At 60.4% G+C, this 57,671-nt stretch carries 49 protein-coding genes and 1 tRNA gene; 7 read left to right on the top strand and 43 right to left on the bottom strand.

All coding sequences use genetic code 11. The features are described from left to right. Positions 1-43: 43 nt before the first annotated feature. Positions 44-463: a PTS sugar transporter subunit IIA gene (locus DW645_RS02475; protein ID WP_117583838.1), complete on the bottom strand. Its 420-nt coding sequence runs from the start codon at positions 461-463 to the stop codon at positions 44-46. A 135-nt stretch (positions 464-598) separates the two neighbouring features. Beyond that, the gene (locus tag DW645_RS02470; protein ID WP_117563729.1) at positions 599-1,303 is read right to left on the bottom strand and encodes a GntR family transcriptional regulator; all 705 of its coding nucleotides are present in this window, start codon (positions 1,301-1,303) and stop codon (positions 599-601) included. Positions 1,304-1,583: 280 nt separating this feature from the next. Between DW645_RS02470 and DW645_RS02465 the strand changes: the two genes are divergently transcribed. The 4 genes from DW645_RS02465 (at position 1,584) to DW645_RS02450 (ending at position 6,085) form a co-directional block, all read left to right on the top strand. Beyond that, a complete protein-coding gene (locus DW645_RS02465) occupies positions 1,584-4,628 on the top strand; it encodes an insulinase family protein (RefSeq protein ID WP_118226113.1) in 3,045 nt (1,014 codons plus the stop codon). A 146-nt stretch (positions 4,629-4,774) separates the two neighbouring features. Beyond that, a complete protein-coding gene (locus tag DW645_RS10220; protein WP_117629026.1) occupies positions 4,775-5,038 on the top strand; it encodes a type II toxin-antitoxin system HicA family toxin in 264 nt (87 codons plus the stop codon). Then, positions 5,031-5,360, top strand: a complete 330-nt coding sequence (locus DW645_RS02455) for a type II toxin-antitoxin system HicB family antitoxin (RefSeq protein ID WP_117629027.1) — start codon at positions 5,031-5,033, stop codon at positions 5,358-5,360. Before DW645_RS10220 ends, DW645_RS02455 begins: the two co-directional genes overlap by 8 nt. Before the next feature lie 128 nt (positions 5,361-5,488). After that, the gene (locus tag DW645_RS02450; protein ID WP_118226111.1) at positions 5,489-6,085 is read left to right on the top strand and encodes a 5-formyltetrahydrofolate cyclo-ligase; all 597 of its coding nucleotides are present in this window, start codon (positions 5,489-5,491) and stop codon (positions 6,083-6,085) included. A gap of 24 nt (positions 6,086-6,109) precedes the next feature. On the opposite strand, the gene metA is transcribed toward DW645_RS02450, so the two are convergent. Next, positions 6,110-7,036 (bottom strand): homoserine O-succinyltransferase, encoded by a 927-nt coding sequence (gene metA / locus DW645_RS02445; protein ID WP_117583845.1) that lies wholly within the window; start codon positions 7,034-7,036, stop codon positions 6,110-6,112. A 211-nt stretch (positions 7,037-7,247) separates the two neighbouring features. Here metA and DW645_RS02440 point away from each other — a divergent pair, with 211 nt between their 5' ends. Continuing rightward, positions 7,248-8,225 (top strand): L-lactate dehydrogenase, encoded by a 978-nt coding sequence (locus DW645_RS02440; protein ID WP_117765544.1) that lies wholly within the window; start codon positions 7,248-7,250, stop codon positions 8,223-8,225. Positions 8,226-8,607: 382 nt separating this feature from the next. Here DW645_RS02440 and DW645_RS02435 read toward each other — a convergent pair whose 3' ends face one another. The 12 genes from DW645_RS02435 to DW645_RS02380 form a co-directional block, all read right to left on the bottom strand. After that, positions 8,608-9,576, bottom strand: a complete 969-nt coding sequence (locus DW645_RS02435) for an SIS domain-containing protein (protein ID WP_118226109.1) — start codon at positions 9,574-9,576, stop codon at positions 8,608-8,610. 144 nt (positions 9,577-9,720) lie between these two features. Next, positions 9,721-10,485 carry a GntR family transcriptional regulator gene (locus DW645_RS02430; protein WP_117563752.1) on the bottom strand — a complete coding sequence of 255 codons (765 nt, stop codon included), beginning with the start codon at positions 10,483-10,485 and terminating at the stop codon, positions 9,721-9,723. 2 nt (positions 10,486-10,487) lie between these two features. Continuing rightward, positions 10,488-12,470: an ATP-dependent DNA helicase RecQ gene (locus DW645_RS02425; protein WP_118226107.1), complete on the bottom strand. Its 1,983-nt coding sequence runs from the start codon at positions 12,468-12,470 to the stop codon at positions 10,488-10,490. A gap of 380 nt (positions 12,471-12,850) precedes the next feature. Next, the gene (locus DW645_RS02420) at positions 12,851-13,570 is read right to left on the bottom strand and encodes a GntR family transcriptional regulator (protein ID WP_117773274.1); all 720 of its coding nucleotides are present in this window, start codon (positions 13,568-13,570) and stop codon (positions 12,851-12,853) included. 104 nt (positions 13,571-13,674) lie between these two features. Further along, positions 13,675-14,682, bottom strand: coding sequence for a YitT family protein (locus DW645_RS02415; RefSeq protein WP_117637429.1), 1,008 nt, complete (start codon positions 14,680-14,682; stop codon positions 13,675-13,677). Between the two features lie 206 nt (positions 14,683-14,888). Continuing rightward, positions 14,889-15,518, bottom strand: coding sequence for an HAD family phosphatase (locus DW645_RS02410; protein ID WP_158568656.1), 630 nt, complete (start codon positions 15,516-15,518; stop codon positions 14,889-14,891). A gap of 161 nt (positions 15,519-15,679) precedes the next feature. Further along, positions 15,680-16,663 (bottom strand): SIS domain-containing protein, encoded by a 984-nt coding sequence (locus DW645_RS02405; RefSeq protein WP_233540695.1) that lies wholly within the window; start codon positions 16,661-16,663, stop codon positions 15,680-15,682. Between the two features lie 197 nt (positions 16,664-16,860). Continuing rightward, a complete protein-coding gene (locus DW645_RS02400) occupies positions 16,861-17,694 on the bottom strand; it encodes a PTS system mannose/fructose/sorbose family transporter subunit IID (RefSeq protein WP_118226101.1) in 834 nt (277 codons plus the stop codon). Between the two features lie 13 nt (positions 17,695-17,707). After that, positions 17,708-18,502 (bottom strand): PTS sugar transporter subunit IIC, encoded by a 795-nt coding sequence (locus DW645_RS02395; RefSeq protein WP_118226099.1) that lies wholly within the window; start codon positions 18,500-18,502, stop codon positions 17,708-17,710. A gap of 36 nt (positions 18,503-18,538) precedes the next feature. Then, positions 18,539-19,462, bottom strand: a complete 924-nt coding sequence (locus tag DW645_RS02390; protein ID WP_118226097.1) for a PTS mannose/fructose/sorbose transporter subunit IIAB — start codon at positions 19,460-19,462, stop codon at positions 18,539-18,541. Positions 19,463-19,645: 183 nt separating this feature from the next. After that, positions 19,646-20,728, bottom strand: a complete 1,083-nt coding sequence (locus DW645_RS02385) for a DMT family transporter (RefSeq protein WP_118226095.1) — start codon at positions 20,726-20,728, stop codon at positions 19,646-19,648. 293 nt (positions 20,729-21,021) lie between these two features. Next, a complete protein-coding gene (locus DW645_RS02380; protein ID WP_118226093.1) occupies positions 21,022-22,014 on the bottom strand; it encodes an SIS domain-containing protein in 993 nt (330 codons plus the stop codon). Between the two features lie 205 nt (positions 22,015-22,219). Between DW645_RS02380 and DW645_RS02375 the strand changes: the two genes are divergently transcribed. Continuing rightward, entirely contained in the window at positions 22,220-22,942 is a 723-nt protein-coding gene (locus DW645_RS02375; protein ID WP_118226091.1) for a GntR family transcriptional regulator, read from the top strand. A gap of 123 nt (positions 22,943-23,065) precedes the next feature. Here DW645_RS02375 and DW645_RS02370 read toward each other — a convergent pair whose 3' ends face one another. The 23 genes from DW645_RS02370 to DW645_RS02260 form a co-directional block, all read right to left on the bottom strand. Next, a complete protein-coding gene (locus DW645_RS02370; RefSeq protein ID WP_118226089.1) occupies positions 23,066-23,647 on the bottom strand; it encodes a GNAT family N-acetyltransferase in 582 nt (193 codons plus the stop codon). 77 nt (positions 23,648-23,724) lie between these two features. Next, positions 23,725-24,750, bottom strand: coding sequence for a low specificity L-threonine aldolase (locus tag DW645_RS02365; protein ID WP_118226087.1), 1,026 nt, complete (start codon positions 24,748-24,750; stop codon positions 23,725-23,727). A 45-nt stretch (positions 24,751-24,795) separates the two neighbouring features. Continuing rightward, entirely contained in the window at positions 24,796-25,659 is an 864-nt protein-coding gene (locus DW645_RS02360; RefSeq protein WP_118226085.1) for a phosphatase PAP2 family protein, read from the bottom strand. A gap of 56 nt (positions 25,660-25,715) precedes the next feature. Continuing rightward, positions 25,716-29,348, bottom strand: a complete 3,633-nt coding sequence (gene mfd, locus DW645_RS02355) for a transcription-repair coupling factor (RefSeq protein ID WP_118226083.1) — start codon at positions 29,346-29,348, stop codon at positions 25,716-25,718. A gap of 157 nt (positions 29,349-29,505) precedes the next feature. Continuing rightward, on the bottom strand, positions 29,506-30,171 hold the full coding sequence (nth, locus tag DW645_RS02350; protein ID WP_118226081.1) for an endonuclease III: 666 nt from the start codon (positions 30,169-30,171) through the stop codon (positions 29,506-29,508). A gap of 63 nt (positions 30,172-30,234) precedes the next feature. Continuing rightward, complete coding sequence (locus DW645_RS02345) at positions 30,235-32,037, bottom strand: ABC transporter ATP-binding protein (RefSeq protein WP_118226079.1); 1,803 nt, start codon at positions 32,035-32,037, stop codon at positions 30,235-30,237. Positions 32,038-32,160: 123 nt separating this feature from the next. Next, positions 32,161-33,516, bottom strand: a complete 1,356-nt coding sequence (locus DW645_RS02340) for a DNA recombination protein RmuC (protein WP_118226077.1) — start codon at positions 33,514-33,516, stop codon at positions 32,161-32,163. Between the two features lie 123 nt (positions 33,517-33,639). Continuing rightward, positions 33,640-34,074 carry a hypothetical protein gene (locus DW645_RS02335; protein ID WP_118226075.1) on the bottom strand — a complete coding sequence of 145 codons (435 nt, stop codon included), beginning with the start codon at positions 34,072-34,074 and terminating at the stop codon, positions 33,640-33,642. A gap of 464 nt (positions 34,075-34,538) precedes the next feature. After that, positions 34,539-35,168: a hypothetical protein gene (locus DW645_RS02330; RefSeq protein WP_147356620.1), complete on the bottom strand. Its 630-nt coding sequence runs from the start codon at positions 35,166-35,168 to the stop codon at positions 34,539-34,541. Between the two features lie 274 nt (positions 35,169-35,442). Next, complete coding sequence (gene rbr, locus DW645_RS02325; RefSeq protein WP_118093955.1) at positions 35,443-35,982, bottom strand: rubrerythrin; 540 nt, start codon at positions 35,980-35,982, stop codon at positions 35,443-35,445. A gap of 114 nt (positions 35,983-36,096) precedes the next feature. Then, on the bottom strand, positions 36,097-37,002 hold the full coding sequence (locus DW645_RS02320; protein WP_117564952.1) for an adenine glycosylase: 906 nt from the start codon (positions 37,000-37,002) through the stop codon (positions 36,097-36,099). A gap of 21 nt (positions 37,003-37,023) precedes the next feature. Further along, entirely contained in the window at positions 37,024-37,509 is a 486-nt protein-coding gene (locus DW645_RS02315; RefSeq protein ID WP_117564951.1) for an Rrf2 family transcriptional regulator, read from the bottom strand. Between the two features lie 358 nt (positions 37,510-37,867). Beyond that, positions 37,868-37,945, bottom strand: a tRNA-Asp gene (locus DW645_RS02310). 409 nt (positions 37,946-38,354) lie between these two features. Beyond that, positions 38,355-38,822 carry a YfcE family phosphodiesterase gene (locus DW645_RS02305; protein ID WP_117584170.1) on the bottom strand — a complete coding sequence of 156 codons (468 nt, stop codon included), beginning with the start codon at positions 38,820-38,822 and terminating at the stop codon, positions 38,355-38,357. 96 nt (positions 38,823-38,918) lie between these two features. Then, on the bottom strand, positions 38,919-39,635 hold the full coding sequence (locus DW645_RS02300) for a LytTR family DNA-binding domain-containing protein (protein ID WP_006235156.1): 717 nt from the start codon (positions 39,633-39,635) through the stop codon (positions 38,919-38,921). A 72-nt stretch (positions 39,636-39,707) separates the two neighbouring features. Continuing rightward, positions 39,708-41,051: a histidine kinase gene (locus DW645_RS02295; RefSeq protein ID WP_117648131.1), complete on the bottom strand. Its 1,344-nt coding sequence runs from the start codon at positions 41,049-41,051 to the stop codon at positions 39,708-39,710. Continuing rightward, a complete protein-coding gene (locus tag DW645_RS02290) occupies positions 41,048-42,235 on the bottom strand; it encodes a glycosyltransferase (RefSeq protein WP_117790290.1) in 1,188 nt (395 codons plus the stop codon). The genes DW645_RS02295 and DW645_RS02290 overlap by 4 nt, the downstream gene beginning before the upstream one ends. 171 nt (positions 42,236-42,406) lie before the next feature. Then, positions 42,407-43,666, bottom strand: coding sequence for an MFS transporter (locus DW645_RS02285; RefSeq protein ID WP_118226071.1), 1,260 nt, complete (start codon positions 43,664-43,666; stop codon positions 42,407-42,409). A gap of 101 nt (positions 43,667-43,767) precedes the next feature. Then, on the bottom strand, positions 43,768-44,712 hold the full coding sequence (locus DW645_RS02280) for a zinc dependent phospholipase C family protein (protein ID WP_006235160.1): 945 nt from the start codon (positions 44,710-44,712) through the stop codon (positions 43,768-43,770). Between the two features lie 92 nt (positions 44,713-44,804). Then, positions 44,805-45,539 (bottom strand): LytTR family DNA-binding domain-containing protein, encoded by a 735-nt coding sequence (locus DW645_RS02275; RefSeq protein WP_118226069.1) that lies wholly within the window; start codon positions 45,537-45,539, stop codon positions 44,805-44,807. Between the two features lie 38 nt (positions 45,540-45,577). Next, positions 45,578-46,963: a sensor histidine kinase gene (locus DW645_RS02270; protein ID WP_233540694.1), complete on the bottom strand. Its 1,386-nt coding sequence runs from the start codon at positions 46,961-46,963 to the stop codon at positions 45,578-45,580. Between the two features lie 117 nt (positions 46,964-47,080). After that, positions 47,081-48,358, bottom strand: a complete 1,278-nt coding sequence (locus tag DW645_RS02265; RefSeq protein ID WP_117634436.1) for an amidohydrolase family protein — start codon at positions 48,356-48,358, stop codon at positions 47,081-47,083. A gap of 131 nt (positions 48,359-48,489) precedes the next feature. After that, positions 48,490-49,941, bottom strand: coding sequence for an APC family permease (locus DW645_RS02260; protein ID WP_118226065.1), 1,452 nt, complete (start codon positions 49,939-49,941; stop codon positions 48,490-48,492). Between the two features lie 565 nt (positions 49,942-50,506). On the opposite strand from DW645_RS02260, the gene DW645_RS10070 reads away from it, so the two are divergent. After that, on the top strand, positions 50,507-51,337 hold the full coding sequence (locus DW645_RS10070) for a C39 family peptidase (RefSeq protein WP_233540693.1): 831 nt from the start codon (positions 50,507-50,509) through the stop codon (positions 51,335-51,337). Between the two features lie 452 nt (positions 51,338-51,789). Here DW645_RS10070 and DW645_RS02250 read toward each other — a convergent pair whose 3' ends face one another. The 5 genes from DW645_RS02250 to DW645_RS02230 all read right to left on the bottom strand — a co-directional run bounded on the left by DW645_RS02250 (position 51,790) and on the right by DW645_RS02230 (position 57,286). After that, positions 51,790-53,244, bottom strand: coding sequence for a family 1 glycosylhydrolase (locus tag DW645_RS02250; protein ID WP_255413168.1), 1,455 nt, complete (start codon positions 53,242-53,244; stop codon positions 51,790-51,792). Position 53,245: 1 nt separating this feature from the next. After that, complete coding sequence (locus DW645_RS02245) at positions 53,246-54,595, bottom strand: PTS sugar transporter subunit IIC (RefSeq protein WP_117776361.1); 1,350 nt, start codon at positions 54,593-54,595, stop codon at positions 53,246-53,248. Positions 54,596-54,604: 9 nt separating this feature from the next. Beyond that, a complete protein-coding gene (locus DW645_RS02240) occupies positions 54,605-54,898 on the bottom strand; it encodes a PTS sugar transporter subunit IIB (protein ID WP_117648560.1) in 294 nt (97 codons plus the stop codon). Positions 54,899-54,944: 46 nt separating this feature from the next. Beyond that, complete coding sequence (locus DW645_RS02235) at positions 54,945-55,271, bottom strand: PTS lactose/cellobiose transporter subunit IIA (RefSeq protein ID WP_117648559.1); 327 nt, start codon at positions 55,269-55,271, stop codon at positions 54,945-54,947. Positions 55,272-55,390: 119 nt separating this feature from the next. Further along, positions 55,391-57,286: a BglG family transcription antiterminator gene (locus DW645_RS02230; RefSeq protein ID WP_118226063.1), complete on the bottom strand. Its 1,896-nt coding sequence runs from the start codon at positions 57,284-57,286 to the stop codon at positions 55,391-55,393. Positions 57,287-57,671 lie beyond the last annotated feature (385 nt).

Genomic DNA, 57,671 nt, shown 5'->3' with positions numbered 1-57,671 from the left:
AATGACAGGTGTGGCCCCTAGCTAGGGCTCGAACCAGAACTAACTAGAACTCTTCTTCCTCGGCGCCGGCAAGCATGTCCGCCGCCTCGCAAAGCTGAATAAACGAACGCGATCCCTCGACCGCGGCTTTGGCCTTGTCCGCATCCAGGGAGTCCAGCTGTGTAACCATTTCCACCAGCAGCGGCAAGTTCATTCCAGCGATTAACGTAAACGATCCGTCGGTCTGCCTCTGAATGAATTCGTTGTTTACAGAGCCGCCAAAGATGTCAGTCACGACAAACCAAGAGTCGGCAGGGCCCCTCGTCTCCATCCATGCATCAATCAACGCCGCGACATCCCTTGAATCGTCATCGACATAGGCGCACAGGCACTCGATTCGGTCGTTGGTGCCCATCAGAATCTCCAGAGAGCTTTTCATGCCTTGGGCGAGATAACCATGACTCGCTAGCAATATCTTATTCATAGTTCTCCAATACCAATAGGACGTACTATATTGTCATAACAAAGTATATTAGCAATCTACCCTACGTGGTGTGTCTATTTTCCAAATCCGCGAACGGTAACAATTGGTCGGTAAATCGACCAATCTATCTCTAATTTACAAATAGAACTTCAGTCGCTCGGTGCAGTACACCTGACGGGAGATGAAAAGCGGCTCGCCACTTGGAGCATAACGTCTATCGACAAACAGAAGCAGCGAAGAGTCCAGCTCCACATTAAGGTATGCCGCCTCGAGCTCGCTCGCATAGCAGACCTCGAGCGTACGCGTGTTGGGACCCATCTTGATCCCCTGGCGATCGAGTACCGCCATCAGCGAATCATCGAGGGACTCATGCTCCAAAAAAGAAAGCGCAGCGGAATAGCTATTGGTTTCCAGCATCGTGGGCTTGCCATCCACAAGGCGCAGACGACGGCTACGCAATACCTTTTGGGTATCGTCTACGCCCAGGAACTTCGCGTCTCGCAGACTTGGGAAGTCCCAGCCCATTTCGAGAACCCTGGTAGACGCCTGTTTGCCCGCAAGCTGGCACGAATGGGTAAAGCTCTCACGGTCGTCCGCGGCATACATCTGCGTGTCCGACGAAACGAACGTGCCCTTGCCGCGGGCCCTCTCAACAAGCCCAGCATCTTCCATTTCTTTAATTGCGGAGCGAACCGTTATTCGGCTCACGCCAAATTGCTCGATAAGCTCCGCCTCGGTCGGAAGCTTATCTCCCGGGCGGTACGTGCCGTTGGCGATTGAATCAGAAAGCGCACGAACAATCTGTTTGTACAGGGGGATAACGCTATTTGCCTCAACCATATCAACCATACCTTTACAAGAAATCAGCAGTTTATAGATAGATGACTTATATTGTATTAGAACTTTTTAGGAGTCCATATATTTCCTAAATGATTCGGTAAACGGGGTGTTATTTCACTTTAGCGGGATGCAGCGGCTACCCGCGGCATTCGCCGTCAACCCAGTTAGGCTAGTCCACCCACATCGTCTTCAGTTCGATGCAGAGCCGCGGCCCCATATGGGTATACTCTCGGGGATTCGACTCGATTCGCCCCCGCTGGGGCGTCAAAGGAGACTGCATATGCCCACCACCTCAACCGACCCGCGCGCCGCTGCCGCCGCGCTGCTGGTGCCCGGAACCACCTGCCACGGCTTTACCGTCGAACGCCGCGAGACCGTGCCCGAGCTCGACGCAGACGCTTACGTGCTGCGCCACACCGCCTCGGGCGCTCGCCTGCTGTACCTGGCATGCGACGACGAAAACAAGGCCTTTGCCATTGGCTTTAAGACGCCGCCGGCCGATTCCACCGGCGTGTTCCATATTCTTGAGCACTCGGTGCTGTGCGGATCGGCCAAGTTCCCCGTCAAGGAGCCATTTGTCGATCTGATCAAGAGCTCCATGCAAACGTTCCTCAACGCCATGACCTACCCCGACAAGACCATCTACCCCGTTGCCACCACCAACGAGCAGGACCTGTACAACCTGATGGACGTGTACCTGGACGCGGTGTTCAACCCGGCCATCTATACCAAGCCCACCCTTTTTGAGCAGGAGGGCTGGCACTACGAGCTGGACCTGCCGGAGAGCGCCGAGAGCGAGGGCGATGGCAGCTCCGCGAGCCTGCGCGAGGGCACGCTGCGCTATAACGGCGTGGTGTTCAACGAGATGAAGGGCGCGCTGTCCGACCCCATGAGCGTGCTGGACGACGCCGTCAACGCCGCGCTCTATCCCGACACCGCCTATGCGCACGAGAGCGGCGGCGACCCGCGCGCGATTCCCGCGCTCAGCTACGAGCAGTTCCTAGACACGCACGCGCGCCACTACAATCCTTCCAACTCCTACATCACGCTCTACGGCGACCTGGACGTGGACCGCGCACTGGCCTTTTTGGACGAGCGCTATCTGTCGCAGCCGAGTGCCGCGAGCCGCCGCATGGACGCCGCCGTTGTCGCCGGCGAGGACCCGTCCACGCTGGCACCCAATCCGCTGGGCGTGCAGGCGCCCGTGACCTGCGAGTATAAACGCGTCGAGATGGCCACCACGCCCGAGAACGCCCTGGTGGGACTGGGCCTTGTGCTGGGCAGCGCGCTCGACCGCAAGCGTACGATCGCGGCGGATATCCTGTTCGAGACGCTGCTGGGCTCCAACGAAGCGCCGGTTAAGAAGGCCATTCTGGCCGCCGGCCTGGGCGGCAACGTGGTGAGCTACACCGCGGCCGAGAGCCTGCAGCCCTACGAGCTCATCATGCTGCAAAACGCGCAGCCCGGCGTGGCGCGCGAGCTGCGTCGTGTGTTCCAGAACGCCTGCCGCGACCTGTGCGAACACGGCGTTCCGCGCGAGCGCCTGGAAGCCATTATCAGCAGCAACGAATACGACCTGCGCCAGCGCGACTACGGTATCGCCGACGGCGTGGCCATTGCGTGCGACGCGCTGAGCACCTGGCTCTACGATGACGACGCCGCGACGCTGGCGCTCAAGTACGGCCCGGTGTACGAGGAGCTTCGTAGCGAGCTGGACGGCAGCTATTTTGAGGACCTGCTGCGCGAGCTGGTGCTGGAAAACGACCACATGGCACTGGTCGAGCTGGTGCCGGTGGACGCCGCCGAGGGTTCGGAGGGTGCCGAGGCCGCCGAGCTGGCAGCCAAGCGCGATGCCATGACCGATGCCGAGCTGGCCGACGTGGTCGAGCGCACGGCCGCGCTGCGTGCCGCGCAGGAGGCAGAAGACACGCCCGAGGCCAAGGCCACGCTGCCGCGCCTGCGCGTGTCCGACATTGGCGAGGCGCGCCCCGAGCCGCCGCTGGTCGTAGACACGACCACGCCCATCCCCTGCCTGCGCCACGACATCCCCACCAACCGCCTGGCCTATGCCATGCAGTATTTCGACCTGGGATGCGTCGCGTTTGAGGACCTGCCCTACGTGACGCTGCTCTGCCGCCTGCTCAAACAGCTGCCCACGAGCGAGCACTCGGCCGAGGAGCTCGACAACCTGCTCGCCGGCAAGCTGGGCTTTTTGAGCTTTACGACCGAGGTCATGACGCAGCCCGAAGTGGACGGCGTGCGCCCCTACCTGCTGGTGAGCGCCGGCGCCCTGTCCGAGAAGATCGATGCGCTGGCGAGCCTGCCGCGCGAGGTATGGTCGAGCACGCTTTTGGCAGATGCCGACGCCGACCGCGTGCGCGACGTGCTCACGCAGATTCGCATTGGGCTTGAGCAGGGCTTTATCAACAACGGCCACTCGGCGGCGCTCGGTCGCGCGATGAGCTACAGCTCGCCTTCGGCCGTGGTTCGTGAGCAGCTCTCGGGCGTGGACTTCTACCTGTTCCTGCGCGATTTGCTCGAGCACTTTGACGAGCGCCTGGACGGCCTGCGCGCCAAGCTTGCCGAGCTGGCAGACCGCATCTTTGTGGCCGATGGCTGCATGGCGAGCTTTACCGGCAGCGACGAGGACTTTGACGCGTACTGGGATGCCGCGGGTAACCTGGGGCTTGGCGCGGGCGACGGCGCCGATGCCGGCCGCGACGCGCTCGTGGTGCCGACGCCGTGCAATCGCCACGAGGCTTTTGTCATCCCCAGCGACATCTGCTTTGCGGCAAGCGCGTGCGACCCGCGTCGCCTAGGCATTGACGTGACAGGCGCTTGGGCCGTGGCTGCCAACGCGCTCTCCTACGATTACCTGTGGAACGAGATTCGCGTGAAGGGCGGTGCATACGGCTGCGGATTCCGCGCAGCCGGCGAGCGCCAGACGGCGTTCTACACCTACCGCGACCCGGCAATCGATCCCTCGATTGAGCGCGTGGCGCGCGCGGGCGAATGGCTCGGCAGCTTTGAGCCCGACGGGGCCGCCTTTGAGGGCTTTATCGTGAGCTGCGTGAGCGGCATGGACGCGCCGGTAAAGCCGTACGCGCTCACCAAGCGCCGCAACACGACCTATCTGGCCGGGCTCGATCCGCATGCGCGCGAGGAGCGTCGCGCCCAGATGCTCGCCGCCACGCCCGGTGAGCTGCGCTCGCTCGGCGCCGACGTGACGCGCATTGCGGCCGAGTCGCCCACCTGCGTCTTTGGCGGCCGCGACGTCATCGCCAAGAGCAACGCCGGCTTTAACGTCGTCGACCTGATGGGCTAACCACAGCAAGCAAAACCACTACAAAGGGGACAGGCCCCTTTGTAGTGGTTCGAACACTTGTTCTATACGTACACATGTTCTATAGTATGGGTGATTGCATCGGATCAAAATTGCAACTAGAATATAGTTGCAGAATGTGAGGCGGGATGACTCGAGCCGATAAACTCATCGCCCAACTGTTTAGCTGCCCTTCGACGTATCGGTATGCCGATTTTTTAAAAGTCATGGCCTCATATGGCTTTGAAATGGACAGCAAAGGCAAGACATCCGGATCGCGCATTCGCTTCTACAGGCCCTCAGATGGCAGGATGTTCGTGATGCACGCGCCTCATCCATCTGACGAATTGACAGCGGGGACAATTCGAAACATCGTTCGATTTCTGCAGGATGTCGGAGGCAGTCATGAGTAACGTTTTGGCATACAAGGGCTATTTCGCCCCAGTCGAGTTCGATGCCGAGCAGCATGTACTAACAGGTATGGTCGCCGGCATTAGGGACGCAATTGTATTTGAAGGCTCCAAGGCTGAAGAAGTGGAGCAATGCTTCCACGACGCCGTCGACGATTACCTTGAGTTTTGTGCCGAAAAGGGCAAGGAACCAGAGCGGGCTTTTAAGGGCTCGTTCAATGTGAGAACAGGCTCCGAGCTTCACAAGCAGGCAGCACTGGCGGCGGCAAAGAAGGGCGAGTCACTCAATAAGTTTGTGACCGAAGCAATCGCCGCGGCGTTATAGCGTTAACGCATGGGCCAAAACCACCACAAAGGGGACAGGCACCTTTGTGGTGGTTTCGACATTTGCCCAGATAAAACCTGCCAAAATAAACCTGTCCCTTTTTGGTAGGTTTGGGAGAGGAAGCCGGGATGGACAAGGCTGAGTTGCGGCGGGCGGTGATTGCTCGGCGCGATGCTCTTGATTTGGACTTGCGGGCGGCGAAGTCTGCTGATATCTGTGCGCGGCTGGTTGAGCTGCTGGGCCGCTTGGATGCCGCGGCGCCGCACACCGTTGCCGTCTATGCCGCGATGGGTTCCGAAGTCGACTCAGCCGCGTTTGCCGCAGCTGCCTCCAAACGTGGCTGGCGCGTGGCCTATCCGTGCATGCTCTCGGCAACAGACGCCGCAGCTTGTGGCCAGCGCATGTGTATGCGGGCAGTTGCTGCCGGCGACGCGGACGCGGCTACGTTTATCGCCCACCCCACGCGGGCCTTTGCGGCCACGGACATCGACAGCAGCCGCTTCCCTATCGTGCCTGCCGAAGCTCTCGACATGATCGTCGTGCCGCTCGTAGCATTCGACCGCACCGGCACGCGCCTAGGCTACGGCGGCGGCTGCTATGACCGCTACCTGCCCATGCTCTCGCCCGCATGCCAAATCATCGGCATCGCCTTTGACGAGCAGCGTGTCGATCACGTTCCCACCGATGTCCACGACCTGCCGCTACCCCACATCATCAGCGCCTAACGGCTGGCGCACCTCCCGACAGGCCTAGTGCTCTTCGCCGGCGCGGGCCAGGTCGTAGGGTGTGGTCTGGTAGACGTAGTAGTTGAGCCAATTGGTGTAGAACAGCTGAGCCTGGCTGCGCCAGACGTTACGCGGCTCGGCGGTGGGGTCGTCGTTCGGGAAGTAATGCGCCGGCACCTGAGGGTTGAGGCCGCGCTTAACGTCGCGCTCGTACTCCAGACGCAACGTGTCGGTATCGTACTCGGGATGGCCAAAGACAAAGAAGCGACGGCTGTCGGTCGACTTGACAATGTACAGGCCTACCTCGTCGGACACGGCCACGACTTCAAGCTGCGGCTCGGCCTCCACGTCCTCGCGGCGCACATCGGTGTTGCGCGAATGCACGGCATAGAAGCGGTCGTCAAAGCCGCGGACCAGCGGGCTTTGCGGCTTCACCAGATAATGCTCAAATACGCCGCTCGCCTTTGCCGGCAGGTCGTACTTCTGGATACCGTAATGATGGTAGAGCCCCGCCTGCGCGCCCCAACAAATGTGCAGCGTGGAGTGCACGTGCGTGGTGGACCAATCCATGATCTGGCAGAGCTCGGGCCAGTAGTCGACCTCCTCGAACGGCATCTGCTCCACCGGCGCGCCCGTGATGATCAGGCCGTCGTAGTGGATGTCGCGGATGTCGTCGAACGTGCGGTAGAACGTCTCCAGGTGGCCGGCGCTCACGTGCGTGGCCTCGTGCGTCTTGGTGCGCAGCAGGTCCACCTCCACCTGCAACGGCGTGTTGGAGAGTTTGCGCATAATCTGCGTCTCGGTGGCGATCTTGGTGGGCATGAGGTTGAGGATGAGCACACGCAGCGGACGGATGTCCTGGTGCAGCGCGCGGTACTCGGTCATGACAAAGATGTTCTCGCTCTCGAGCTGCGCGGCGGCAGGGAGGGCGTCGGGGATGCGAATGGGCATGGATGCTCCTTACGAGTCAGTTGCAGCTATGGTACAACGAGCGGCCCCATCCGCGCGAGCACATCGCCCGGCGATGTCGCCAGCGGCCCAAATCACTCCAAAAGTAGAGATTAAAGCATGTCCCAAAAATCTACTTCGCTTTAGCTTAGCAAAGTGACAGCAGGACGCTACAATGGTTCGATGCGAGAAACTCGGCCGAAAGGATACATATATGTACCAGACGCGTAAGATCGGTGTGGTCGGCCAGGGCCACGTAGGAGCACATGTCGCCAACAGCCTGCTCATGCAGGGCATTGCCGATGAGCTGTACCTGTGCGATATCAACGAGACCAAGGTGACATCCGAGGTCCAGGACCTGCGCGACTCCCTTTCGTTTGTCCCGTACAACACCAAGATCGTCAACTGCTACGACCACTACGAGGAGCTGGCCTGCTGCGACGTCATCGTCAACGCTGCCGGCAAGGTCGCGCTGGCCGCCGGCAACCGCGACGGTGAGCTGTTCTTTACCACCGACGCCGCCCGCACCTTTGCCAAGCGCATCGTCGACGCCGGCTTTGACGGCATCTTCGTGAGCATCTCCAACCCCTGCGACGTCGTGTGCACCGAGCTGTGGCACCTGACCGGCTACGATCCCAAGAAGATCATCGGCTCGGGCTGCGGTCTGGACTCCGCCCGCCTGCGCACCGAGATCTCCAAGAAGGTCGGTGTGAGCCCCAAGTCCATCGACGCCTACATGATCGGCGAGCATGGCTTTAGCCAGCTGGCCGCCTTTAAGGCCGCAACCATCGCCGGCAAGAGCCTCAACGAGCTTCAGGCCGAAAACCCCGACAAGTACGCCTTTGACCACATGGAGGTCGAGGAGCTCGCGCGCAAGGGCGGCTATGTGACCTACCAGGGCAAGCAGTGCACCGAGTACGCCGTCGCCAACTCCGCTGCGCGTGTCTGCGCCGCCGTGCTGCACAACGAGCATGCCGTGCTTTCGGCCTCCACGCTCATGACCGGCCAGTATGGCGAGGAGGGCATCTTCACCTCCCTGCCGTGCGTGATCGGCGCCGAGGGCGTCGAGGAGGTCTACACGCTCGACCTTTCCGAGCACGAGCTCGAGGGCTTCCACAAGAGCTGCCAGCACATTCGCGACAACATCGCCCAGCTCGACTGGTGGGATGCCGAGGCCTACGACGCAAAGTAGTTCGCCGGTTGACGCGGCAACTCGCTCATAACGGACGCAATGCAGGGCGGGCCGTGCCGGAAATCCCCGGCACGGCCCGCTTTTTTGGCTCACGCGACACGCTCGCAGATTCAGGTCTAATACTTTTCCCGCAAAGTGAGCGAGCAAAATCGGACCCCCGAAGCATCGACACTTTTCAGCTGCTATTTCCTGCGGTTTCATCGAGATTTTCCTGCGGTTTTGGCGCCAAAAAGTGCGGATGCTTCAGGGGTCCAAAATAGGTCGTTCACTTCTGGGGAAAGTATTTGACTTCGTTATCAGACAGCTGGGACGGGGTGCCGCGACGCAAACGGGACCCTCGTTTGGTGAAGGCCCCGTCATAAAAGATTGCTTTCCCAGCTACTTAGTACTGCTCGATGCCCATGTAGCGACGAACCTCGGGGCTGTGGTCGAACACCTTGCCGCGGGCGGCGCGCAGCTCGCAGCTCATCGCGTAGAAGAAGATCGGCTCCAAGAACGAACGCACGCTGGCGGGCACGTCGCCCAGGCCGTACTCGAGCGCATCGAGTACCATGACCGTATCGGTGTGCGTGTTGAGGAACGCAAGTGCGCGCTCCTCCATGGGGCGGCACTCACCCGATCCGAGCTGCACAAAGTAGAACACGCCGGGCTCGGTGGCCTCGAAGGGACCGTGGAAGTACTCGCCGGAATGGATGTAGCAGCAGTGCTGCCACTGCATCTCCATGAGCGAACAGATGGCCATAGCGTAGGTCTGGCTAAAGTTGGGGCCGGATCCCAGGATATAGAAGAACTTGTGCTGCTGGCAGAGCTCGGCAAAGTGATCGCCCAGCTCGGCGTTGACCTTCTCGCGGGCGGCGGGCAGCAGCGCGTCCATCTGCTTAAGGCCGGCGTAGATGTCGGCGAGCGCCTCGTAGCCCTCCTGCTGGTCGAGCAGCTCGGCAGCCATTAGCACGCCAATGCCCTGCGGGACCTCGGCCTGCGACTCGCCCTTGCCCCACGGATAGACCCAGGTGGTCCACTTGCCGTTGTCGATCTTTGAGCCCTCGCAGTCGGTGAGGGCAACGACCTCGGCGCCGGCTGCCAGCGCCATCTCGCAACCGTCGACGACCTCCTGCGTATTGCCGCTGTGGCTGCAGGCGATGACGAGTGACTTCTCGCCAAGACTCTTGGGGGCCATCAGGCAAAACTCGCGCGCCGTGTAAACCGTCGAGGTAAACGTGGTCGCCTCGCGCTTGAGCAGCTCGTTGGCCGGCATCAGGTCGATCATCGAACCGCCGCAGGCGATCCAAAAGACATTCTCGACCTTGCCCTTGCGCTCGATAATTTCCTGAATCAGATCATGTGCGTTCATGCTGATGCTCCTCCTTGTGTGGTGGCTTTTGGTGGCGGCTGCTCGTACCTGCGGTCGTTCTATGTTGTCCTATTTATAGCACGCAAGCTGTCGTGGGTGAAGTCATTTCGCCAAACTTGTTCTATGTTGTTCTATCTGTGGACGTTAGATGTCAAACACGTAGCGCGAGCCAACGATCTTTTGACGACCGAGCAGTAGGGGCCGCTCGTCCGCATCGGTAAAGTACGCCTCCATATAAAAGAGCGGCTCGCCGACCGGCACCTCCAGCAGCGGGGCCGCCTGAGCATCGGCAAGCGCAATCTCCACGGTGCAGGGATCGGACTTGAGCGGCGCGCGGCCCGAATGCTCTGCAACGAGCGCAAAGATCGAGTTATCGGCGAGGTCTTTATCGGCAAGCGTCTGCAGGTAGGGATGGTCGGCGAGCACAAAGGCGTTGTTCTCGAGCATGACGGGCACGCCGTCGGCCGTGCGCACGCGCTCGACCACGATAAGCTCACAGCCGGGTTCCACCCCAAAAAACGCCGCATCCTCGTGCGTCGCTGCGACCACCGTGCGCGACACCAGACGCGCACCCGGCACCATGTCGTTGGCAGCACAACCCTCGGTAAAGCTCTGGACGTCACCCTTCTGGCGAATCTTGCGCTTGAGCTTGGGAGCGCACACAAAGGTACCCCTCCCCTGCTGGCGGCTGAGATACCCCGCACGCGACAGCTCCTCGATGGCGCGGCGCACGGTGATGCGTCCCACGCCGTAGGACTTCGCGAGCTCCATCTCGGAAGGAATACGCGAGCCGGCCGCGTACACGCCGCGCGCGATCTCGCCCTTTAGGTCGTCCATAACCTGCTGGTACAGCGGCACGGCGGACACCTCGGCGCGCTCGGAACGTTCGGTCTTGCTATCGGCTGCCATCATTACGCTCCATCCCGCGCATGCTCGGACTCAAATTCTTCAATCGCCGCCATAAACTGCTCGCCAAAGGCGTCGGCCTTTTTCTCGCCAATGCCGTTGACCCGGATCAGCTCCTCGCGCGTTTGAGGGCGCAGGCGGCACAGGCCGCGCAGAGCCTTGTCGGAAAAGACCATATACGGCGCCATCTCCAGCTCGGTCGAGATCTCCTTGCGCAAGGCACGCAGGCGCTCGAACAGCTCGGCATCGTCGCCCACGCGCGGGCGCTGATCCAGCTCAGCCTCCTCGCGCAGCAGATCCACCGCGCGGCGGGCGCGGGCCGAGGCCTTGCGCTTGGACGCGCGACGCTTAACGGTAAAGGCGAACGCCTCATCCTCGACCTCGCCGGCACGCGGGCCCAGCCCAACGACCGGGTACTGCCCCTGCGAGGTGGCCAAATAACCGCGGCCGCACAGCTGACCGATGATGTCCTTGATGCGCCCGACCGATTCGCTCGACAGCTCACCGTAGCCGCGGTCCTCGTCCAGATGCATCTGGCGAATGCGCTCGGTGTTGCCGCCGTGGAGCACGTCGGCGATGAGCGACTTGCCAAAGCGCATGGGGCGCGTGGCCACATAGCGCACGGTGGCGCGGGCCATATCGGTGACGTCCTCGACCTCGAACTGCGTAAGGCAGTTGCTGCAGTTGCCGCAGCCCTCGGCCTCGTCCGTGGCGGTGCTGCCCGCACCAGCCGCTGCCGCATGCTCGGCCGCGGCCTCGTCGCCAAAGTAGCGCAGCATGTATTCGCGCAGGCAGCCGGTGGTATTGCAGTAGCCCTCCATCTGGCTGAGCAGACGATATCGATTCTGGAGCGCCCACGCGCGCTGCTCGTCGTCGAGCGCCTCGTCGGCCGCATCGCCGCGGTCGATCAAAAAACGACGCATGCGAAAATCGTTGCCGTTCCACAGCAGGTGGCAGCTGGCCGGGTCGCCATCGCGACCGGCGCGGCCCGCCTCCTGGTAGTAGGCCTCGATGCTCTCGGGCACGTTGTTGTGAATCACGTAGCGCACGTTGGGCTTGTCGATGCCCATGCCAAAGGCGTTAGTGGCAACCATCACCTGAATATCGTCATCGATAAAGGCACGCTGGCTTTGGCGGCGGGCGTCGTTACCCATGCCGGCATGGTAACGACCAACGCGAATGCCGCTGGGGCCCAGCGCTTCGGCAAGCTCGCCTGCCAGCGCATCGACCGTCTTGCGGGTCGAGCAATACACGATGCCGCTCTCGCCCGAATGCGCGATCACATAATCGCGCACCCACGCGGCCTTGGCCTTGTCGCCCATCTCCTCGCAACCAAAGTAGAGGTTCTTGCGATCGAAGCCCGTCACTACCGTCGCGGGGTTTTGCAGGCCGAGCATCTGATGAATGTCCGCACGCACGCGCTCGGTTGCCGTAGCGGTAAAGGCCGCCACGATGGGGCGCTGCGGCAGGGAATCGATAAACTCGCGAATCTGCAGGTAGGCGGGGCGGAAATCCTGTCCCCATTGGCTCACGCAGTGGGCCTCGTCAATGGCCACGAGCGGCACGCCAATGCCGCCGTCCGCTGCGGCCTCCTGCGCAAAGGCCAAAAAGCGCGGCTCGAGCAGGCGCTCGGGCGCCACGTACATAAGTTGGTAGCGGCCCTCGCGCGCCCGCTTGAGCACGGTGTTTTGCTGGGCCGGAGTAAGGCTGGAGTTGAGATAGCTGGGCCGCGCACCCGCCGCGAGCAACGCGCGGGTCTGGTCCTCCATAAGCGACAGCAGCGGGCTCACCACAAAGGTGATACCGGGCAGCATGAGCGCGGGCACCTGGTAGCAAATGGACTTGCCGGCGCCCGTGGGCATAACGCCCAGCGCGTCGCAGCCGGCAAGGATCGCATCGACCATACGGTCCTGCCCCGGGCGAAACGAGGTGTAGCCAAAATAGGCGCCGAGCGTGTCGAGCGCCGTCTGCTGCATGCTATCGGTCATGGTTTCCTAACGTCCAAGTCATCTGCCGCCGATTATACGCCGCCACGCGGACCGCTGCCGTACGGCTGTCAGCCACGCTCATTCTGCGGGTAGTCATTGGGGACGTTCTTGAATGACTAGTCGTTTAAGAACGTCCCCAACGGCTAAGCTCTTGACAGGCGTGGAAACGTCTCAGGTTGAGCATAAGTCAGCGAAAACGCCCCTAAGCGAGCAAGGTGACGTGAAAGAGGAGGGAAGCGTACTTCAGTACGCGACCGACGATTGAACGTCAGATTGCCGCTTAGGGGCGTTTGCAGCGTCGACCGGTCCGCCGTTCGCTAGAACGGCGGAACCAAGGGCGCAGCGTCGGCCCGTTACGCGGTTTGGTAAAACCGCGTAACTTACATGACCATAACGTAGCGGCTGCCCACGTAGTACTGCTTACCCATCAGGACCGGCTCGCCATTGGGACCGATAAAGCCGGCACGCAGGTTGAGCAGCGGATCGTGCGGAGCAATGCCCAGCTCGGCCGCCTGCTCGGCGTTAGCTCGAACGGCCTCGACCGTGCGGTAGCCAACCGAGACAATCGGGGTTCCGCCAACACGCTCGACCTCGGCAAAAATCGACTTGTCCTCAAGATCGGCCGTCAACAGCTCACGGTAGGCGTCAAACGGCACAAAGATGTTCTCCTCAAAGATGGGTTCGCCGTCGGCCGTACGCACGCGCTTAATATGCAGCAGCAGCGCATCCTTCTGCAGGCCAAAGAACTCCATCTCGTTTTGGCGCGCCGGAACGATCTGGCAATCGACCACATGTGCACCGGCCTTCATGCCGTTGCTGGCACACAGTGCGGTAAACGTCTGCAGCGTCGAGGCGTGGAACTGGCGATTGATGTGCGGCGTGGAAACAAAGGTACCGCGGCCCTGCTGCTTAACCAGGTAGCCATCGGAGCATAGCTCTTCGACGGCGCGGCGCACCGTAATACGGCTCACCTCGTACTGCTCGGCAAGCTCAAGCTCGGACGGAATACGCTCCTTGGGTGCATAAACACCTTTCTCGATCGCGTCCTTGATTTCGTCGTAAATCTGCTGGTAAAGCGGTGCATTTTTGGGCGCAGGCATATCTAATCACTCTTATCGAAATATTAAAATAACTAATACGTATATAACGTCTTTTTATATGTTACCTCAGTTGGATAAAACGATACACCACATACAGCAAAACCTTACTTGCCGTCGTCCTGTTGCAGACTGTCCTGCTCGCTGAGGCGCGCCTGCCTGCTGGCCATGCGTGCGGGCTTGTCGGGATCGGGAACGGCCGTGGGCATGGGCTCGTCGACATGACCACCCCACCAGCCGCCCACAAAGCTGAGCGTGTGGAACACGTTGATCACGGCACCGGGATCAATGTCGCACACTAGCTTGATAATGTCCTGGCTCTCGTAGGTCGAGACAACGGTGTGCAGCAGGTACATCTTTTCACGGCTGTATCCGCCGATGACCTCGGCGCAGCTAATACCATGCTGAAAATGGTCAACATAGGCGGTCATGACCTCGTCTGCCTTGCGCGTTGTGATCTGCAGCGTCACACGGTCGTAGCGATGATAGAAGCTGTCGATGGTCTTGGTCGAAATAAACTGGAACACTATGGAGTACGCCGCGTTATCCCAGCCAAACATAAAGCCAAAGATCGCCAGGATAAAGCAGTTGAAACCAAAGATGACACCCCAGATGGTCTTACCCGTGTGGTTGGAGACCCACAGCGCGATAAAGTCGGTGCCGCCGGTAGATGCGCCGGACTTAAGCGCGATGGCAGCGCCCAGACCCGAGACCACGCCGCCAAAAATGATTAGCATGATCTTGTCGCCCAAAAACGGCGCGAAGTGAAAGACGTTGAGGAACAGCGACGAGAGCACGACCTGCGTCATCGAGAAGATGACGAAACGCTTGCTAATGCCGCTCCAGCATAGGAGCGCCACGGGGATGTTGAGCGCGAGCATACCGAGCGAGATGTCGATGTGAACGCCACCGAGCGAGGTAACGCGATCGAGCAGGACCGCGACGCCGGTAAGGCCGCTCGGAAGCAGGTCGGCGGGTTGAATGAACGCCTGGATTAGGAATGTCTGGAGAACGGCGGAAATTGTGACCGCCACGGCGGTGATGGCGCGGCGGACGATGGTGAGGCGGCCGAGCACGAGCACGCGGTCCGTGAGCTGGTCGATGGCGTTCGCCACGTAGGCTCCCTTCGAAGGCAGATGTAGTTGTGGGGCATGTCGGCGATTGTAACATGGAGCGACAGAGGGCGCCTCAATTCACCCTCTCTCGACAACCATCAGGGGGACCGTGAGGCCGCTCAAAAGAAAAACGCCGTGAAGAGAGCAATCCCTTCACGGCGAATTCGGCGTTTGCCCAGATAAAACCTGCCAAAATAAACCTGTCCCTAAATGGCAGGTAGGATGTCGGTCAGGCTGTCGATGACAACGTCGGCGGCGGACTGATCCAGGTTGACGCCCTCGTGCGGACGCAGTGCCAGGACGCGGGCGCCGGAGCGCTTGCCGGCCTCGATGCCCAAAGGCGAATCCTCGATAACCAAGCACTCGGCAGGCTCCACCCCCAGCGCCTCCATGGCACGCAGGTAGATCTCGGGGTCGGGCTTAAACGCACTGCACTCGTGACCGCTGATGGTGTAATCCAGCACATCGGCGATACCCGCAATCTCCACCAGCTCGTCAATCAACTCACGATACGACGAGCTCGCGATGGCACACTTCACGCCGCGCTCGTGCAGCTCGCGCATCACCGGCTCCGTCTGCTCGTTGAGCAGCTCGGCATACGGAACGGGGTGGTCCGGGCTGTAGACTTGCTTGTACTCCACGCGCAGGCGCTCGCGCAGCTCAATATCGTCGGGAACCAGCGTCTCCCAAATGGCGGGCTCGTTAGACCCCGAAAGATCGGGGATCTCGTCAAAGTGGAACCCCTTCTCCTCCATAAACGCCACACGGCGACGGTTATAGAACCACTCGGTATCGACCAGCACGCCGTCCATATCAAACAGCACTGCCTTGATCATACGCATCTCCTCCCACCTGCCAAAAAGGGACAGGTTTATTTTGGTAGGTTTTATCTGGGTTTTTGCGGCGCGTGCGCGCACGCCCTCCCCAGAGCAAAAAAGGGGACGGGGCGCAAACCCCATCCCCTCTCAATCAACCCGTAAGGTCTACTTACTTGTGATTAGTAGGAAAGCTTCCACATGTAGCGACGCATGGTCAGCGGGTGCTGACGGGCCTCGGCGATCTGGTTGCCGTACTCGCGCATAACGGCGAGGTGCAGCAGCGGGTTGAAGTAGGTGACGACGCTTGCCGGCACGGCGTCGGCCAGGCCGTAGTCCTTGGAGTCGATCAGAGCGACCTTGGCGCCCATGCGCTTAAGGAAGGTGAGGGCGCGGGCGTCCATCGGACGGGTGGCACCATCGGACATGAAGAAGACGTAGGGCTTACCCTCGGTGGAAACCTCGAACGGGCCGTGGAAGTACTCACCGGTGTTGTAGGCGGCGGCGTCGATCCACTGCATCTCGGTGAACAGGAAGGCGGCGTGAGAATAAGCCATCTTCTCGGAGGCACCGGAAGCCATGAAGTAGATCATCTTGTCGTCCTTGAAGTCCTCGGCGAACTTCTTGGCGAGCTTCTTGCAGGACTGAGCAGCGTTCTCGCAGAGCTCAAAGACGTTGGTGAGGCCGGTGATCATGTCCTCGTAGTGGTCATAGCCTTCGGTCTGCTGAAGGATCTCGACAGCAAGAGCGATGGCGTAGCCGGGCTTCTCGCACTTGGCAGCGAAGTTGGCGTGGAAGCCGTGAACGATGACGTAGTCAGCGTCGACGGTCAGAGCGGAGCCAGCCTTGTTGGTGAGGGAGACGACCGGGCAGTTGTGCTTCTTGGCGGTCTTGTTGGCCTCGACGGTCTCGGGCGTGGAGCCACCGAGGGAGCAGGTGATCACGAAGGTGTGCTCGTTGACCCAGGAAGGCGTGTCGTAGTTGAACTCGTTAGCGGTGAAGATCTGAACGTTCAGCTTGTCCGTGTTGTTGGCCAGGAAGTACTTGGCGGGGTAAAGGTCGGACATGGAGGCACCGCAGCCGACGAAGGCGACGCTGTGGATCTCGTGGTTGGACAGGACGTCACCGACGATCTGCTTAGGGAGGTTAAGGTCGATCTCGTACATCTGACACATTCCTTTCAATTTTTGCGGCGCCACATTGCCGGGCGCTCGCAGGGTTACCGTGATTTGGACCGAGTCGCCGGTCCGTTGAGGATGTGTCAAAGGGACTGCCCTTTGACACATTTAGGGATGGAAGCCTGCCTGGGGTATGGGATGCCAGGCAGGCCCCCGGGGGAAAGCGGTTAGGCGCTTAGTCGCGACTAGGCCAGGATGCCGACCGCGGAGAGGGCGATGCCGCCCACAATGGCGATCACGAGAAGCCAACCGGTGTTGACGTTCTTCTTGATAAGCCAGTACATAAGGCCGGTGAGGCCAAGGGAGATCATCTGGGGCATCATGCCGTCCAGGATGTCCTGGATAACGACGGTGCCGTCAGCGAACTGCAGCGGGGTGGTGGCGCCGATCAGCGTGGCGATCATGCCGCCCACGGACATAAGACCCACGATGCCGCAGACATACATGAGCTTCTCCATGAGGTCGCCGCCCTGAAGCTTGCTCAGGTACTCGTGGCCGCCCTGATAGCCCATCTTGGCTGCGAACCAAGTAATCAGCACGGAGGGGACGATGGAGATGAGAAGGGCCAGGATCGGGCCCATGATGGAGCCCTGCTGAGCCAGCTGAACGCCCAAGCCAAAGGCGATAACGCGGATGGTGCCCTGGAAGAAGGAGTCACCGATGCCGGAAAGCGGGCCCATAAGGGAGGTCTTGACCGCGTTAATCGAATCGGGGTTGAAGTTCTCGGGATCCTTGGCGTACTCCTCCTCCATGGAGGCGGCGAGGCCCAGGATGAAAGCGCTCGTCTGCGGGGTGCAGTTGTAGAACGCCATGTGACGGTGGTAAGCCTCTTTCTTAGCAGCAAGCTGCTTGGGGTCGGACTCGTCCGGATAGAGGCGATCGAGCGTGGGAACCATACCGTAGAGGAAGCCCATGTTCATCTGACGCTCGTAGTTCCAAGAGGCCTGGATGGCCCAGGAGCGCCAGAAGAACTGGCTGACCTTCTTGTTCAGGGACACGTCCTTGGTTGCGGTTGCCATAGTGTGTTCCTCCTTAGTCTTCGTCGTCTTCGAGCGGATCGTAGTCGGAATCGACACCGGCGGCTGCATGGGAACCGTTGAACTTGAAGCCCATGAAGACGACAGCCAGGCACACACCGATCAGAGCGACCGCGATGACGGACAGGTTGAGGTAAGCGGCGAGCAGGAAACCGATGAACAGGAACGGAGTCATACCCTTCTTGATCATCATGGTGAGCAGCAGGGCCAAGCCGTAGGCGGTCATGATCTTGGTCGAAACGTTAAGACCAGTGGACAGCCACTCGGGAACCATGTTGACGATGGCCTGAACCAGGTCGGTGCCAACAAAGACGGCGAGGAAGATCGGCAGGAAGTACATGATGGCGTACAAACCGGAGCCGGCGCAGATGTGCATACGGTAGGCGGTCTTGAACTTTCCGTTATCGATCGCGCTATCTGCCACATGGGTGAGGACGGCGATGATGGAACGGAACACGATGCCGAGGAGCTGACCCAGGACGGCGACCGGGATGGCGATCGTCATGGCGGTCTCGGCGGAAGCATCGGTCAGGCACGCAAAGGCAGCGGCCACGATGCCGCCCAGGACCATATCGGGCGGAACGGCGGCGCCGACCTGCACCAGGCCCATGGACACGAGCTCGACGGCGGCACCGACGGCAAGACCGGTGGGCACATCGCCCAGCAGCAGACCGACGAGCGTAGCGCCAACGAGGGGCTGCTCGAAGTTAAGACGACCGAGCAGGCGGGAGTCCCACATGCAGAACACGCCGACGAGGCCGACGAGCACCGCACTGATGAACGTATTCATACCCTTCTCCTTTCAGTCAGGCAAAAGCCTGGTTGATTACAGCTTGGCGTCGATGTCGACGCTCTGATACGTAGGGGTCTGCTGGACGTAGAGCTTAATGCCCATGTCGAGCAGCTGGTTGACGTCGGCCTTCTGGGTGGCGTCGAAGAAGACGGAGCTGTCCTTGCCGCCAATCTGATCGGCACCGTCGTGGTTGGCGGTGGCGCCCAGGTTGATGGCGTCGAGCTTGTAACCCTGGCAGAACTGCAGCATCTCGGCAGTGTTGCCAAAGACAAACATGACGCGCTCGCCGAGGGTGTTGAGCTTGTCCATCTTGGCGAGGGCACGCTCGACGGTGAAGACGTTCAGGCGCACGCCCTGGGGCTTGGCCAGCTTAAGAGCGCCCTTCTTGATGTCATCGTTGGCGGCGGCGTTGTCGACGACGATGATGCGCTCGGCCTGAACCTTGGTGGTCCAGGTAAAGACGACCTGGCCGTGCAGCAGACGGTAGTCAAGACGTGCGAGGACGATCTTGGCGGGACCGGAGCTGTGACGGGACGCCTTGGCCTTCTTGGCGGGAGCCGCGACGGCCTCGACCGGTGCGTTGGGGTTGGTCAGACCGGTGCGGGCCTCGTTGATGAGGGCCGCGAGCTCGGCACCCTTGATGGGGGCGGGGCTCATAGCGAGCGTCAGCGCCAGCGGAATATTGAAACCGCTGACAACCGTGAACTTCGTGCCGTTCTTGGAAAGCTCGACCATGCTGTTGTTGACCGAGCTGCCGAGCATATCGGTCAGCACATAGACGGTTTCGTCCGCGTTGAACGTGGCGATCATGGCGTCCACCTTGTTGGTGATGGGCTCCTTGTCGTCACGAGCAAGCGACACGACGTGGACGTTCGACACGTCGCCGAGAACCATCTCGAGCGTGTCTTTGGCGCCTGCGGCCAGGCCGCCATGAGATGCGAGAATGATCTGATTCATCTTGCCTCCTCCTTTTCGTTATGGTCATTATAACGTCTTATACGTTGCTTATATTGCTAATTAGTATAAAGACCGTTCGCGGGTGAAAATCGACCGTTGACGGGTTTAACGTACTTGAAACGTTGGGGCTGGATAGGCCGGCGCTGGCTGGATAACCCCAGGCCAGACGCCGTGCACAATCCTCTATCGCACGAAGTACCAGGGGCTTTCCTGCACGGTGGGCTCCAGCGCGATGCCAGTGCGTTCCTTAAACAGATCCATGTCCTGAGATTTTTCGGTCCACCACGCGTTGGGCTTAAAGGTCATGCTCTCGACAATACGTTTGACAATGACGCTGTTGCGCAGCCTGGAGAAGTCGGTGTTCATGATCAGGATGGACGCGAGCACCAGCACGATGCCCAGGACCTTGATCGCGCCGGCGGGCTCGGCGTAGACACCAATGCCCAGCAGTACGGTGACGACCGTCTCGAATGACATTACGACGGGAACTTTCGACGTCTCGAGCCCCATGGACAGACCCTGCATATATAAGACATAGGCCACGGCTGTGGGGATGAGTCCAAAACCAAAGAACAACAGCAGCAGCTGTGGCGACATTGCCGCGGCGACATCTGGCCACGGAGCCGCGATAGCCGCCATAACCGCACCGCCAAAAACAAGGCCCCAAAACGTGACAGCCAGCGGGTGGACCGTCTTGGTTGCTATCCGGCTAAACACCGCGAGCGACGCGCCACAAAAGCCCGCGATCACGCCCGACGTGACGCCCCAAACCGAAAAATGGAAACCGGAAAGGTCGCCATTAGTTACCGCAAGTACACAGCCCCCTATGTTAAAAGCGATGGCAACGAGCTTGTTGGGGGTCACGTCCTCGCGATAAAGCACGCGGCCGAGCACGACGCCAAACACCGGCGAGGTATAGAGCAGCACCGAGGCCGTGGACATGCCCACCTCGCCCATACACTCGTAATAGCAAGTGTTGGCGGCGGCCAAACCGACGATACCGACAAGCGCGCAGGAAACAAGCTCTTTAGGGCTTGCCTTGAACAGGGCCAGCGGACCCTGAGCCACGGTAGACCCCTCACCCGAACGGCAGCCCATAAACATCAGGACCGGCGCCAAGATAAGCGCTCCGACCAACAAGCGAAAGGCAGCCATACTCTGGGACGTAACGCCCATGGCCGAGATGCCGTTTACAAAGATTCCGATGCTGCCCCACATAAGCGCGGCGATCAGCACCAGCACATAGCCCAGATTGCTTTTCTTCAACGCAGCCTCCTCGGTATTGTTTCCAATATGTTTCACACTACGTTATAGTCGTTATATACATTTTTCAAGGCACAAATCGGCAAACGGGAAATCTCTAGACAAAGGGAGTGTCCCGCCAGCCACGGTATCGTCGATGTTTTGGCAATGTCAGCGAAAACCCGCCAGAGCGAGCAAGGTGCCTTGAAGTGAGGCGGCATTGACCTTCTGGTCATGCCGCCGAAGCTGAAAGGCAGATTGCCGCTCTGGCGGGTTTGCAGCGTCGGCCGGTTACGGCGTTTGGTAAAACGCCGTAACTAATACTCAAGCTTCCACATGTAGCGACGCGTCATGTAGTCCTTGTGGGTGACTGCAGAGAGTGCACGCATGTACACATTGTTGAGGATCGGGGCAAAGATCAGGTGGTTGAAGTACTCGCTCACGCTGTCCTTGATGTCGTTGAGGCCAAGCTCCTTGGCGTCGAGCTGATAGACGCGCTCGCCACCGTACTGGTTGACGAAGCGGATGCCGCGCTCGTCGTTGCAGCGGCTGCGGCCGACGCTGATGAGCTGGAACAGCGAGGTGCGCTTGTCCAGGATCTCGAAGGGGCCGTGGAAGAAGTCGCAGGTGTTGATGGTGCAGGAGTCGATCTGCAGCATCTCCTGCACGTTGCAGATGCTAAAGACGTAGGCGGCACCAAAGAGCGGACCCTGAGCCATCACGTTGATGCAGGGCTTGTCGGCGTTCTGCTCGGCCCACTTGGCAGCGAGCGGACGGGTGTACTCGACGGCCTTGCGATAGATGGGGTCGACCAGGTCGAAGGCGGCCATAGCGGTCTCGTACTCGGCATAACCCTCGGTCTGCTGCGTGAGCTCCATGGCGATCATGGTCACGACGGCGGAGTTGGTACGGCCCATGCAGGACTCGTCGACGGCCAGGCTGTCATACTGGATCTTGTAGTCGCAGACCTCGGTGAGGCCGGACTCGTCAACATAGATTGCGATGGTGCTGGCGCCGTGGTCCTTGGCGACCTGGGCGGCGACGATGGTCTCCTTGGTGCCGCGCATGGACACGACAACGGCCAGGGTGTTCTCGTTGACGTAGGCCGGGGTGGCGTGCACGAACTCGTTGCTGGTGTAGCTGGAGCTCACGACCTGCGTGGCCTCGTGCTCCATAAAGTACTGGGCAGGATAGTTGCCGCCGTTGGATCCGCCGGCGCCAATCCACACGACGCGCTTGATGCCGCCCTTGTCTGCCTTGTCAGCCAAAACCTGGGAGACGACGTCCTTAACCTGTTCCTGAGTAGTCATCGCGCATCAGCCTTTCTTCTCGTTTGATGCTCTCGATGGCATACAAGTTACATACATGTTTTGGTTATGTCGACTAGTTGTATGCTATATTTGTCTTAGAATTTTTGCTGATGCGGTTTTTGATAATTGGCTACCAGCGGTTTTGTTGTCGTATTGAATACATGCTTGCTTAGATAAGCATACAAGTTAGATATAGGCTGATCGCATGAACGCTTCATCTAAAAAGAAACTGAGCCAATACGAGCGCTTGGCGGGTACGCTTCGCGACCGCATCGCCGCCGGCACCTACGCGCGCGGAGACAAGCTGCCGTCCGAGATGGAACTCATGGACGAATCGGGGCTGTCGCGCAGCACCGTACGCCATGCCCTTAAGGTGCTCGTTGATGAGGGTCTGGTTCGAACCGAGCGCGGGCGCGGCGCCTTTGTGGCCGACACGCCGGCGCTCCACGAGAACAACCTGGTGTTTTCGAGCTATACAGCGCAGGTCCAGGGTCAGGGCATGAAGCCCACCACGCGCACGGTGGACTCGGGCTTTACCAAGGCGGGCGGCAGCATAGCCAAGTTCTTTGATGCCGCCGTGGGCAGCAAGCTCGTCAAACTTGTCCGTCTGCGTTATCTGGACGATGCGCCACTGTGCCTGGAGACCACCTATCTACCACCGAGCTTTGAAGCACTCATCGACCGCGATATCAACGGTTCGCTCTACGCCACGCTGCGCCAGGAATTCCATCGCGCGCCGGCACAGGGACATAAGACCTTTGAGGTGTGCTATGCCTCGCAAAACGAGGCGTTTTTGCTCAACGTTGAGCGTGGGCAGGCGCTGATCCTGATCACCGACTACGTCTACGACACCGACGGCCGCCCGCTCCATGTCTCCAAGCGCATCCAGCGCACCGACCGCGCCAAATACACCGAGCCCATCGGCTAACCAATCGAAAACCACCACAATGGGGACAGGCACCTTTGTGGTGGTTTTTAGGGTTAACGCGCCAAAAACGATCGATTTTTAAGAGAAACCACCACAAAGGTGCCTGTCCCCATTGTGGTGGTTTTAGGCGAGGAGGTCGGGGAACCAGGTTGGCTTGGGCTGGTTGGGCGTGCGCTCGGCTAGGACCAGCTCCATCCAACACATGTCGTACCAGCGGCCGAACTTTTGGGCGCAGCGGTCGAAGGCACCCACCAGGCGATATCCCATATGGGCATGGAAATCCTGGCTGTTGTGCGTCAGATACTCGTCGTCCTTATCGTGCGGCACGGCGATGAGCGCGCACATGTTGGTGATGCCCATCGCAATCAGGCATTGCTTGAGCGTATCGTGCAACTTGCGACCCAGCCCGCCATGGCGCACATCGCGTGCCAGGTAGATCGACGTCTCGACCGACCAGTCGTATGCCTCGCGGCTGTTGAGCGGACTCACATAGGCATAGCCTATCGGACGCCCGTCCAGCTCCATCACCAGGTACGGATAGCGCTTGAGCGTACGCTCGATGCGCCCGGCGAACTCCTCAACGCTCGGCACCTCGTATTCGCAGGTAATCGCCGTCTGGCGCACATATGGCTCATAGATGGCAAGCAACGCCGGCGCGTCTTCGGGCGTCGCCAGGCGAATCGTCGGCTCGGACATCTCGGTCATACAACTCTTCTCCCCCAAAAGCAAAGGCCGCCCTGCGCCAAACCCAGCGCAGGGCGGCCCCTCGTCATTACATCAGGCTACAGGACAGCCGCCAGCGCGTCGATGTCCTCCTGCGTCGTGGCCCAGCTGGTGCAAAAGCGCACCACCGTATGAGTATCGTCGTACTTTTCCCAGTACTCGATCGCCGCATGCTCGCGAATGCGGGCCATATCCTCGTTGGGCAGAATCACGAACTGCTGGTTCGTGGGCGTCTCCAAGAAGAACTGGTAGCCGCGCTCGTGCAGCACACGACGAAGCGCCTGAGCGGTCTCAATCGCCTGGCGACCAATCTCAAAATACAGGCCATCGGTAAAAAGAGCCTCGAACTGCACACCCATCAGGCGGCCCTTGGCGAGCAGTGCGCCATGCTGCTTAATACGCGGAATGGGGTGCGCCGGGGCGTGCATGCCACAGAACACCACAGCCTCGCCGCAGAGCGCACCACACTTGGTGCCGCCGATGTAGAACACGTCACACAGCTGCGCCAGCTCGGGCAGGGTAATGTCGCACTCATCGGCCGCCAGCGCATAGGCCAGGCGAGCACCGTCCACAAACAGCGGAATCTCGCGCTTCTGGCACACCGCGTGAATCGCCGCGAGCTCGGCCTTGGAGTACAGCGTGCCGTACTCGGTCGATAGGCTCACATACACGGCACCCGGGAACACCGTGTGCTCGTAGCTCTCGTTTTCGTAGAACACCTGGATATAGTTCTCGAGGTCCTCGGCATGCATCTTGCCCTCGTAGCCGGGGATGGTGAGCACCTTGTGGCCGCCAAACTCGATAGCGCCCGCCTCGTGACAGGCGACGTGGCCAGTCTCAGCAGCAACGACGCCCTCGTAGGGCGCAAGCAGCATGTCGATCACCGTCGCGTTGGCCTGCGTGCCGCCCACCAGAAAAAACACGTCGGCATCGGGGGCCTGGCAGGCCTCGCGAATAAGTTGCTTGGCGCGCTCGGTGTGCGCATCGGTACCGTAGCCGGGCTGCGGCTCCATGTTGGTGTCGACGAGTGCCTGCAGCACTGCCGGATGTGCGCCGTGGGAGTAGTCGTTGTTAAACGCGAGCATGGCAATCCTCTCTAGCCGGGCACGGGCCCGATGATTCAAACGGGGCTATTGTACGCCGTTGGGATAGGCAACGCGCGCGGCAAGGCACTCAAGCGCCAACACCAGGGCAAAGCCGCAGCTCACGTCGCTCAAAAAGTGAGCTCCGATCACGATACGGCCAAAGGCGACGAGCGCCGCGACCACAGCCGCCGCCCAAAAGATCACGCGGCGACGCGAAGGTTTTTCCTTAAAGGCTGCCGCGGGAAGCCCGGCGAGCATAAGGCCGATCGCCGCGTGCGCCGTGTGTCCGCTCGCGAACGACTTGAACCCGTCCTTGATCACGCCGGCGGCGATATAGGTCCACTTGTCGGGGTTGCCGATCACCCACCACGGCTGAAAATCGAGCCCCGGCGTCACCTCGATCACGCGCATGCGCGGGCGCGACCACAGCGGCTTGACGATCACGTTGAGGATAATGGCCTGAGCGACCCACACGGCAAGTACCATCAACGCCCAGCGCGTGAGCTCGTCGGGCGCGGTCGCGCGCGTGAGGCGATAGACGATAAGGTTAGCGACGATGACCAGCACAAATGTCAGCACCAACTGAGCAGCGATGAGTTTGCCGCCAACCCGCAGGGACGAAACGATCTCGTAGCCGACCAGGCCAACGTTGACGAGGATGCCGAGCACGGCGAGCCATTTGCTCCCCCTGGAGTCGGGACGCACCGCACGCACGAGCATGACGCCCGCGACGCTTGCCGTCAGCTCGAACGGTAGCTCGCCGGCAGCCTCGATAAAGCGGCCGTACATGCTGCCGATATTGAACAGCGCGCTCGAAATCTGATAATCGAAGAAGCTGCCCACGCCCAGACAAAGGCACAGGACAACCGCGATAATGGCGACATCTTTCTTATAGATGTATCCGAACATGCTTTCCTTTCGATGGAACCAGATTGCCCAAATGGAGCGTTTGCAGCGTCGACCCGCTAGTCGTCGTCGCTAGCACCCAGCTGTTGCAGCAGCATGAGCGCCGCGGCCACAGGGCCGGTGCCGTCGTTGGCGTCAAGGCCGCGGCCCAAGCCGCTGCCCGCACCGGCGCCCGCCTTGTAGGGCACCGACAGCTTGCGGCTCTTGGGGAAGTTCACCGCGCCATAGCGGGTCTTAAGCTCAAAGGCCACCTTCTTGGGCACGTCGACGCCCAAAAACGTGATGCGTCCGCCGCTGAGCGTGACACTCTCGAGCCCCAGGCGCTCGCCGCGGATGCGGATACGCGCGCGGTTGAACAGGTTGAGTCCCGCCAACGGCAGCTCGCCATGCGCGGCCTCGGTCTCTTCCTGCACCTCATCGATGCTCTCCAGGTCCTCGGCCGCTGCGAGCCTGCGGTACACGAGCACGCGCTGATCCACCGCCGGCAGGTACTCCTCGGACAAGAAGTAGTCGGCCGGCAGGTTAATGCCCACGCTCGCCGCCTCCACGCCGGCGTCGTCATCGCCGCGCGCCTCGGCCACCGCCTGGCCCAGCATCTGCGTAAACAGGTCAAAGCCCACGCTCGACAGGTTGCCGTGCTGCTCGGCGCCCATAAGCGAGCCGGCGCCGCGAATCTCCAGGTCGCGCATGGCGATGCGCATGCCGCTGCCCAGGTCCTGGAACTCGGATAGTGCGGTCAGGCGCGCCGTGGCCTCCTCGGTGAGTGGCAGCTCGCCCGGGAACATAAAGTACGCGTAGGCCTGCGTGGCAGAGCGACCCACACGACCCTTGAGCTGGTAGAGCTGCGCCAGGCCCAGGCGCTGCGAGTCCTCGATGATCAGCGTGTTGGCGGTCGCGTTGTCGATACCGCTCTCCACGATGGTCGTGGCGATGAGCACGTCGATCTTTTTGGTCGCGAACTCGATCATCACGTCCTCGACCTCGCGCGGACTCATCTTGCCGTGCGCCACGCCCACGCGCGCCTCGGGCGCGGCCTCGTGCACGCGCGCCACGGCGTCATCGATGGTCTTGACGCGGTTGGACACGTAGTACACCTGGCCGCCGCGGCCCACCTCCAGGCGAATCGCCGCGCTTACCACGTCGGGGTCGTACTCCCCCACGTGCACGATCACGGGACGACGCCCGGTCGGCGGCGTGGTGATCAGGCTCATGTCGCGCACGCCGCTCGTGGCCATCTGCATGGTTCGCGGAATAGGCGTTGCCGAAAGCGTGAGCACGTCAATCTGCTCGCGCAGGTTCTTGAGCTGCTCCTTGTGCTGCACGCCAAAGCGTTGCTCCTCGTCGATGATCACCAGGCCCAGGTTCTTGGGGTTCACATCGGCCGAAAGCAGACGGTGCGTGCCGATGAGCACGTCGATCGTGCCCTCGGCAAACGCCTTGAGCGCGCGCTTTTGCTGCGCCGGGGTGCGGAAGCGGCTGAGCACCTCGACCTCGAGGCCAAACGGGGCAAAGCGCTCAAAGAACGTCTCGTAGTGCTGCTGGGCCAGAATGGTCGTGGGGCAGAGCACCATGACTTGGCGGCCGGAGTCCACGCACTTAAACGCCGCGCGCAGGGCAACCTCGGTCTTGCCAAAACCCACGTCGCCACACAGCAGGCGGTCCATGGGCTTGGGCGCCTCCATATCGGCCTTAATGTCGGCGATGGCCTCCAGCTGGTCGCGCGTCTCGTCGTAAGGAAAGCTCTCCTCCATCTCGATCTGCTCGGGCGTGTCAGGCGGGCAGGCGATACCCGCGATTGATGAGCGGCGCGTATACAGGTCGACCAGGTCAAACGCCAGCTTTTTGGCGTTCTTGCGCGCCTTGTTGGTGGCGCGCGTCCAGTCGGCTGTGTTGAGCCTGGTCAGGCGCGGTTTGTCGCCGTCGGGGCCAACATAGCGCGTGATACGGTCGACCTGCTCGAGCGGCACGTAGAGCTTGTCGCCGTCGGCATATTCCAGCAAAAAGTAGTCGCGCTCTTTGCCGCCCACTTCCTGACGCGCAATCTCGCTAAAGAGTGCGATGCCGTGAGTGGCGTGCACCACGTAGTCGCCCGGCTTAAACGGGAAGGTGATCTGCGTAATGTCCACCTTGCGGCGGCTGCGCGCGCGGTTGGCATCCATACGGGCGTTGAGGTCGGCAATCGAGAATACGGCCAGGTTGGCATCGGGCACCACCACGCCCTGCGGCAGGGCGGCATCGACAAAGGTCACGCGCCCGCGCGAGATGGTGGGCACGGCGGCACCGGCGGCAGCCTGGGCCGCGCCCGCCTCGAGCGAGCGGGCGTTGAGTGCGTCGGCCTTACGCTCGCGAATGGAAGCGTGGGCCTCCTGGCGTGCGGCACGGTCGGCGGAATCCGCCGCTGCCACGCGCACGCGGTCGCCGATAGCGCCGGCATTTTCGGGCGCCGCGGTCAGCGATTCCTCAAAGGTAATGCCCTCGTCGCCAAAGGTGAGCTCCATCGACTCACGCGCGCCGCGGTCGGGAATGGCAAACACGCAGGCATAGCGCTTGCCCACGACCTCCTGGATGCGCGTCATAAAACGGTTGTCCGAGCCTGCGATGGCAGGCTGCTCAATCTTGAGCTCGGCCGTCACCGCGCCGCCGGCACGAATGAGGCTTACGTAGTTCAGGCGCTGCTGGGCACCAAAATCGAGCTGTTGAGCGCGCACGTACAGACCGTCCAGGCGGTCAATCCCCGCCTCGCCGGCACGGGCCTCGATATCCTCGTAGGCACGCAGGCAGTCGTCGAACAGCGAGCGCGGCTCGGACAAAACCACAAGCGCCTTGCCGCTCACGTGTGCCAACGGGCTTACGGTCTGGCCGTACATCACCGGCAAAAAGCGGTCGAGCTCGGGCGTGACGATGCGTGCATCCACCATCTCGAGCAGCGCTGCCAGCTTGCTATCGTCCTGGCTGGCGCGGTAGAGCGCCACGTGCATGTTGTGAACGGCATCGTCGGTAAGCGCCAGCTCACGGCAGGGGAAGATCTCGATACTGTCCTCGTTGCCGATGGTTTGGCCCGTGGAGCTCACCATGCGGCGGATGCGGTCAATCTCGTCGCCAAAGAACTCGATGCGTACGGGCGCCTTTTCCTGTGCGGGGAACACCTCGACGGTGTCGCCGTGCACGCGGAACAGACCGGGCGCGTCGGCGGCGCCGGCATTGGTGTAGCCCATGCCCACCAGGCGCTGCGGCACCTCGTCAAAAGGAATCTCCTCGCCCACCGCAAAAGTGGTGGACTCCCAATAGCGACTCTCGACCGGCGGCACGCAGCGCAGCAGCGCACGGGCCGAGGCAACCATGATGCAGTTGTCCCCGCGCACGATGCGCCCCAGAGCCTCGCAGCGCTGCGCCACCACGGCGTCGTCGGGCGCCTGCTCGCGCCACGGATAGTCCTTGCGCTCGGGAAAACGGCACACATGCGCCAAGCCCACATAGGCGGCCAGACTGCGCGCGGCGCGATCGGCCGCATCCTCGCCACTCACAATGTAGACCGTGGGGCGCGGGCGGCGCGCAAACTGGGCGGCCGCCATAAGCGTGCGGCCCGACTGCGACACAGCCAGCGTCACGTCCTCGCCGGCATCGAGTCCGGCCTCGACGGTCTGCAAGGCCTCGGCAGTGTAGAGCTGCGCGGCTATACGGTGAATGAGCATGCTGTTCCTCCGGCATCGCAACGCCAAAAGCCCGCCGGGGCAAGCTCGGCGGGTATGCGGCGGATTTCATTGCCTGTCATGGTAGCGCATGGAAAGGACTCCGGCTCAAGGGCAAACCCAGCCCCGCAAAAAACGCCAGACGAAGATGCGTTCCGCCCTACCCCGCTACGCGCACGCTGGGACACAAATCCGCCAGCGGGCACTCGTCGCACTTGGGTTTGCGGGCGTCGCAGATCTCGCGGCCAAATGTGATCCACTGGTGGTTGACCGACTCCCAATACTCGTGCGGCAAAATCTTGAGCAGATCCTGCTCGGTCTTGAGCGGCTCCTTGGCATGCGTCTTGGGGCTCAGCATCAGGCGGTGCGCGATGCGGTTGACGTGCGTATCGACCGCGATGCCCTCGACAATGCCAAACCCCACGTTGAGCACGATGTTCGCCGTTTTGCGCCCCACACCCGGCAGTTTGACGAGCTCCTTCATGTCGGCCGGTACCTCGCCGCCGTAATCGGTGACGATCATCTGCGCGGCTTCCACGGCGTGCTTGGCCTTGCTCTTATAAAAGCCGAGTGACTTAATGGTACCGGCCACATCGGCCACGCTCGCCCCCGCCATGGCCTCGGGCGTGGGCCACTGGGCAAACAGCCGCGGCGTCACCTTGTTGACCTGCGCGTCGGTCGTCTGCGCCGAGAGCAGTACGGCAATGAGCAGCCTAAAGGGATTCTCGTGATCCAAAAAACACTCGACCGGGCCATAGCGACGGTTGAGGCGCTCGCACACCTCAACGGCGCGCTCGCGTTTGGCGGCATTGGTCTCGCGTGGCATAATGACTCCTCGCTTCAGCGGCATAACAAACCTATGGGCACGATTGTCCCACGTATGGGGTCTTTACGCCTCCAAAAATGCGCCGGTCTGGCGGCCCCACAGGCTTGCGTACTCGCCGCCCGCCTCGACAAGCTGCGCATGCGTACCGTCCTCGACAATCTCGCCGTCCGCCAGCACCACGATGCGATCGAGCGCCGCCACGGTAGACAGGCGATGTGCCACCACAATGGAGGTGCGACCGCGCATCAGGTTCTCGAGCGCCTCCTGCACCAGCGCCTCGGACTCGCTGTCCAAGGCAGACGTCGCCTCGTCGAGCACCAGGATCGGCGCGTCGGTCAGGATAGCGCGGGCGATGGCCACGCGCTGACGTTGGCCGCCCGAAAGCTTGACGCCGCGCTCGCCCACCATGGTGTCAAAGCCGTTGGGCAGGCGGTCGATAAACTCCAGGGCATTTGCCAGGCGCGCGGCCTCGCGGATCTGCTCGTCGGTGGCATCGGGGCGGCCGTAGGCGATATTCTCGCGAATGGAGCGATGGAACAGCAACGCCTCCTGCGGCACGTAGGCAACCTGGCGGCGCAGACTCTGCTGCGTACAGCGCGAGACGTCCTGGCCGTCCACGAGCACGCGGCCGCCCTGTACGTCGTCCAGGCGCAGCAACAACTTGGTGAGCGTCGTCTTGCCCGAGCCCGATTTGCCCACCAGGCCCACGCGCTGGCCCGCTGCCACATGGAGCGTCAGGTCGTCGAACACGCTCTCGCCCGCCGCGGCATCACGGTATGCAAAGCTCAGGTGCTCAAAATCAATCGCACCCTCGCCCACCTTGAGCTCGGGGGCATTCTCGTCGTCTGCCACCAGACGCGGCTCGTCCAGCACGCGCGTCATCTCGGCCGCATCGCCCAGCGCGCGGTTGATGCGTTGCATCATGGAGCTCACGTAGTTCAGACGCATGGTGAGGTTGTACGTATAGGTAAAGATCATGACGAGCGCGCCGGCCGAGATGCCAAACCACGCGTTGCCACCCGCGACGAACACACTCACCACGGCCATGGTGATGACGATAAGGCCCGAGGTCGTAAAGTTGCGCTGCATCATGGCGTGCATCGAAACCGTTTCAGCATCGCGCGCGGCGCGGTCGGCGGTATCGAACAGGTCGCGCTCAAAGTCCTCGCGCCCACAGGTCTTGACGGCCAGGATGTTCGTGACCGCGTCGGACAGCACGCCCGACAGTTTGTTCTGAGCGGCGGACGTCGCGGCCGAAAGCGGCATGATGCGCTTGTACATAAGCCAGACAAACGCAATGTAGACGACCATGATGCCCACCAGGATCACGGTAAACGTCGGCACCACCGGAGCGAGCGCCGCCACCGTGCAGACAACCGAGGTAATGGTGGGAATGAGCGAATACACCGTCACGTCGACCAAGCCCGTGTAGCCACTCATAAAACGACTCGTCTGGCTCACAAGCGATCCGCCAAAGCGGCTGGTGTGAAATGTCATGGATTGATTGGAGAGCGTGTCAAAGCACAGGCGCGCCAGGTGATAATTGCCCGCAATCTCGAGCTTGTAGACGGTGTAGTCCTGCAGCTTGGAGAGGATCTGGCCCACTAGGTTAACGAACACGAGCGCCAGAATATAGGGACCAAAGACCTCAAACACCTGGTCGCCCGCCACGGGGCCGGCCTGGACGCGGTCGACGATAAGGGCCATCACGTAGGTGTTGGCAAACGTGAGCAAAAAGATGTAGCCCGCCGACGAGAACACCGAGAGAAAGACGATCAGCGGCTGTGTGCGCGTGACGTCCCAAAAACGCTGTAGCGTGCGGCGCACGGTGGAGCGTTTGAGCGGACTGGTGTTTCTCTGAGACATGGGCTTCCTTTCGCGTCTGATAGGGCGAAACGCCATTGTTGCACACTAAAGCGCACTTCAGGCAAGCACGATGCGAAAAGCGCCCGCGCCGTGCTTGTGCAGGCACCCCGCCGTCAGATGCAGCTAGTCTTCGTCTTTTTGGTCTGCGAGCAAGCCTGCGGACTCCAAGCCCAAAATCTCGTCGGCCTCCCGCGCGTCTTCCAGCGCGTCGATATCCTTGAGCTTGCGCTCCATAACGTTGGTGCGCGTGGTGATGATGCCCTCGACCGTTTTACCCGCGGTCTCGATCTGCTGCTGGGCACGACGCAGCGCCGCCTGATAGCGCGGCAGCTCGGCCTTGACGGCAGAGAGCACACGCAGCACGTCGTCGGTGCGCTTTTGCAGCCTAAACGTCTGGTAGCTCATCTGCAGGCTGTTGAGGATGGCCGCCATGGTGCTGGGGCCGGCAACGTTAACGTGATAGTCGCGGCCCAGGGTCTCGATAAGCCCGGGGCGGCTGACGACCTCGGCGTACAGGCCCTCAAACGGCACGAACATAATGCCAAAATTGGTGGTCGCGGGCACGCTCAGGTATTTTTCGCAGATGTCCTTTGCCTCGCGTTTCACCATAGCATCGAGTGTCTTGCGCGCGGTGGCCACAGCTTCGGCATCACCCGACTCTTGCGCGTCGAGCAGATGCTCGTACGCGTCGCCCGGGAATTTGGAGTCGATCGGCAGCAGCACGGGATCGCCCTCGTCCACCGGCAGCTTGACGGCAAACTCAACGCGCTCCGAGGCGCCGGGCTTGGTGGCGACGTTTTCCAGATACTGGTCGGGCGTAAGGATGTCCGCTAGGATTGCACCCAGCTGTACCTCGCCCAAAATGCCGCGCGCTTTTACATTACCCAGCACGCGCTTAAGGTCGCCCACGCCAGTGGCGATAGATTGCATGTCGCCCAGGCCCTTGTACACGGCCTCGAGCTGGTCGCTCACCTGCTTAAACGATGCAGACAGACGGTCGTTGAGCGTGCGAGAGAGCTTCTCGTCCACCGTCGCGCGCATCTGATCGAGCTGCACGTTGTTGTCTTTGCGGATGGCGCCCAGCTGAGCATCGACCGTCTCGCGCACCTTGTCCAGGCGATGCTCGATGCCCTCGCGATTGGCGCCGAGCTGTTGGGCCGTCTCACGGCGCAGGTCATCCATCCGGTCACCAGCTTGCGAGAACTCGCGTGCGATGACCAGGTAACGTTGCTGCTCCACGGCCGCATCGGTCGTCTGCTGCTGCGCGATGGCGTTTGCCGTGCGGCGTGTTTCGGCCAGCGCGACGTTCAGGGCATCGAGCGCGTTGTTGGCCTGCTCGAGCGCAGCCAGCATCTCTGTTCCGCTATCGCCACGCTCCCGCAGCTCGGCGCGAAGGCCCTTGAGCTGCAGGGCACAAGCCACAGCAACCCCCACCGCCACCAAGGCGATCACAACAAGCACGATATCAATAGCAGACATAGTCTCCGCCCAACAAACTCAATCGACCATCAATCAAAACCGCGATCAATCTTACCCCGCCACACGCACCGGGCGTCACATGGCAATCGGACAAATGGATTTTGGGCCACAGGTACTAAAACGCTAACTCTCCCAGCCGGCGCGGATAGTTGTTACGACATCGCTTAGGCGCTGGCCGAGAGCTGCCAAGTGCTCAAGCACCTCACTGGGCGAGGCGCCGTTGAGAATGCACGTGAGGGCATATGAGGCCAAGAAGATTGCCGCGAGCCCCAACGGAATCAGCACGATCATCGCCAGCGTACGCAGGCGCTGGCCCACGCGGCGACGACGCGCACGACGCTTGTCGAACGCGAGCTCCTGCGCATATGAATCTTGCTGTACGGAATAGGCCTCTGGTGCCGATTCGCACCCGGGCACAGCTGCAGGTACAGCAGCGGGCACGACATTTTGCGCAAAGGGCTGGACTGCCGCCCCTTGCATTTGTATCTCCATGAGTCGTTGCTGCTGACGCAGCATGCGCTCAGCTTGTTGCTGCGGAGTCTCAAGAAACAGATCCATGCTGGCCTCCAAAATCGGAGCATTCGACGCTTACGACCAGCATCCCGCACCGCCATGACCGCGACAACGCAATCGCCGGCAATAGCCACAAAGTTTCTTTTGCTCATAAGCTGTCGAAAAGCTCAACAACTCCCCTACCAGCACTTTCTCTGAGCTTTTTTCGCCAACAATCTTTTGGCCTTCCGCCCTTACGCCAACTGACCAAAATCTAACCAATAGCTTGACGAAAATTGTGGAGACCGGGACCCCACAAAAACGTGCCGTCCCAAAAAGGGGCGGCACGCAAACTAACCTATGGGCCAAAACTCGTTGGCAAGCCCGCGCCGTCAGGCCCGCGGTGCATGCCTTTGCCTCGCGCGACCCTGCGGAGCCGTGAGCGAGAGGGAAAGGAATGCGCCGCGGGCCTGACGCCCGGAGCGGTGAGGCCAGCAGTTGCCCCGCGCTCCGCAGTCGGTGAAAGCAGATTACATGCCCGCGAGACCTCGAGCTGCGGTGGCACACATAAACGCCAGGACCAGGATCACGAGTGAGCCCGCGATGTCGACCAGCACGCCCATTACGCGACGCTCAAACAGCCAGCTTTCAAAGTGCGGGGCGACGTTGCGCCAAACACGCCACAGCAAAATACCCATACCAATCACGCCCGGAATATTGAGCAGTAGGATCTCGGAGCACAGAAGGCCAATCAGGTTGCCGGCGGCAAAACCAGCGTCGCCCTCGCAGTATTTGCGATAGACCATGTATAGCATGTACGCCGCAAACGGCTGCAGGCACGCAGAGATAAACGTGACCACCATCGAGGGGTCCTGCGAAAAGACATCGGTGAGCTTATCCACGCTCGTAGCGTCCTTCGAGGCCAGGAACAAACCGATGACCACCACGGGCACCACACCCAAGATGACCTCGACCATCGTGAACAGCTTGGCAGTCAAGTCCTCACTCGCCGAATTCAAATGAGGCGCCCACTCAGGATGAGCATGCGCACCGGCTTTCTTCTTATCGGCACGCTCTGCCTTGCCGCCCTCAACAACCCGACGCTCAGGATCCTTACGAGTCCCAGCAGCAGCCACCCGAGCCCGAGATTTCTTACCCATAACCAACACCTCACAAGAGGAAACGAATAGCCAACGCTACCCAGTGTACCCCCTAAGCAACATCACCGCCCCAACTGGCCCCATACAAAAACGTGCCGCCCCAAAAGGGGCGGCACACAAACTTCTAATCAGCTTTTCTGTATCGAGCACGCGACGACCCAACGCCGGAGCGCAAGGCGGGGAAATACCTTTGCCTCGCGCGACTCTGCGAAGCCGTGAGCGAGAGGGAAAGGTATTTCCCCGCCCTGCGCTCCGCAGCAGCCAGCGCCAAGCGCTAGTAGTTCACCACCTGCTCCTCAAAGTACGCCTTGGGGTGGTTACACACCGGGCACACCTCAGGTGCCTCGGCACCAACGTGCAGATGTCCGCAGTTCAGGCACTTCCACACCTTTACGCCCTCGCGCTCAAACACCTCGCCCGACTCGATGCGCTCGACGAGCTTGTTGTAGCGCTCCTCGTGGGCCTTCTCGACGGCGGCGACACCATGGAACTTTGCGGCAATCTCGGCAAAGCCCTCTTCCTCGGCGGTCTTGGCAAACTCGTCGTACATCGTGGTCCACTCGTAGTTCTCACCCGCGGCGGCATCGCGCAGATTGTCCAGGGTATCGGGGACGGCGCCATCGTGCAGATACTTAAACCACAGTTTGGCGTGCTCGGACTCGTTGCCAGCCGTCTCGGCAAAGATGTTCGAGATCTGAACGTAGCCGTCCTTCTTTGCCTTGGAGGCATAGTAGCGATACTTGGTGTGTGCCTGGGACTCACCGGCAAAAGCGGTCTCGAGGTTCTTCTTGGTTTGGGAATTCTCAAAATCCATAGGTGTACTTCCCTTCAACGCATGCCGCCCGTAGGCTTCGAGCGGCCTCGTCTTTAGGATGCCCTCATGTCGGAAATCTAAACCTTACAATCCTGTTCTTCAGATTTCCACGGGCTAAATGCTCAGCCAGCGATCGCCCTCGGCTCGGCAAAAGCCCTCACGCTCCAGGTCGGCCAGAATGCCCGCGACAAGCTCGCGCTCGACCGGCCCGCGCCCAGCCGCCGCTTCCATATCGTTAACGCCCACCACGGCATCAGCAAGCGTAATCCCCGCCGGTTGGCCATCGCGCGCTGCCAGCAACATGCGCACGATATGCGCGCGCTTTTGGCGACGTGAGCCCTCAAACTTTGATTGACGGCTATAGCCCGCCGAGCGCCTGGACGGATTGGGCAACGTCTTTTTTAGATATGCGCCGTAATCCAGCAACGCGTAATACCACGCGCGCGGCGTGTCGGCATCATCGAGCGGCACGGCAAAGGGAGCGATCTCGTCGGTCGCCGCACCGGGGACCGCCGGACAGGCCGCCTGAATCAGCGGCACCAGCTCGCGGTCGGGAACAGCCGGTACATCGGGAAAGAAGTGATGCAGAAAGACCGTGCGCACGTTGGTCTCCAGATACACGCCTGGAAGGTCAAACGCAAACGACCGGATACCTTGCGCCGTTGCCGGGCCAATACCAGGCAGAGCGACCAAGTCACGCGTCTCACGCGGAAACTCACCGTCCCAGTCCTCCACAACGCGCTGAGCGGCCTTGTGGAGCGCCAGAGCGCGTCGGTTGTAGCCCATGCCCTGCCAAGCGTCCAAAACATCGGAAGGCGCGGCTTGGGCAAGCGCCTGCACGGTCGGAAAGCGATCGAGCCACGCCGGCATACGCGTCTCCACGCGTGGCACCTGTGTTTGCTGCAACATGACCTCGGAAAGCCAAATGATGTACGGATCGCGCGTGCGGCGCCACGGAAGGTCGCGATAACGCAGGACCCCTTCCGAACGAATCATCGAACGAAAGGGGTCCTGAATCATATCTATGCTCCTTATGCGGCGCTATTCCTCCCGGCATGTATACGCACAGGTGGCGTACTCGGGAAACGCTTCGCGGTCGGCGAACTTGGGATCGACGGCCGGGAACTGGCGGTGAGCGACGATGTCGCCGAGCGAAACGGAATCGAGGTAGTCGCGCATCAATGCTTGAGCTCCGGCCCACAGGGGATGATAGCAGCACGTGCCCATGCGCGCACAGTCACCATCGGGCGCGGTGCAATCATTCATAACCATAGGGCCTTGAACGGCCTCGACGACCTGGCGGATAGTGACGTCGTCCGGACTGACCTTGAGACGCATGCCACCGTGGACGCCACGCAGGCTCTCCACAATACCGGCCTGGACCAAACCGTGCTGAATCGAGCGGGCAAACGAATACGGAACATTGACCTCTTCGGCAGCGGTGCGAACAGAAAGCAAACGCTCCGGATCCTCGGCAAGCATCGCCAACATACGAAGGGCGTAATCAGTCTTCCTCGATATGTCCACTTTTCCCCTTTCAAGGAATACGAACAGCTCGAACGAGCTCCGGGGCCGAGCTTGTGTCGAGACGCTAAATGACCGCAGGACATCCAAATGGTAAATCGGATATCCACTGAGTGCCGCGCTTGGAGCGAAATGCATCAGATGCGGCCTACAGTGCAATTTAGTATAACCTAACCCCCTGTCTCGTTGAACAGGTGTTGCGCAACAAAGCTGTTGTTCAGACAAATATGCTTATTAGATTTTACTTGCGTTCCCGAAGGGGCGGGGATTCTGGGCGAAGATGCGCCAGGGCGATCGTTCTACCGAAACAAAGTGCATCAAACGCAAAAAGCCACGTCCGAAGACGTGGCTTTAATTGCGTTGGCGGGAAGTACGGGGCTCGAACCCGCGACCTCCGACGTGACAGGCCGGCGCTCTAACCAAACTGAGCTAACTCCCCAGGCAGGCGTTCGCGTTTGTTTCCGCTCGCGTGCGCTGCGGGGATTAGTATACACAGAAGTCTGTCCGGCGCGCAACAACTTTTTTGAAAAAATTTTTGGGGCCATCCGGGAGGGTCTCCGGGGCTGGGGGCGGGGGTTAAGTTTGCTGCTCTACAGTCCTGCGCAAGACGGAAAGCACATTAAGTGCTTTCCTTTGCGTGCGGAACTCGCGACAAACTTAACCCCCGCCCTCAGCCCCGGAAGCCCTCCCTGCCGTCACATTATTCAACCAGTTTTGCGGGCGTGCGCCGCTGCGCGGCTAGCCCGCGTGCTCCTCGGCGGGGTTGGTCTGATTGTTTTTGTTGAAGCTCTGCCTTTGGCTCAAATGGAAACGGGGGACGCAATCTGCATCCCCCGTTTTTGTTGCGGTTAGTCCAAGTCAATAAACTTGGTGCTTAGGATCTTGCCGTCTTTGACGAGCATTCTGGCCATGGTGGGGCCTCGGGTGCCTCTGGGGTAGCTGGCGCTGCCCGGGTTGAGGACTAAGCAGCGGCCCACCTGGGCTTCTTTGGTTACGTGGGTGTGGCCGTTGATGGCTACGTCTACGGATCCCACCGGAAGGTCTTCGCGGTAGTGGGCTACGGCAAATTTGAGGCCTTCGTAGGTAAAGAGCGCAAGACGGTCTACATCGGGGCCGTAGTCGCGGTAGTAATCGTTGTTGCCCAATACGGCCCGTACAGGGGCGATGGTGCACAGGTGCTCGTAGTCCATCTCTGACGTGAGGTCGCCGGCGTGGATGATCAGGTCTGCGCCCTCAAGCTCATCCAAGAGCGCAGGCGATAAATAGCCGTGGGTGTCCGAGATGATGTCGATACGCTTGGCGCTTGCACTGTTCATGGGATCCCTTCCGCAAAAAACGATTCGGCAGATACATACAAAAAAGGCCCCACGGCTCCGCAGACGATGGGTCTACAGGGCTGCGGGGCCAGTGCGCTAGAGACTCAAGGCCTTCTTGAGCGGCACGACGCGGCGGCGCGAAACCGGCACGCGTTCGTCGACGCCCGTTATGCCCAGCTGGATGGCGCCCGAGGGCACCGTCTCGACGTCCGTAACGCACGCCAAGTTGACGATATAGCGGCGGTGAACACGGAAGAAGCCAAAGTCGCAGAGCTTGGCCTCAAACTGCGCCAGCGAGGTCGTCGACAAAAAGCGATCATCGACGGTATAGATGCAGGAGTAATCGTCCTTGGCCATGATAAAGCGGATGTCGTCCACGGGAATGAGCACCTTGCGGCCGCCCTTTTCCACCGGGATACGCTCGATGGTCACTTTGCTGTCCGTAACCGGCTTGGCGCGTTGCATGACCTTCTCGATCGCGCGATCCAAGCGAGCTTCCTCGACAGGCTTCATCAGATAATCGACGGCATCGACGTCGAATGCCTCGACCGCATGGTCGCTATACGCAGTCACAAACACGATCGCCGGCGGATTTTTGAGCTTATGCAGCGCCTCGGCAAGTTGCAGGCCCGAGGCACCGGGCATCGAGATATCGAGAAACACGACATCCACGCGACTTTCCATAAGCATCTCGATGGCGGAGCGGACGCTCGACGCCTCCGTGATCGTGCCGATCTTGCCCGTTTGCTCGAGCAGGAAGCGAAGCTCCGAGCGAGCCGGCGCCTCATCATCCACAATCATCGCACGCAGCATAGGGATAAAACCTTTCGTCAACTAACTACGCCGGGCATCCGTCGCATGACGTTGAGCCCGTAGCCTTTTATTTTACTCTTGAATGTCAAAGATGCTCTCTGACAAATCAAGATGAAGAAGCACTTTGGTGCCCTTGCCCGGCGCCGATTCGACACGCGTATAGGAGTGCGGCCCAAAAAAGCGATGGATGCGCTCCGAAATATTGTGCATGGCCACACCGGCGCCGCCACCCTGGGGAGAGCTGGCGTCGGGACGGGCAGAGCGCTCGTCAAACAGTCTGGCGGCGGTACCCTCATCCATGCCCACGCCATTATCGGCCACGGCAATCAAGATTGCATCCTCGCCGTCTTGGTGAACGGTCACGTCGATCCTCAGGGCGTCGTCATCGCCCATACCATGACGCACGGCGTTCTCGACAATCGGCTGGATCACGAACGCCGGCACCAGCGTATCTTCCACATCCTCGGACACATCGAACGTCGCAAGCACGCGGTCCTCGCCAAAGCGGGCCTTCTCAAAGGTAAGGTAGCGCTTGGTCTGTGCGACCTCGCGCGAGACCGGAATAAGCGATCCCGAGTTGTCGAGCGTGGCGCGATAGAACGATGAGAACTCACGAAGCAGTTCGCGGGCCCTCAGCGGGTCGGTGCGCGTAAACGATGCAATGGTGTTCAGCGTGTTGAACAGGAAGTGCGGGTTAATCTGCGCCTGCAGCGCACGCACCTCGGCGCGCGCTGTGAGTTCCTTTTGCACCTCGAGCTCGTGGATGGCGAGCTGCGTGGACAAAATCTCGGCAAAGCCCGAGGCAAGCGCGTACTGGGTACGGTCGACGGCGCGCGGGGTCTTGTAGTAGAACTTGAGCGTGCCGACGGTACGATCGCCCACCTTGATGGGGGCGATAATGCCGGCGGGGACTTGGTTGTGCGAGCCGTCCGAGCCCACGACATCCACCATACGGTTGAACGACTGCACGATGCCATGTTCGATAACGTAGCGTGTGGCAAGCGTGTGGATGGGAGAATCTGGCAGTAGTTTTTCCTCAAACTCGCCCGCGCAGGCAAGCACGTTGTCCTCGTCGGTGATGGCCACCGTCATGGCGCGCGTCTCGGGCAAAATGCGCTGGCACACCAAACGCGCCGACTCCTGTGTCAAACCGCCCTTAATGTCCTCGAGCATGGCCGAGGCCACCGAGAGCGTCTCCTCGGTGTACTGGGAGCGCACCGAATCGGGATTGAGCGTCAAAAAGATAAAGATGCACAGAAAGATGCACAGCAGCGCGCAGGCAATCACCGTGGCGATCGGCTCGATACCGGTCACCAGGGCAAAAATAAAGTACACCAGCACGCAAATGGCGCAGGCAACGGCAATGATGCGAAAGATTGATAATGAACTATCGCGCTGGGCGCGGCGGTCGATCATTCGGCCCCCTCCAGGATACTGATCAGTTGTGCGTCACGCCAAAGCCCGTCCATGATCTTGGGCCAAAAGCTCTGGAAACGCAGGTAGCTTGCAGCGTTTTGGCGTGCATAGGCCTTTGCCTCGTCGATACCATGGCGCCAGATGCGCAGGTAGCCCTCATGCTCGCGGGTAAACACGCTGCGGACCATAGCGGTCTTGCGCACGCGGTCGTCGAGCTCGCGCGAAATCCACGGGCCCGGGTAGGGCATGAGCGATGCCGCCGTAACGGGAATGAGCTCCTTTTGATGCGCGGCGAATGTCAACTTGGCCCGTTCGTAGTACCAACGGTATACATCCTGCATAAAGCGCGGTGAGCGCTTTTCGGACTCCGGAGGCAGATGGCGCACGGTCCACTCGTTATCGAACCACACGTCGTAGCCAAACATGCGCATGTTAAAGAGGTAATCCAAGTCCTCGCCGCGGGTGATAAACGGGTCAAAGGCCACACGCGTAAAGGCGCGGGCGTGCAGGGCCATCAGGCCGCCGCACACGTAGTTGGAGCGCGAGATGCGGGTGCCCGAGAGCGCCTTTTTCATCCAACGGTTGAACTCGATGCGCTTGGTCCACCAACGATGGCAGATGCCTGCCTTGTCCGTGGGAGCCAGCGGCGAGCCGTCGCGATCGTAGAAATAGCCGCTCTTGACCAAGATAGGCAAGCCCTGACGCGTCTGCTGCCCCAACGCATAGGTCGCGCGCTTCATAAAGTCGGCGTCGATGACAGTCTCATCGTCATCCAAAAAGATAACCGCGTCATGCCCCAGCACAGCGGCACAGGCTAGCCCCATGTTGCGGATGGCACCGTAGCCTCGCAGGCTCACGCACTCGCCCGAACCCTTGGGCGCGATCTGAGCAACCCGGTCTGCGATGCGCGAGGCCTGGGTGTTGGTGACAACGGTGACCTTGAGCGTGGGATGCGCGTCGACAATCTCGCGCACGCGCAGCGACACATCGGCTGTGGCAGAAACGGGACAGACCACCAAAAGGATGATGCGCGGGATGTCACGTACCTGCTCAAGCGAGGCCAGGCAGCGGTCGAGTTCGGGATTGTCGGCGTTGAGTCGGGTCGAATGGTCATAGGTGCCAGGGGCGTTTGCGCAAGCGTCGTCGCCCGCCCAATACGTTGGAATCACGACTGTGGCGTTCATGCCTTACCCTCCCTGCAACACAAAAACGGGACGCCGCCAAACACAGGCGACGCCCCGCGACCTAGCTGATTCCATCATACCCACTTGGGCAAATCATTGCTCGCAAGTCACAATGTTTATTGCGGATAACCCCAAAAGAGTACCGTGGACAGGCACAATAGCCGCTCGCTCCTATGCGGCATGCCCTGCCGCCCGAGTCATGCGGGACAGGCGGACCAGCAGCATAAAGCCAACGACCAGCAGCACACCAATGGAAAGGACGCCCAGCGACGGGTTGCCGGTCAGCGAGGTGACGACCGACACCAGGAAGGTGCCCATAACGCTTGCATAACGACCAAAGATGTCAAAGAAGCCGTAGTACTCGTTGGACTTTTCCTTGGGGATAATGCGGCCAAAGTAGCTACGGCTGAGCGCCTGCACGCCGCCCTGGAACAGGCCGACCAAAATGGCAAGCACCCAAAACTCAAAGGCGGTCTTTAGGAAGAACGCGGCGAACAGCACAATGCCCATGTAGGCGGCGACCGCCACCAAGATCATGTTGAGCGTGCCCACGCGTCCGGCGAGCTTGCCATAGATGATGGCGGACGGAAAAGCAACGAACTGCGTGACGAGCAGCGCCAGGACCAGCTGCGTCGAATCGATGCCCAAGGCCGATCCGTAACTGGTGGCCATGGAAATGACTGTGTGCACACCGTCGATGTAGAAGAAGAACGCGATCATGTAGATCAGCACGGTCTTGTTGTGGGCGATCTCGCGCATGGTGTGTCCGACCTCGGAGAACACACCGCCCACGATGTGGCCGATAGTATCCTCGGGACCGCGCTCGCGACCGTACTTTTGCTTATAGGTGCGAATGAGCGGCAGGGTAAAGATGAGCCACCAGGCACCAGTGATGATAAACGACAGACGCGTTGCCAGCATGGTGGGGACGCCAAGAGCGGGGCCACCCATGATAAGCGCCAAGCAGATGATGAACGGCACGGTGGAACCGATGTAGCCCCAGGCATAACCCGAGCTGGACACGGCGTCCATGCGCTCGTCGGTGGTAATGTCGGGCAGCATAGCGTCGTAGAACGTCATAGAAGAGTTAAGGCCGATGGTGCACAGCACGTACACGGTCAAAAATGCCATGGCGGACATTGGGATAGCCTGCGCCAGGCAAAGAACCAGGCCCGTGAGGAAGAAGCCCAAGAAGAACTTGATCTTGTTGCCGGCGTAATCGGCAAGCGCGCCCAGAATGGGCATGAGCATGGCGATGACCAGCGAGGCGATCGTCTGCGCATTGCCCCAGGCGACCACCAGGTCGGCCGAGGAAGCGCCGGTATTGATGGCGTTAAAGTAAATGGGCACCACCGAGGTATTGAGCAGCACGAGGGCCGAATTGCCCACATCATACATAACCCAGTTACGCTCGAGCTTGGTGTATTTCATGGACAGGGACCCTTCGTATTCGCCCGATATGCAGTTAGTTCATCGTACTCCAATTGTCCAGAACCGCCGGTAAGGATTCGGCAAAGGGGCACTCACGGGCCCTATTCCTCGCGGTCGAACTCCTCATCGGCATTGAGCACGCGACCGCTGTAGTTGACGTGACTGGTAACGGCATCCATGTCACCGGTCTCGATAAAACGTGCGACCGTGCATTCGTAATCGACCAGCGCACGATCAAAGACCTCGGGGAAACTCTCGTTCGAGACCTCGTCGGTAAAGGGATTCTTCCATGTCAGATGGCCCAGGTTACCGGTGCGCTCGGGCAGCTCCGTCGTCACGCGATGGGCAAGGCCGTCGAGCAGCGAGTAGTCGTGCACCAAGCCCTCAACCAGCGAGATCGCGCGCGTCTTTGCGGAGCCGGCCGGCTCAATCGCGCGGTAAAGTCGCTGCATATTGGCAACGGCAGCACCGTACTCCCCCGCCGGAATGTCAATGCCGTACACGCGTCCGGCAACATAGCTCATCAGCACGCCGGCCACGCGATTGATGCGATCGGTGGTGACGATCTCGCCCGCCGGCGGGTAATCGTCAACCGTAGCGCCATCGCGTTTAAGCTGCAGCATCAGCACATCCAGGTCGCTCTCGATCACGGCATGGACCTGACTGCTCGAATCCTCAAGCTCTGAATCGGACTCCACGATGCCAAACTGCTGCTCATAGACAAAGGGGTGGGCGTTGCGGTCGAGCACGTAATGAGACAGCAGGCCCAGCGCAAAGGCGCGACCCAAGCTGGCGTCGCGCGGCAGCAGATGCGACACGCCGTCGCGCAGGCACGCGAACTGGCGAGACATGCGCGAGCGATGCATGACCTGCGCCAGCAGCGTACAGTCGGAAACACGCGGTGTCAGAATGTGAAAGAAAAACGGGTCGGGACCTTGGTTGCCCAAGATAAAGGCAATGCGCTCTTCATCGGACGTGATGACGCCCTGCGGAAGACGGTCGATGCTTTCCTCGCCAAACAGATGATGGGTGATAAGCGCGGGCATAATGATCCTTTCCATTTCATTCGATGCCACCCATTATGCCCACCGCGCGCCCATGCCAAACCTGCGATGGTAAACGACGACACGCAAGCCTCTTACGCAAGCCCCAGGTGCGACTTGACCTCGGCGGCACGACGACGGGACACCGGCACCGTCGAGCTCACGCGGTCGAGCCTGAGCTCCATCAACCCCGTGGAGCCAATCTCAACATTGTGCACGTCTTCCAAATTGACCAGATAGCTGCGATGAACGCGAATAAAGCCCTCGGAGCCCAAGCGACGCTCGAGCGAAGAGATCGACTCATTGATCAGGTACGTTCCCTCGGCGCAGATGGCGTTGCAAAAATCGGCGCGCGCCTCAAAGTAGCAGACGTCTGCGGCGGGAATGAACACCTTTTTGCCCCCGCGGTCCACCGTCAGACGCAAAGGCTGGCGCGGAGCGTGGATAACACGACGGGCACCCAAGGCTGCCTCGATCTTGTCGAGTGCCTTTGACAGGCGTGCGTCCTCGACCGGCTTGACGACATAGTCGACCGCATCAAGGTTATACGCATCGGCGGCAAACTCGGCAAACGCCGTCACAAACACAACCACCGGCGGCGTCTTTAGGTTCTGCAGCGTCTCGGCAAGCTCAATTCCCGAGCGGCCGGGCATCGTGATGTCCAAAAACAACACGTTGGGCTTGTTCGAGAGAATCGACTCCACGGCCTCGGTGACATTGCCCGCCTCGGCAATCTGACCCACACGCATATCCTTTTCCAACAGATAGCGTAGCTCAGCCCTAATGGGAGGCTCGTCATCAACCACCAAGATGTTCCAGCCTTCGGACATATGTGCTTCCCCTCTTTTTCTCTCAATCCAACCGCGTGCTACGCCGTCAACGGCGCCGGCTCATGCGGCTCGCCGTTCAGCTCGACGATGACCTGCGTTCCCACGCCCTCCTGGGACTTCACGCGCATGCCGGAATCTTCTCCGTAAAAGAAATGGATGCGCTGAAGCACGTTGAAGAGCGCCAGGCCGCAACCTCGCTTGACGGAGCCGTCGGCGGTAATGCTCTCGGGCTCCTCTCGGCGATGTTGCTCAAACAGATGCGCGCAGACCTCTTCGCTCATACCGATGCCATCGTCCTCGACGATGATCTCCAAACCGTCATCGGTCTCGAAAGCCCTAACATGAATAGAAAGCGGCTCGGTCTCGCGCTGCGCGTGCTTGATGCAGTTTTCGAGCAACGGCTGCAAGATAAACGGCGGCACCAGGCTGTCGCGCACCTCAAAGTCGATATCGACCGAGACGCGCAGACGGCCGTCGCCATACCGGGCCTGCATAAGATTGATATAACGAGTGCCCTGTTCCACCTCGTGCTCGAGCGTGGTGAGCGTATCGGAGTCAGAAAGCGTCTGACGATAGTAATTGGAAAAATCGATGAGCAGCGATCGCGCCTTGTCGGGCTCGGTTCGAACGAGCGACACGATCGTGCTAATGGTGTTGAACAGAAAATGCGGGTCGACCTGCGACTGCAGGGCCCGAAGCTCCACGCGGGCTGTGAGCTCGTCCTGGCGCTCCAGCTCAAAGCTGGCGAGCTGCGTGGAGATGAGATCGGCAAAACCCGAGGCCAACGCCGTCTGGCGCATATCGATGCTGCTCAGGCGGGGATAGTACAGCTCGAGCGTACCCACGCAATGCCCGCGCACGGTAAGCGGCGCGACAATGCCGGCGCGCAGGCGGGGAAAATAGCCTCCCGTCTCATTGGAGGCGTCGCGCGAAAATACACTCTGCTCGCCGGACTCGATCACGTTGAGCGTGGTCTTGAGCACAACCGGGGTGCCGGCAGGGCACTTTGCCGAGTCCTCGCCCCAGCTTGCCAACACCTGTTTGCCATCGGTAAAGCAGATGGCAGAGGCGATGGTCTCGGACAGGATAATTTTAGAGGCGCCCAGGGCCGCTTCGGGCGTAAGGCCGCACGACGTGTAGGCGAATATTTTCGACGCGATGGCGAGCGTACGGTCGGTTGCGCTCGATGTGAGGTCGTCGGGGACCACAAAGACATACGAGAAAAAGAAGCACAGCATGACCAGGCCGGCAATAACGACAACGCCCGGAACGGGATTGGGATTATCGGTTAAATCCCAGATAAGCAGCAGGATAAGCGCCGGAACGACAATACCGAGCAGGATGGCCTGAACCACATGCTGGGCCGTACGAAAGACCTTGGTAGAGTTGTAGCTCTTGCCCAGAATCAGCCTGTTTAAATCCACCGTCATCCCCTCTTGTCCGTAGCACCCATAGCAATAAAGAGGGCCGCAAGCGACCCTCTCCATTGCATTATGCAATCAAAAACTGTGTTTTACATCAAGCCATCGACAAACGGTATCTTAGGCGCTGTATTTGTTAGCCTCACCAAAAGTGCCAGCCTCGACGATCCAGCCGTCCTTCATGATGACGTCCATGTTGTCGGTGTTGAGCACGTGGATGTCGGCGGCGACGTCACCGTTGACGACCAGCAGGTCGGCGCACTTGCCGGCCTCGATGGAACCGGTCTCGTCCTCGATGTGGCACATCTTGGCACCGTTGAGAGTGGCACAGGTGATGGTCTCGACCGGGGTAAAGCCGATCTTGTCGACGAACTCGTACATCTCCTCGATGGAGCAGGTGCCGTACGGGGTGACGAAGGAGAAGGAGTCGGAGCCGATCGTCATGACGACGCCGCGCTTCTTGGCCTCGCGCAGGCAGTCGTAGTTGCGCTGCAGCTCCTTCTCGACCAAGGTGCCCTCGTACTTGTCGTGCAGCTCGGGGACGTAGACGGGCGGATAGGTGGCGTACCAGGTGGGCAGGAAGGCGATCGTCGGGGTGAAGAAGGTGCCCTGCTCGGCCATGAGGTCCATGGTGCGCTCATCGATATCGAAGCCGTGAATCAGCTGCTCGCAGCCAAAGCGAACGGAATCGTAGGCAGCGGCGTGGTTGTTGTAGCAGTGGCTCCACACGGGGATGCCGACCATCTTGGCCTCTTCGACCACGGCCTGAATCTCCTCGGAGCAGTAGTGCTGGTCGCGGCCGGAGTCCCAGCGCCAGATGCCGCCACCGGTAGCCCAGATCTTGATGGCATCGGGGTTCTCGCGCAGGCGACGACGGACGGCCTTGCGCAGATCCCAAGGACCGTCGACCTGGTCGCCCCAGGGGTGCGATTCCTTGTTGAGCTCCTGGCTGCAGTGGTGGGAGTCGCCGTGGCCGGCAACGCGGCAGAAGCCAAGACCGGTGGCCAGAACGCGCGGGCCCTTGAAGACGCCCTTGTCGATGCAGTCGCGGATCTGGATACCAAAGCGACCGATCTCGCAGACGGTGGTGAGACCGTGGGTGAGGCAGTCGTAGGCCTGCTTGACGGCGACGGCCTGCTTCTCGAGGAGCGGCTGCATGACCCAGTCGGTGTCATCGTCGGTCAGGTTGCCCGAGAAGTGCAGGTGGGTGTCGATCAGGCCGGGAAGGACGGTCTTGCCGGCGGCGTCGATAACCTCAACGCCCTCGGGAAGGTCCTGCATGACACCGGCGTACTCGATCTTGCCATTGTCGTCGACGAGAACGAGGGAGTTCTCGACCGGCTCGGCACCGGTACCGTCGATGAGCTTGCCGCCAACGATTGCATACTTAGTGGACATGGTTCCTCCTTATGGATCCATATAGTGGGCGAGGCCGTGTTGGGTTAAGGCCTCACAAAACTACCCAAGTGGTGCCGGGTTCGGTGCGCGGAAGAGAGGATCCCGCGCACCCGATCCGCCCCGGCTAGGCGCTACTTTCTGCGGGAATTGGTAAAGGCCATAAGAGCCAGGCCAATGGCCAGCCAGCCGATCACGATGCTCCACTCCACCATGTTGAGGGAGGCGGGAGAGAACGGAATCACGAGCAGCCCGATGATGACGGCGCAGGCAGCGACAGCGAGGCAGATGCCAAACTTGCCGCCGGGCACCTCGTAGGGACGAGGCAGGTCGGGCTCGGTGAAGCGCATGCGCAGGCAAGCGAGGGCGACCATGCCGCAGGAGAAGATGAAGGCGAGGGCCGACACGTTGGTCAGAGGAATGAGCATGTTCTTGCCCAGGAACGGACCGATGACGGTGATGACGCCCAGGACGACGCAGGCGAGCTTGGGAGCGCCGGACTTGGGATCGACCTCGGCGAACTTCTCGGGCAGCTGGCCCTTGCGGCCCATGGCGAGCATGATGCGGCTCGTGGCGCCGTAGAAGGAGTTCATCGGGCCCATGGGTCCAAGCGTGGCGATGACGAGCATGGCCAGGTACAGAAGCATGTTGATGCCCTTGAGGCAGGCAAGCGCGGGAACCGGGCTCTTAACAAACTCATGCCAGTCGAGGATGGTGCCGAACGAGTAGATGCAGACCATGTAGAAGCCGCCGGCGGCCAGCAGGGCTAGGGAGATGATCTTGCCGAACTTGTTCCAGTTGAGGCCCTCGGCCGCTTCCTCAGCCTGCTGAGGAATGGTGTCGAAACCGGCGTAGAAGAACGGGGTCAGAACCAGGACCGACACGATGCCGGCGAACAGGCTGGTGCCCTCGGTAGCGGGCTTGCCGCCACCAGCGCCGGTGACCTGGGAGAACACGGGCATGGCGTGTTCCGGCGAACCGGTGAACAGCGAGACGCCCATGGCGAGCAGCATGCCGCAGAGCAGGGCCTTGGTCAGGAAGGCCTGGAGCTTGGCGGCCGAGCTGGCACCGCGGAAGTTGAGGAAGATGACGTAGACTGCAAAGCCGAGCGCGATCAGCGTCGGGAACAGGTAAACGTCGGCGCCCAGGATGGTATAGAGCTTGACGGCACGCAGCCACTCAAGACCGGGCAGGCTGCCGAACATCTCGGACACGAGGGTCGAGATAGCGATTGCCTCCCACGGGCACAGGATGCCGTTGCCCAGGGCCAGGAGCCAACCGGTGATATAGCTCAGCGTACGGCCAAAGCTACGATCGACATACTCGACGATGCCGCCCGAGATGGGGATAGCAGCCGTGAGCTCACCGAAAACAGCTCCGACGGGCACGAGAAAGATTGCACCCAAGAGGAATGCGATCATAGCGGGAACGGGACCGCCGCCCACGACCATCCAGTCGCCGACCTGCAGAACCCAGCCAGTTCCGATGATGGCACCGAAACCGATGGTGAAGAAGTTCCAGAGCGAAAGCGTTTTCTTCATGCCGCCGTTACCTTCGACTGCAACTTCTGCGTTCTTGTCCGCCATTGTTCCCCTCCTTTCCTTATTGACGCCTCTTTGGCGTCACCCCTTGCGCGGTCTGTTTTGCCGCGCGCTTTTATTTCGTGGCTTTACAATACGGCCTTGGCACAGCAGCGCCGCTTGTGGCTCGACCGAAGGCAGAACTGCAAAACGAGCGGCGCCGTTTTTGGGACGAACGGCACGGTTTGCCGCTCATTGTTGTCGCCCGTCCGACGGGCGTACGCTCATCGGACGCATATAGAGATGTTTTTGAGGCCGTGTGTTTTGCGCCTTTCGTACCGTTTACCGAGCTTTTGACGCGCGGACCCATTTGTTGCACATCTTTTTTGTAGGATAGACAGGTTATACATGAGACAAGGCGGTACGAATGGCATACGGATACAACGACGGTGATCAACGGCGACAAAGCGTTCGCCTTGCTGGCCGCACCACGCCGACGCCCAGAAGTGCCACGAGCAGCAATCCGCAACGCCCTCAAGAGCAACCCAAGCCTTCGTCTCGGCAGCAGACAAACAGAACACGGCAGAGTGGCCGTCCGAGCACGGGCACAAGCGCACAGCAAGATAGCCGCTTGGGCGCGCGCACTCGACAGCGCCAAGCCGAGGTTCCGCAACTGCGCCGCAACGGCGCACGTCAGCCCGGCAGCCATATCAACCGCTTCTTTTCGCATCCCCAAGGCGGACGCGACGGCAAGCCCTACCGCTCGACATCGTACGTGAATGCCCCCGCCCTGCCGGCTCGTCGGCTTTGCCTCGCACTGTGCTCTATCCTCATCTGTCTGGTCTTTGTGCTTATGAGCTCCTGTATGTCCCACGGCTCGGCCGGTCTCGAGCCCACCGCCGAGGACAAGCTGCTCAAGGCCCCCGTCGCGCCCGGTTATTCTTTCGCCTTTTCGACCCCGCGCTCGCAATGGCAAGCCGGCACGATGCCCCATATCTATCAGATCGACCCTGCATGGTCGGAGCTGCCTTACGCCGGCGGTACCATCCGCCAAAATGCTTGCGGGCCTACGTGCCTCACCATGGTCTATATCTTTAAGACGGGACGCACCGATATGACTCCCGTCGATATGTGCGCGCTTTCCGAGGCAGGCAATTACGCCCCCACCGGTGCAACCGAATGGTCGTTTATGACGAGCGGTGCGTGGCAGTTGGGACTTAACGGAACGGAGCTTCATAACGATCGCGACTCGATGACTCAGGCGCTGCGTTCGGGAGCGCCCGTCATCGCCGCCGTTCGGCCGGGCACCTTTACCAACGTGGGCCACTACATTGTGCTTTACGGTATTGACGACGCCGACCAGATTGAAGTCTTCGATCCCAACTCGGCCAGCCGCAGCGCCCGACGCTGGGGCGTCGTAGAGGTCCTCAACGAAGTCGAAGCCATGTGGGCCTACTACTAGTCATTGGGCACTCATTGGGGACAGACTTAAATGAGTGGTCGTCGGGGACAGTCTTACGGACGCCGGCCGAGAGCAGACGAAAAGGGCCATCCCGAACTGCTTGGAACTGCCAGCACGGAAAGCGCGTCCTGCTTTGGGGCCCAATAGCGGGATGCGCTTTCCGTTAGCGGCCCGTTTGGGAAACTAGGGACCGCTTTTCGACAATAATCCGGGATGCATTTTCCGATTGAGGGCCTCAAGGGAAACCGCACCCATGTTGGACGCTCATTCTGGAATGTGCTTTCCGCAGTTGATCGATGCGGCCTTTAAGGACTGTCCCAAGCTGCCGGCAGGAAAGGAACGTCCCCAAGTGCCGGGTTTCCGCAGCCTGCAATGCTCCTCATGAACAGCCGCCTCAATAACAAAAGCCCCCGCGGCCGAAGCGGACCGCGGGGGCAACAGACCTGCAAGAGTTAACTCAAGTCCTCGCCATTTGATGCAATGACCTTTTGGTACCAGCAGAAGCTGTCCTTTCGGTAGCGATCGAACGTGCCTTTGCCCATATCATCGGCATCAACATAAACAAAGCCATAGCGCTTCTTCATCTGCCCCGTCGAGGCCGACACCAAATCGATACAGCCCCACGGCGTGTATCCCATCAGGTCAACACCGTCCTCGACAATTGCATCGCGCAGCGCAAGAATATGCCTTCGCAGGTAATCAATATGATACGCATCGTGGACTTTGCCGTCTTCCAGCGCATCGAGTCCGCCCACACCGTTCTCGGCGATAAAGAGCGGAAGATGGTAACGATCGTGGTAGCCGGCAAGCGTCACGCGCAAACCCAGCGCATCGATCTGCCACTTCCAGGCAGTCTCTTTATCCTTGAGGTACGGATTGCGCAACGTCGGGAACACGTTGCCCTCCGCCTTCTCGGCGATCACCTGATCATCGGCGCACACCAAGCGCGAGCAATAGTACGAGAACGAGATGAAGTCGACCGTATGCTCTGCCAGATACTCCGTATCGCCCGGCTCAAAGGGCACGTGAACACCCTCTTTCTCGAGTGCACGCAGCTTCCAAGCAGGATAGGCGCCCGCAGCCATCACGTCTGTGTAGAAGTAGCGGCCGCGGTCCTCCTCATACGCAAGCCATACGTCCTCGGGCGCACAACGGTACGGATAGGTCGCACCGGCAGCGACCATGCAACCCACCTTGTTTGCGGGATCGATCTTGTGCAGAATCTCGACAGCGCGAGCGCTCGCCATAAACATATGGTGCGAGAACGCCGCGGTCACGGCTGCACGGTCACGCTCATCCTCGAGCGTGACACCCGCGTTGAGATAGGACAGCGCCACGCTGTTGATCTCGTTGAACGTAAGCCAATAACGCACGAGGCCCTGGTACGCGCGTCCGACGGTCTCGACGTAGTGCGCATACCGCTCGATCATCTCTCGGCTTTGCCAGCCACCATAGCGCTCGACCAGAGCCAACGGATAGTCGTAGTGCGACAGCGTCACAAGCGGCTCGATTCCATGCTCGCGCAGCGCCTCGAATACCTGACGGTAAAACTCCAAGCCCTCGCCGTTGGGCTCGGTCTCCATCCCTGTGGGAAAAATACGGCTCCAGCAAATTGAAAGACGCAGGCACTTAAAGCCCATCTCGGCAAAGAGCTCGACATCCTCGTGCCAATGATGGAAGAAGTCGTTGCCCCAGCGGCATGGATACAGCCTGTCCGGATCGTCCACGGGCTTTTGCCTGCCAAACATTACATCCCAGCGGTCGGAACCCTGTGGGATCAGGTCGGAGTGCGACATGCCGCGGCCGCCCTCGTTCCAGCCCCCTTCGGCCTGGTTGGCCGCGAGGGCACCACCCCACAAAAAGCCCTCGGGCATACCGGCGGCAGACGTTCTGTCAAAGTAACTCATGCTACTCAGCATCCTCGGCAGAAGCTGCCGCGGCGTTCTCCTGCTCCTGAGCCAGGAGCTGGTTATCGTACACCTTAAAGAACGGGTACCAGACCACAGCCATGACCACGATCAAAACGATCGTAAACACCCAGATGCGCGGGTCGAGGCACTGGACAAAGCCCTGAACGAAGATGGGGAACGTGCCGCTCACCAAGATGTAGAAGTTAGAGACAAGACCCAGTGAGACCGCACCCCAATACAGCAGGGCCGAGATCATGCCGCCTAGCACAAACGGAATCATGAGGATCGGGTTGAAGATGATGGGCGCGCCGAAGATCGCGGGCTCGGAGATACGGAAGAAGCTCGGCACGATCGATGCCCTGCCAAATGCCTTGAGCTGCTGCGACTTTGCCCTAAACGCGCAGAGCGCCACAAAAGAGAACGTATTACCCGTGCCGCCGATGAGGTTGATGGCCAACGACATGAGCACCGGGTGGAACTCAAGCGGCTGCCCGGCAGCATAGAGCGAGGCGTTGGCGGCAAAGGCGGCAAGCGAGACCGGGGCGGTGATGGGCATTACGATCATGTTGCCGTGGACGCCAAAGCACCAAAACAGCAGCGTCATGAAGCAGATAAGCAGTGCGCCGGGCACAGAGTCAACTGCGACGGAAAGCGGGGCAGCGAGCAGCTTCTCGATAACCGAGGGGATGGACAGCGCGGGATCGATCATCTGGATCAGCAGGTTGCCGCCAAAGAAGATGAGGATGTTGGCGAGCATAGGTACGATGGCGCCAAAGGTTTCGGACAAAAACGGCGGCACGCCATCGGGCATCTTGATGGTGATGCCCTTGGTCTGGCAGAAGCGCGTGACCTCGACGGAGACCAAGGCAACGATGATGGCGGTAAACAGGCCCTGCGCACCCAGATAGGTGCAGGGGACCGCCTGGAGCACGGACTCGTCAGCAAGCTGGTAGTAGGACGACGGCGCCGCGGCGATCAGGAACATCACCAGCGAGGTCATGCCGGCGTTAAGCTTGGGCATCTTGTAGGTGCCCGCCAGGTTATAGGCGATTGCGAACGTCACGATCACCGACAGTATGCCCATCGTCATATTGAAGGGGATGAGCAGCGTGAGCTTATTGGCCGTCGCAAAATCGAGCCAAGGGCCAAAGACGGACCAGAACCCGCCCTGCGCCACCAGGTCGGCCGTGACCGGCGGGTTGGCGAGGATCATAAAGACGGCAGATACCAAGATGAAGCTGATCGCGCTCATAAAGCCCTTTTGCATGGAGGCAAAGTGGCGCTCGGTGCCGCAGAAATTGGCGATAGGGGTCAGTTTTTCCTGAAGCAGGGTCATGAACTTCTCCATGGTTGCCTCCTAACCCAACAGCGACTGGGCGAGTGCCAGCACGTTGGCGGCGTTGCCCATGCCGTAGTCCTGTGCGGGGATGACCGCGGTCGGCTTACCGCTCCCCTGCTTGACGGTGTTGAGCTGGTAGGACACCTGCGGCCCCAAGAGCAGCACGTCATAATTGGCGCACGTCTCCTGATACTCGCCGATACCCACCGCATCGATATCGAGCTCGATGCCGTTTTGCTCCGCATATTTCTCGAGTTTCTTCATCAGAATGCTTGTAGACAGACCAGCTGCGCAAACAAGAAGGATCTTCATAAGGGATTCCCTTCGCATTGATTGGTTGGATAGTCACCGCACGCCGCTAGGCGTTCTTGGTTGCAGTGCACTCATACAGGCAGATCAGCTCCTGCACGAGCTCCTGAGCAAGCATGGAGCACATGAGGTGGTCCTGAGCATGGACCAGCAACACATCCACCGACAGATGCTCGCCCGCTGCCTCAGTCGAAAGCAGCTGCGTTTGGATGTGGTGAGCCTTGATTCCCGCATCCTTTGACTGCTTCATGAGTTTGGCGGCGGCGTCAAAATCCCCCGCTTTTGCCTTTTCAAGGGCTTCGAAGGCAAGGCTGCGTGCCTCTCCCGCTGCAGCGACCAGCTGAAACGAAACCATCTCGGTTCCCTGATCGTCCATAACGGTCTCCTCTCCCGTGATGTTTGGTTTGTACTTGAATATTCGAAACGCCTATCTCCCGCCCGCAATCCTCGAGGTTTATTGCAGGTAGACAGACAGGGTTATCGACAAAAGAAGTCTTAAGCCGTATGCGCTTGCACAAGCGCCATCAGCTCATGCCAGGACCGGCGCTCGCGTAGGCGCTCGACCCCCTGGCGGTCCATAAAGATCTCGGCGAGCAGTGAGCTCAAGATCCGCGCCTCATCGCCGCCCGACCGGGCAAACGACACCATAAAGACGATATCGACCTCATGGCCGTATTCGTCCCAAAGAATGGGATGTTCGAGCAGGCCCACGGTAACAAAGGCCTCGGCGCTCAAGGGATGCATCCCATGGGGCATGGCTACCCCATTGCCAAACGAGGTGGCACTCGCGCTCTCGCGCTCGGCGACCTCTTGGGCAAACTGGGCATCGACACGGCCGCTCTCGACGGCGCGCTCGGAGAGATATCGGAGAACGGCCTGCTTCGACGGCGCCTCAACGCGGTTGAAGAACAGGGCACGGCTAAAGAAAGAGCTTACGGAGTCCGATTGCGCAGTGTCGTCGCTCAGCACCTTGCGGATAGCGTTGACATCGCTCGTCTCCAAGAAGAAATCGGCCTCGCGGACGGGCACGGGCAACTTGACGTTGAGCGGCACCGTTGTGAACACGTAGTCGATGTGCGAAAAATCGAACGTTCCCACGCGGGCGACATCGCATGTCTCAATCGAATCGATATACATGCCAAACTGCTTGCGGTACTGGTGCTCGAGCATACGGGCGCTTCCCGCTCCCGAGGCGCACACGATCAGGATGCGCTTGCGACGCGGCTGGTCGGCTTGCTGCTCGAGGGCCAGGGCAAATGCCATGGCGATGTAGCCGAGCTCTTCATCAGAGGGCTGGCTGCCAAAATGACGCTCGAGTACCTGCGAGGTGCCAGCTGCCATCGAATAGGCCAACGGAAACCTCGTCTTGATATCGGGCAGCATGGGGTTATCCATATGCATGTGATATTCAAGGCGATAGCCCAGAGGGCCGATATGCCGAGCAAGGTTCATGCGAAGTTCAAGATCGCCGCTAAAGTCAAACCTAAACTCATCGTTGACCGCACGTACCATCTCGGAAGCAATCTCCCACATCTCGTCCGAGATAACGGCAGAGCCCTTCTCGGGCACGCCCGTGCCCCTGCCGAGCAAATGGATTGCGATAAAGGCAACCTCTTCTCGGGGCATGCTCACGCCCAGGGCATCCTTGATGTTTGCGGCAATCTGGAAAGCCGCGGCGTATTCGCGCGTTCCCTCCAGTTTTTGAACGTCCGATTCTGCAGCTGGGACATAGCAGCCCTGCTCGATGCGGCCAAGAGCAATGTAAAGATGCATGATGAGATTGCGGGATGCCAGCGAGCTCACCGTGACGGGCGAGGCCGTCAGGGCATCGTCCACACATGCGGCGATGGCCCGCAGGCGCTCGGCGAGCTTTGCATCGTCGGTGTCGGGCAACACGGGCCTCACCAGCGAGGCCAGGCACAGGCGCCGTTGTGACTCCCCGCCCGCAACGCGGATTCCGTAGCGTGGGCGCTTTTCGAGCGTTAAGTCAAATTGGGCGAGTTTCTGCTCTACCAGACGCATGTCATTGGACAGAGTCCGCGCCGAAACGTAGAGTAAATCCGCATACTCCTCAATCGTCACCCACTGGGACCGCATGAGGAGGTCGTTAAGAAGGAAGGACACACGGCCATCGCGCGTATCAGGAATGCCCGGATGGGCCAGAGCCACACCGTCTAGCAAGCGAGCAAGCTCATCTGCACGTGCAACATCGATACGATACTGCCCCTTGCTGCCAACGATGCGTGCAACCCCTGCAAGGCTGTCGTTTGCGCGATGGATATATTTTCTCACGGCGCGCTCGCTTACCTCGAGACGCTTGGCAAGTACCGCGACAGCGACAGGCTGAGCGTCCTCGATCATATTTACAAGCTGCTTGACGCGAGCATCCATGTCCTCCTCCTTTCCCTGCGTCTAGTCTAACGCGGTAAAGAATGACACTCCACGTCGCGCTCGTTCCGCCAACTCGGAACAGGTTGCGGGGAGTCCAGCTGAGCTATGGAGAGCCTGGGGAGAGGACCCGAAGGCAATGCGTCGGTGTGGGATGCGCCTTCCCAGCCATTGGGCAGTCATTGGGGACAGACTTAAATGAGTAGTCGTTGGGGACGTTCTTGTTTGACTAGTCGTTTAAGAACGTCCCCAATGACTATTAAGGACTGTCCCAAGCTGCCGGCAGGAAAGGACCGTCCCCAAGTGCCGGGTTTGTCCCCAATGACTAGGTGAATAGCAAAAGCCCCGCAGTCGGAGCGGACTGCGGGGCTCGTGAAGAGAGGCTAGT

The sequence above is a fragment of the Collinsella sp. AM23-17 genome, from assembly GCF_003470945.1.
Lineage (GTDB): Bacteria > Actinomycetota > Coriobacteriia > Coriobacteriales > Coriobacteriaceae > Collinsella > Collinsella aerofaciens_O.
The sequence above is the reverse complement of the archived record's forward strand: the minus strand, read 5'-3'. Positions and strand labels throughout refer to the sequence as shown.

Bases quoted from the DNA above. Each gene is read 5' to 3' on its own strand.
- DW645_RS02475 (WP_117583838.1), bottom strand. From the start codon at position 463: ATGAATAAGATATTGCTAGCGAGTCATGGTTATCTCGCCCAAGGCATG.
- DW645_RS02470 (WP_117563729.1), bottom strand. From the start codon at position 1,303: ATGGTTGAGGCAAATAGCGTTATCCCCCTGTACAAACAGATTGTTCGT.
- DW645_RS02465 (WP_118226113.1), top strand. From the start codon at position 1,584: ATGCCCACCACCTCAACCGACCCGCGCGCCGCTGCCGCCGCGCTGCTG.
- DW645_RS10220 (WP_117629026.1), top strand. From the start codon at position 4,775: ATGACTCGAGCCGATAAACTCATCGCCCAACTGTTTAGCTGCCCTTCG.
- DW645_RS02455 (WP_117629027.1), top strand. From the start codon at position 5,031: ATGAGTAACGTTTTGGCATACAAGGGCTATTTCGCCCCAGTCGAGTTC.
- DW645_RS02450 (WP_118226111.1), top strand. From the start codon at position 5,489: ATGGACAAGGCTGAGTTGCGGCGGGCGGTGATTGCTCGGCGCGATGCT.
- metA (WP_117583845.1), bottom strand. From the start codon at position 7,036: ATGCCCATTCGCATCCCCGACGCCCTCCCTGCCGCCGCGCAGCTCGAG.
- DW645_RS02440 (WP_117765544.1), top strand. From the start codon at position 7,248: ATGTACCAGACGCGTAAGATCGGTGTGGTCGGCCAGGGCCACGTAGGA.
- DW645_RS02435 (WP_118226109.1), bottom strand. From the start codon at position 9,576: ATGAACGCACATGATCTGATTCAGGAAATTATCGAGCGCAAGGGCAAG.
- DW645_RS02430 (WP_117563752.1), bottom strand. From the start codon at position 10,485: ATGGCAGCCGATAGCAAGACCGAACGTTCCGAGCGCGCCGAGGTGTCC.
- DW645_RS02425 (WP_118226107.1), bottom strand. From the start codon at position 12,470: ATGACCGATAGCATGCAGCAGACGGCGCTCGACACGCTCGGCGCCTAT.
- DW645_RS02420 (WP_117773274.1), bottom strand. From the start codon at position 13,570: ATGCCTGCGCCCAAAAATGCACCGCTTTACCAGCAGATTTACGACGAA.
- DW645_RS02410 (WP_158568656.1), bottom strand. From the start codon at position 15,518: ATGATCAAGGCAGTGCTGTTTGATATGGACGGCGTGCTGGTCGATACC.
- DW645_RS02405 (WP_233540695.1), bottom strand. From the start codon at position 16,663: ATGTACGAGATCGACCTTAACCTCCCTAAGCAGATCGTCGGTGACGTC.
- DW645_RS02400 (WP_118226101.1), bottom strand. From the start codon at position 17,694: ATGGCAACCGCAACCAAGGACGTGTCCCTGAACAAGAAGGTCAGCCAG.
- DW645_RS02395 (WP_118226099.1), bottom strand. From the start codon at position 18,502: ATGAATACGTTCATCAGTGCGGTGCTCGTCGGCCTCGTCGGCGTGTTC.
- DW645_RS02390 (WP_118226097.1), bottom strand. From the start codon at position 19,462: ATGAATCAGATCATTCTCGCATCTCATGGCGGCCTGGCCGCAGGCGCC.
- DW645_RS02380 (WP_118226093.1), bottom strand. From the start codon at position 22,014: ATGACTACTCAGGAACAGGTTAAGGACGTCGTCTCCCAGGTTTTGGCT.
- DW645_RS02375 (WP_118226091.1), top strand. From the start codon at position 22,220: ATGAACGCTTCATCTAAAAAGAAACTGAGCCAATACGAGCGCTTGGCG.
- DW645_RS02370 (WP_118226089.1), bottom strand. From the start codon at position 23,647: ATGACCGAGATGTCCGAGCCGACGATTCGCCTGGCGACGCCCGAAGAC.
- DW645_RS02365 (WP_118226087.1), bottom strand. From the start codon at position 24,750: ATGCTCGCGTTTAACAACGACTACTCCCACGGCGCACATCCGGCAGTG.
- DW645_RS02360 (WP_118226085.1), bottom strand. From the start codon at position 25,659: ATGTTCGGATACATCTATAAGAAAGATGTCGCCATTATCGCGGTTGTC.
- mfd (WP_118226083.1), bottom strand. From the start codon at position 29,348: ATGCTCATTCACCGTATAGCCGCGCAGCTCTACACTGCCGAGGCCTTG.
- nth (WP_118226081.1), bottom strand. From the start codon at position 30,171: ATGCCACGCGAGACCAATGCCGCCAAACGCGAGCGCGCCGTTGAGGTG.
- DW645_RS02345 (WP_118226079.1), bottom strand. From the start codon at position 32,037: ATGTCTCAGAGAAACACCAGTCCGCTCAAACGCTCCACCGTGCGCCGC.
- DW645_RS02340 (WP_118226077.1), bottom strand. From the start codon at position 33,516: ATGTCTGCTATTGATATCGTGCTTGTTGTGATCGCCTTGGTGGCGGTG.
- DW645_RS02335 (WP_118226075.1), bottom strand. From the start codon at position 34,074: ATGGATCTGTTTCTTGAGACTCCGCAGCAACAAGCTGAGCGCATGCTG.
- DW645_RS02330 (WP_147356620.1), bottom strand. From the start codon at position 35,168: ATGGGTAAGAAATCTCGGGCTCGGGTGGCTGCTGCTGGGACTCGTAAG.
- rbr (WP_118093955.1), bottom strand. From the start codon at position 35,982: ATGGATTTTGAGAATTCCCAAACCAAGAAGAACCTCGAGACCGCTTTT.
- DW645_RS02320 (WP_117564952.1), bottom strand. From the start codon at position 37,002: ATGATTCAGGACCCCTTTCGTTCGATGATTCGTTCGGAAGGGGTCCTG.
- DW645_RS02305 (WP_117584170.1), bottom strand. From the start codon at position 38,822: ATGAACAGTGCAAGCGCCAAGCGTATCGACATCATCTCGGACACCCAC.
- DW645_RS02300 (WP_006235156.1), bottom strand. From the start codon at position 39,635: ATGCTGCGTGCGATGATTGTGGATGATGAGGCGCCGGCTCGCTCGGAG.
- DW645_RS02295 (WP_117648131.1), bottom strand. From the start codon at position 41,051: ATGATCGACCGCCGCGCCCAGCGCGATAGTTCATTATCAATCTTTCGC.
- DW645_RS02290 (WP_117790290.1), bottom strand. From the start codon at position 42,235: ATGAACGCCACAGTCGTGATTCCAACGTATTGGGCGGGCGACGACGCT.
- DW645_RS02285 (WP_118226071.1), bottom strand. From the start codon at position 43,666: ATGAAATACACCAAGCTCGAGCGTAACTGGGTTATGTATGATGTGGGC.
- DW645_RS02280 (WP_006235160.1), bottom strand. From the start codon at position 44,712: ATGCCCGCGCTTATCACCCATCATCTGTTTGGCGAGGAAAGCATCGAC.
- DW645_RS02275 (WP_118226069.1), bottom strand. From the start codon at position 45,539: ATGTCCGAAGGCTGGAACATCTTGGTGGTTGATGACGAGCCTCCCATT.
- DW645_RS02265 (WP_117634436.1), bottom strand. From the start codon at position 48,358: ATGTCCACTAAGTATGCAATCGTTGGCGGCAAGCTCATCGACGGTACC.
- DW645_RS02260 (WP_118226065.1), bottom strand. From the start codon at position 49,941: ATGGCGGACAAGAACGCAGAAGTTGCAGTCGAAGGTAACGGCGGCATG.
- DW645_RS02250 (WP_255413168.1), bottom strand. From the start codon at position 53,244: ATGAGTTACTTTGACAGAACGTCTGCCGCCGGTATGCCCGAGGGCTTT.
- DW645_RS02245 (WP_117776361.1), bottom strand. From the start codon at position 54,595: ATGGAGAAGTTCATGACCCTGCTTCAGGAAAAACTGACCCCTATCGCC.
- DW645_RS02240 (WP_117648560.1), bottom strand. From the start codon at position 54,898: ATGAAGATCCTTCTTGTTTGCGCAGCTGGTCTGTCTACAAGCATTCTG.
- DW645_RS02235 (WP_117648559.1), bottom strand. From the start codon at position 55,271: ATGGACGATCAGGGAACCGAGATGGTTTCGTTTCAGCTGGTCGCTGCA.
- DW645_RS02230 (WP_118226063.1), bottom strand. From the start codon at position 57,286: ATGGATGCTCGCGTCAAGCAGCTTGTAAATATGATCGAGGACGCTCAG.